Origin of the sequence: Pseudodesulfovibrio sp. lm2024 (assembly GCF_051175575.1) — a bacterium.
GTDB classification, from domain to species: domain Bacteria; phylum Desulfobacterota; class Desulfovibrionia; order Desulfovibrionales; family Desulfovibrionaceae; genus Pseudodesulfovibrio; species Pseudodesulfovibrio caledoniensis.
On sequence record NZ_CP195092.1, the window covers coordinates 1 to 56194 of the forward strand.

The window sequence follows — 56194 nt, forward strand, 5'->3', positions numbered from 1 at the left end:
ATCGTGAAAGAATCACTTCGGCAACATCTCCTCCAGACCTGCACGGACGAGGAACTCAAGCGCTGGTTCGACCCGCTTTCCTTCGATTACTCCGAGGAAAACAAACGGCTGACCGTTGGTTTTCCCCATGCGTTTTTCGCCCGGTGGTTCGAGTCCGACATCCAGGACAAGTTCGAAGCGCAGTTGAACATGTTCCTGGGCAACGGGTACGTGGTCAGCTACAAGGACAGCGACGCACCCGAGCGGCTGCGCGGCGTCCAGGTGGCCGACGTGGTCAAACGCATCGACTTTCCCTTTGGCCAGGAATTCACCTTCGACACTTTCCTGATCAACAAGAAGAACTACTTTCCCATCGCCTCGGCCAAGGAAGTGGCCAAGCAGTCCGGCTCCCTGTTCAACCCGTTCATCATCTGCGGGCCGGGCGGCTCGGGCAAGACCCACCTGCTCAAGTCCGTGGCCAACGAAATCGCCAAGAAGCACGACTACTCGACCATCTTCATGGGTTCGCTCGAAGAGCTCAACTCGCTCTATTCCATCCGCTTCAAGGGCGACCCGTTCAAGGCGCGCAACCACCTGTTCGAGTACAATTTCCTGTTCATCGACGACTTCCACAAGATCAAGGAGCATCCCCATTTCCAACAGGAACTGGTCAATATTTTCAATCACTTCTACGACAACAAGAAGCAGATGGTCCTGGCCTGCCGCGAAAAGGTCACCAGCTACGACTTCCTGGACGACAACCTGCAATCCAGGCTCGGCTGGGGCCTGATCGTCACCCTCAAGGAGCCGGACCTGGAGATCCGGGTGGGCTACATCCAGCGCCAGGTGCGGGCCAAGCGTCTCTCCCTGAGCAAGGAACAGATTCTGACTTTAGCCCAGCGGTTCGCGGACTTCCGCTATCTCCAGGGCATCCTGCTCAAGCTCTTCGCCTTCAAGGAACTGGTCAAGCAGGACCTCTCCCAGAAGGATTTCGAACACATCCTGGCCAACACCGAGGAAAAGACCACCGACGACCTGACGCCCAAGAAGATCCTGAGCGTGGTGGCCGAGCACTTCAGCGTGCACGTCAAGGACCTGACCGGCACCAAACGGCACCAGCACATTGCCCACGCACGTCAGGTGGCCATGTTCCTTTGCCGCCAGATGCTGAACACTTCCTATCCGGCCCTGGGCAGGGCATTCGGCGGAAAGGACCACTCAACGGTCCTGTACTCGGTCAAAAAAATCGATCAATTACAAGAAGATGACTTCGAATTGAAACAACTGTTGAAAACCTTGAAGAATAAATGTCGCATGTCGTGATCATTTCGGAAACGGGCTGTTTGAGGCACGTTCGGTTCCAAAATCATGACAATGGGTGTGCTAAAAAAAATTAACGATTACGAGGTCTTTATTCCGAAAGGAACAAAGGAACCGAGGTAATAAATCTCAATCAAGGAGATCTTTTTTATGTTTCTGAAAGTGAACCGAGATGAAATCATCGAAGGACTCCAGAAGTCGGCGAATATCATCCCGGCCAAAACCGGCGCCGCCTTTCTGCGGACCATCTGGCTCCAGTGCGAGAACGGGAACCTGAACATCATGAGCACGGACTCCAATCTGGAGTTCATGGGTTCCTACCCCGCGACCCTGGAGGGCGAGGGACTGGCCGGCGTGCAGGGACGCGCCTTCTACGACCTGGTCAAGCAGCTTCGCTCCGACCAGGGCGAGCTGACCATCCGCACGGACGAGTCCGACCAGAACGTGCTGGTGGAGCAGAAGGCCCGCAAGTACAAGTTCCCGGTGAACGATCCCGAGTGGTTCCAGAAGTTCTCGACCTTTCCCGAGGACAACACGGTCTACTGGTCGGGCGACTTCCTGCACGAGATCATCGACAAGATTTCGTTCTGCATTTCCGATGAGGACTCCATGGAGGCCATCGCCTGCATCTACATGGTCCCCCGCGAAAAGGACGGCAACAAGACCGTCGAGGTCTGCGGCCTGAACGGCCACCAGTTCGCCATGCTCAACTTCGTCAACGACGACATCTATTCCATGCTCCCGGAAGAGGGCGTGCTCATCCAGAAGAAGTATCTGACCGAGTTGAAGAAGTGGCTGACCGCCGACGAGATCGAACTGGCCATCTCCAACAAGCGGCTGTTCTTCCGCACCGGCGACAAGCGCGAGACCTTCACCCTGCCGCTGTCCTATTATCAGTACCCCAACTACAACAACTTCCTGGCCAGGCTGGGCGACGATAACGTCTCCACCCTGGAGGTCAACCGGCTGGATCTGGTGGACGCCCTGTCCCGCGTGGCCCTGTTCAACACCGACTCCAACCGCTGCGCCTACTTCTCGTTCGCCGACAACGAGGTCACGGTGTCGGCCCAGGGCCAGGAGACCGGCACGGCGCGAGAATCCATTGACGCCGCCTTTACCGGCGACATGGCCCGCATCGCGTTCCCCACCCGGAACCTGATCGAGATACTCAACCACTTCGCCTCTCCCACCGTAAAGTTCACCCTGACCGGCACCGAGGCCCCATGCGGCCTGACCGGTTCCGACGACAAGGATTACAACGTGATCGTCATGCCCATGATGATCCAGGAAGAGACCTACTATACCGAGGAAAACGCATAAATGAGCGAGAAACAGTACAACGCCGAGTCAATTACCGTACTTGAGGGACTCGAGGCCGTTCGCAAACGCCCGGCCATGTACATCGGGTCCACGGACATCCGGGGCCTGCACCACCTGGTCTACGAAGTCATCGACAACTCGATCGACGAGGCCATGGCCGGCTATTGCGACAAGATCAAGGTCACCCTGCACATGGACAACTCCTGCACGGTCACCGACAACGGCCGCGGCATCCCGGTGGACATCCACCCCAAGGAAAAGGTCCCGGCGGTCCAGCTGGCCATGACCACGCTGCACGCGGGCGGCAAGTTCGACAACGACTCCTACAAGGTCTCGGGCGGCCTGCACGGCGTGGGCGTGTCCTGCGTCAACGCCCTGTCCGAGTTCATGGAGACCACGGTCCGACGCGACGGCAAGACCTATCGAATGAAGTTCGAGCGCGGCCACGTGACCCACGAGCTGGAGGAGATCGGCCCGTCCGATTCCACCGGCACCACCCAGCGGTTCCGGCCCGACGAGGAGATTTTCGAGGTCAACCAGTTCGAATACGACGTCCTGCGCAAGCGGTTCCGCGAACTGGCCTACCTCAATTCCGGCCTGGAGATCGAGTTCAAGGACGAGCGCAGCGACAGCTCCGAGTCCTTCAAGTTCGACGGCGGCATCCGCCAGTACGTCAAGGACATCAACTCCAATCTGAACACCATCGGCGAGATCGTCTACGGCGAGGGCGAGTCCGAGAACATGATCGTGGAGTTCGCCCTGCAGTACACCTCGAGCTACAAGGAAAACACCTACACCTTCGCCAACAACATCCGGACCATCGAGGGCGGCACGCACCTGGCCGGATACAAGACCGCCCTGACCCGGGCGATCAACAACTACGTGCAGAACGCGGACCTGCCCAAGAAGCTCATCCAGAAGCTGACCGGCGACGACGTCCGCGAAGGGCTGACCTCGGTCATCTCGGTCAAGCTGCCCGACCCGCAGTTCGAAGGCCAGACCAAGACCAAGCTCGGCAACTCCGAGGCGGCCGGCCTGGTGGCGGGTGTGATCTACGAGAAGCTGAACACCTTCTTCGAGGAGAATCCCAAGGAAGCGCGGTTCATTATCGAGAAGGTGGTCGACGCGGCCCGGGCGCGCGAGGCGGCCCGCAAGGCCCGCGACCTGGTCCGGCGCAAGGGCGCGTTGTCCGACAACGCACTGCCCGGCAAGCTGGCCGACTGCCAGTCCAAGAACCCCGCGGATTCCGAAATCTTCATTGTCGAGGGCGACTCGGCAGGCGGTTCGGCCAAGCAGGGCCGCGATCCCAAGATCCAGGCCATCCTGCCCCTGCGCGGCAAGATCCTGAACGTGGAGAAGACGCGGCTGGACAAGATGCTCGGCAACAAGGAAATCCGGGCCATGATCACCGCCTTCGGCATCGGCATCGGCCACGAGGAAGAGGAAAAGGATTACGACAAGCTGCGTTACCACAAGGTCGTGATCATGACCGACGCCGACGTGGACGGCTCGCACATCCGCACGCTGCTGCTGACCTTCTTCTTCAGGCAGTACGAGGAGCTGATCAACCGGGGCCACGTGTATATCGCCCAGCCGCCGCTCTACCGGGCCAGCAAGGGCAAGTTCGAGCGGTTCATCAAGGACGACGTGGAACTGGACAACTTCCTGCTGGAGCGCATCGGCGGCGACCTCAAGGTCAAGACCGAGGCCGGGACCGTGCTGGAAGGGCCCAAGCTCATGGATATCATGGACAAGATCCGCTTCTTGCGTACCCGGTTCCACGAGGCCGAGACCGTGGGCATCGACGCGATTCTGTACCGCAAGCTCATGGACTTCCCGGAACGCATCTCGTTCACCTATTTCGAGGAGCACGATCCCGAGCAGTTCAAGAAGGACTTCGAGACCAACGGCTACCGGGTGGATATCGAGACCGAGCACGACCAGGAGATGGAAAAGGACCGCACGTATCTCATCTTCGAGAACGAGAACGGGCACCGTACCCGCCTGGCCATGGAGTTCTTCTACTCCAAGCTCTACAAGACGGCCTTCAAGACCTATGGAGAGCTCAAGGAGGCCTGCGGCGGGTTCGAGTTCGCCCTGGACCTGAAAGAGGGCGAGGTGCCCGTTTCCGGCTTCTTCAGCCTGTATGACGCGGTCATCGAGGAAGCCCATCGCGGCTGGCAGATCCAGCGCTACAAGGGTCTGGGCGAAATGAACCCGGAACAGCTCTGGGAAACGACCATGAACCCGGAAAACCGGACCATGCTCCGGGTGACCATCGAGGACGCGGCCGCGGCCAACGACATCTTCGTGGACCTCATGGGCGACAACGTGGAGCCGCGCCGGGAATTCATCGAAAAGAACGCCCTGGCCGTCCAGGAACTGGACATCTAGCCCTGGCCTATCCCGGAACTGGCGGAAACCGAAAGGATTTCAGTTAAATGGAACCAACGCCCCCGTCCAGGCGATATGTCATGGCGGGCGGCGGGACAACAAAGTTTAGGAGATATCCGCAACACCCGAACAGGGCTTGCGGAAAGCCGGAACCGTCCCCCGGAGCGGGGACCCGGCATCCTAGGAGGCAAGTAAGGAATGAGTGATACCATCACCATCGAGAGCGAACTCAAGAAAAGCTACCTTGAGTACTCCCTGTCCGTCATCATCGGACGCGCCATCCCGGACGTGCGCGACGGGCTCAAACCCGTCCACCGGCGTATCCTGTACGCCATGCACGACCTGGGCAACTACCACAACCGGGCCTACAAGAAGTCCGCGCGCGTGGTCGGTGACGTCATCGGTAAATACCACCCGCACGGCGATTCCGCGGTCTACGACGCCTTGGTGCGCATGGCCCAGGACTTCTCCATGCGCGACATGTTGGTGGACGGGCAGGGCAACTTCGGTTCCATCGACGGCGACTCCGCGGCCGCCATGCGTTACACCGAAGTGCGCATGGCCAAGCTCTGTTCGGAGTTCCTCGGGGACATCGAGAAGCAGACCGTCGACTTCACGCCCAACTATGACAACACCCTGCAGGAACCGTCCGTCCTGCCCACCAAGGTGCCCAACCTGCTGCTCAACGGCACCACGGGTATTGCGGTCGGCATGGCCACGAACATCCCGCCCCACAACCTGGGCGAGCTGATCGACGGCTCCATCCACCTGCTGGACACCCCGGACTGCACCATCGAGTCGTTGATGCAGTACATCAAGGGCCCGGACTTCCCCACCGGCGGTATGGTCTTCGGCGGCCAGGGGCTGGTCGACGCCTACACCACCGGCCGGGGTTCCATCAAGATCCGCGGCGTGGTCGAGGTGGAGGAGGCCAGAAAGGGCCACAAGGAAGCGATCATCATCAGGGAGATTCCCTACGCCCTGAACAAGTCCTCCCTGGTGGAGAAGATCGCGGCCCTGGTCCACGAGAAGAAGATCGACGGCGTGGCCGACCTGCGCGACGAGTCCGACCGCAAGGGTATCCGCATCGTGCTCGACCTGAAGCGCGGGGCCATCGCGGACATCATCATCAACTCGCTGTACAAGTTCACTCCGCTGGAATCGAGCTTCGGCATCAACATGATGGCCGTGGTCGGCAAGCGGCCCATGCTCCTGAACCTCAAGGAGGTCCTGAAGTACTTCCTGGACCACCGGCGCGAGGTCATCATCCGCCGGACCAAGTTCGATCTCGACAAGTGCGAAAAGCGCGTCCACATCTTGGAAGGGTTGCGCATAGCGCTCGACAACATCGACGAAGTGGTCAAGCTCATCCGCGCGTCCAAGACCCCGGACGAGGCCCGCGAAGGGTTGATGTCCCGCTTCAGTCTGTCCGAGATTCAGGCCAAGGCCATCCTGGACATGCGCTTGCAGAAGCTGACCGGCCTGGAGCACGACAAGCTCCTGGAAGAGCTGGCCGAGCTGATGAAGAAGATCGAATACTTCAAGTCCATCCTGTCCAACGACGAGGTCCTCAAGGGCGTCATCCGCGAGGAGCTCAAAGAGATCAAGGAGAACTACGCCACCCCGCGCAAGTCCGAACTGCTCAAGGCGGACCTGGACTCCATCGACATCGAGGACCTCATCCCGGACGAGGAGACGGTCATCACCCTGAGCCAGCGCGGCTACATCAAGCGCACCCCGCTGTCCAACTACACCGCCCAGAAACGAGGCGGCAAGGGCATCGCGGGCGTGCAGACCGGTGACGGCGACTTCATCCACACCTTCATGCTGACCACCAACCATCAGCATCTGGTGCTGTTCACCAACTTCGGCAAGATGTTCAAGATCAAGGTCCATCAGGTGCCGGAGGGATCGCGCTACGCCAAGGGCGGGCACGTCAACAACCTGCTGCCCCTGGACAAGGACGAATACATCGCCACCTGCCTGTCCCTGCGCGAGTTCGCGGACGACAAGTTCTTCCTGTTCGTCACCCGCAAGGGCATGATCAAGCGCTCGTCCATCGGGCTGTACGGCAACTGCCGGACCACCGGCATTCGCGCCGTGAACCTGCGCGATCACGACGAGCTCATGACCGTGCGCGAGATCGAGCCGGACGTGGATTGCATCCTGGCCAGCCGTGACGGTTCGGCCATCCGCTTCAACATCAACGACGCCAGGCCCATGGGCCGCGCCACGGCGGGCGTCAAGGGCATGGCGCTGCGGCCCAACGACGAGGTCGTGGCCTGCGTGGTCACCGGCGACGCGGAGCGCGACCAGCTGCTGACCGTCAGCGAAGGCGGCTTCGGCAAGCGCACGAGCATCGAGCAGTACCGGGTCCAGACCCGGGGCGGCAAGGGCATCCTGAACATGCGCCTGACCAACAAGACCGGCAAGGTCATCGGCGCGCGCATGGTCAACGAGTCCGACGACGTGATCCTGCTGACCTCCCAGAACAAGGTCATCCGCATGTCCGTGTCCGAGGTCAGCCAGACCCGCGGCCGGGCCACCCAGGGCGTGCGCCTGGTGCGCATGGACGACGACAACAAGGTGGTCGGCTTCGATCTGGTCATGGACGATGACGACGAACTGAGCGAGGTCCGGTCATAAGGGCCATGCGACGCATACTCGTACTGATACTACTGGCCGCGACGGTGTTTGCCGTCGCGGCCTGCTCTTCACCCTCCACGCCTGGCCAGGAGGATATCGAGCGGGCGCGCGATTCCTATTCCAAGGGGTTCTACCTCGAGGCGGAAAAGGACTATGAGCGCTACCTGCAGGTGGAGCCCCAGGGTGAATTCCGCAAGGAGGCCTGGGACCGTCTGGCCGAGATCGCGGTGTCCATCAAGGGCGACTACGACCGGGCCGTGGTCCTGCTCGAGGCCATGTACCTGGAGCTGGGCGAAGATCCGGACACGGCCTGGAAGATCATGTTCCAGCTGGGCGAGGTCTATTCCGAGCTGGGCAACGCGCCCAAGGCCATCGAGGCCTTCGAGAAGTGCCTGGACCAGGCCATGGGCAACCCGGAGCACACCTACAAGACCCAGCTGCGCATGGCCCGGCTGTACCGCTCCATGGGCAGCTACGACCTGGTGGCCGCCACCCTGGAGAACTGCGCGGACTCGGCGGCCGACGACGAGGCCAAGGCCAAGTGCCTGTACGAGCTGGCCCAGAGCTATACCTTCATCTCCAGCTGGTCCCAGGCGGAAAAGGCCCTGGACACACTGCTCGCTCTCAAGGACATCTCGGACGAGACCCGGTCCCTGGCCGTCTTCCTGGAGGCGGACATCGCCGAGAACGACCGGGATTATGCCAAGGCCAAGGAGTTGCTCGAATCCATCCTGCACACCTACCCGAACCCCAAGGTGGTGGAGACCCGGCTGGCCAACCTGCCCGAGGTGGTGCCCGAGCCGCTGCCACTGGTGCCGCCCAAGCAGTAGGCCGGTTCGCCGGGGCCGGAAATATGGTGTATTCCCATGACGGCGTCCCGATGCAAACCGGAGAGTGACCCGTGAAGATCGCCCTGTGCACCCCGTTCAAGCCGCTCGACCACGCGTCGGTCTCCGGCGATGTGACCATCGCCCGCGACCTGCGCGACGCGCTCGCGGACCTGGACAACGAGGTGATCCCGGTGCCGTATTTTCCGGCCAGGGAGATATGGAAGCACCCGGCCCGTTGGTCCGGCGCGTGCCGGGCCGTGGGGAGTATGGTCGAGGCCGCGCGTGGCTGCGACGTCTGGCTGACCTACGGGACCTACTACAAGGCCCCGGACGTGTTCGGCCCGGCCTGCGCGGCCCGGCTGAACATTCCCTACGCCATCTTCCAGGCCAGCTACGCGGTCAACCGGGGCAGGAAATTCGCCACCTGGCCGGGCTACCGCCTCAACCGGCGGGCCATGCTCCGGGCGGGCCACATCTTCTGCAACCGGCTCAACGACCTGCGCGGCTGCGCCAGGCTGGGACTGCCCCCGGACCGTTACTCCCATGTCCCTCCAGGACTGCCTCAGGGGCTGCTCACGCGCGACGGGGCGTCCGGGGCGACCCTGCGCCGGGAATGGGGTGCAAGGAACGCCAGAGTGGTCCTCACGGCCGCCATGATGCGCGCCGGGGTCAAGGCCGAAGGGTTGCGCTGGGTCTTCCGCGCCTGCGCCGCGCTGGTGGAGCAGGGCGGGGACGTTTTCCTGGCCGTGGCCGGGGACGGCCCGCGCCGGGCCGAGTTGGAGCCCGAGGCCCGCAACCTGCTCGGCGACCGGGTGCGCTTCGTCGGCCTGGTGGAGCGGGAGAAGCTGGGCGGATTTTTCGCGGCGGGCGACCTGTTCGCCTTTCCGGGGCTTGCGGAGAGCGTGGGCATGGTCTACCTGGAGGCCCAGCGATGCGGCCTGCCCGTGGTGGCCACCAACGACGAGGGCGCGCCCCAGGTGGTGGCCCACAACCGCACCGGGATCATCACCAGGGCGACCCTGGAGGATTTCACCCGGGGCGTGGACGAACTGGTCCGCGACCCCGAACGGTGCCGGGCCCTGGCGGCCAACGCGCCGGGATACGTTGCTAGAGAACACGACGCCGCGCGCAACTACGGCCATGTGGTCGAGGTGCTGCGCGAACTGGCCGAAGCGAGGGCCTGATATGACGACATTTTTCTGCATGCGCCACGGGTTGACCGAATGGAACCGCGAGTGCCGCATCCAGGGCAACAGCGACATCGAACTGTGCGACGAGGGCCGCGACATGGCCCGCAAGTGGGGTGAGTCCCTGGCCGGGGAGGGATTCGACTGCATCCTGACCAGCACGCTCTCCCGCGCGAAGGAGACGGGCGCCCTGGTCAACGAGGTCCTGGGGCTGCCCATGTACGAGGACGAGCGCCTCGGCGAGCAGGACTGGGGCAAGTGGACCGGCCTGACCAAGACCGACCTCAAGGGAATGCGCAAGGAAGTGGGCAGGCAGGAGTACAAGGGATTCGGCTTCCGGCCCGAGGGCGGGGAGAGCCGCGACGAGGTGCTCTTCCGGGCCTGCGACGCGCTCATCGACTTCGCCGCCGAACATCCTGGCCAGTCCGTGCTGGTGGTCACCCACAACGGGGTGCTGCGCTGCCTGGCCCACGCCCTGTCCGGGTCCGAGTTCATGCCCGGCGATCCCGTGGAATATCTTCCCTACCGGCTGCACCGCATCGAATGCATTGAAAACGAACTCGCTCTGGGCGAGCTGAACATGGAGTTGTAATGCGCATCGTCTTCTACTGCCAGCACGTGCTCGGCGTGGGCCACATGTTCCGGTCCCTGGAAATCGTCAAGGCCCTCAAGGACCACGAGGTCATCCTGGTCACCGGCGGGGCCCACGTGGATTTCGATCCGCCCGCCAACATGACCCGCATCCAGCTGCCCGGCCTGATGATGGACGCCAAGTTCACCCGTTTCATCCCCCTGGAGGAGGGGGCCGAGGTGGACGACGTCCTGGTCCGCCGGTTGCGCCGGTTCAAGGAGATCATGGCCGAATACCGGCCCGACATCTTCATGGTCGAGCTCTTCCCCTTCGGTCGCAAGAAGTTCCGCTTCGAACTCCTGCCCATCCTCAAGAAGGTCCGCAAGGGCGAGTACGGCAAGTGCAAGTCCGTCTGCTCCGTGCGCGACATCCTGGTGGAGAAAAAGGACATGCAGCGCCAGGTGGAGCGCGTGCACGGCTACCTCAACCCCAATTTCGACCACGTTCTGGTCCACTCGGACCCCAACTTGGTGCGGTTGGACGAGACCTTCCCCGGCGTGGAGGGCATCGTGCCCGAGGTCCACTACACCGGCTACGTGGCCCGCAAGCCCGATCCGGCAGAGACCGAACGACTGGCCGCCGAGGTTGAGCTCGGCGACACGCCGCTGGTGGTCGTGTCCGTGGGCGGCGGCCACATCGGCCGCGACCTGCTGCGCGGGGTCCTGGCCGCCTCGCCCATCCTCAACGAGACCCACCCGCACCGGCTGGCCGTGTTCACCGGCCCCTACGCCGAAGAGGACGAATTCCGGCATCTTCAGGCCATTGCCGAAGCCCACCCGCACATCACCCTGAAACGGTTCACCAAGCGGTTCCTGGCCTACCTGGACCTGGCCCGCCTGTCCGTGTCGCTCGGCGGCTACAACACGACCATGAACCTGTTGGCCACCAACACCTTCGGGCTCATGTACCCGTTCCTTCAGAACCGCGAGCAGAACATGCGCGCCCGGCGCATCGAGGAAAAGGGCGGGCTCAAGGTCATCACCCAGGACGACCTCGGCCCGGAACGACTGGTCCCGCTCATGCGCGAAGGGCTGGAACGCCGTGCCGAGCCGCTGCACCTCAACCTGGACGGCGGCCCCAACTCGGCCCGCATCCTCGAGGAAATCCACGCGGCCATGTAGCCCCCGCGAAGCCGCCGGGCCCGGTCCACTTTTTCGTCGCCACAAAGCGCACGGCGGAGTATACTGCCGCTAAGCAAAGGAGACGACATGCTGCTCAAGGACAAAAAGGCCCTTATCTTCGGCGTGGTCAACGACCGTTCCATCGCCTACGGCATCGCTCGGCAATTCAAGGAGCACGGGGCCCGGCTGGCCTTCAGCTATGCCGCCGATCCCATCGAACGCCGCCTGGCCCCCATCTGCGAGGACCTGGGCGGCGAGTTCATGTACAAATGCGACGTCACGTCCGACGACGAGATAGCCGCCGGCACCGATCTCGTGCGCGAAAAATGGGGCGACGTGGACATCCTCGTGCATTCCATCGCCTACGCCAACCGCGAGGACCTCCAGGGCCGTTTCATCGACACCAGCCGCGAGGGCTACAAGGTGGCCCTGGACGTCTCCTCCTTCTCCCTGGTCGCCCTGTGCCGCGCCTTCGAGCCGCTGCTCAAACCGGGCTCGTCCGTGCTGACCATGAGCTACTACGGCGCGGGCAAGGTGGTGGCCAACTACAACGCCATGGGCGTGGCCAAGGCCGCGCTCGAGGCCTGCGTGCGCTATCTCGCCGTGGATCTGGGCGAAAACGGCGTGCGCATCAACGCCATCTCCGCCGGGCCTGTCAAGACCATGGCCGCCTCCGGCATCACCGGGTTTAAATCCATCCTCGGCCGCATCGAGGAAAAAGCCCCCCTGCACCGGAACATCACTATCGACGACGTGGGCAAATGCGCCCTCTACCTCGCCTCGGACCTGTCCACCGGCACCACCGGCGACGTTATCTTCGTGGACTCCGGCTATAACATCATGGGCGTGTAGGGCTGCCTCCGGCGGGCCCTCGCCGGGCGGGCGGAAAGGCATGCCTCCGGCGGCTTAAGAACCTTTTGGGAAAAGGTTCTTAGGGTCTGTCGACATTCGACTGCGACCGTGCTACAACATTTTTCATGAAAGTAGCAGCGCAGAAACGTCATGCTTTACGCGATGATCAGTGGGACAAGATCAAGGATTCTCTTCCAGGAAAGAAGAGCGATAGTGGCAGAACCGCTCAAGATAACAGGCTGTTCGTTGATGCGGTTTTATGGATAGGGAAAACCGGTGCCCCTTGGCGAGACCTTCCGGCTTCCTACGGAAAATGGTCTTCCGTGCACAAAAGGTTCATCCGGTGGTCAAAGAAAGGCATTTGGCAAATGGTGTTCAACACCCTCGCAGTTGATGCCGACACAGAGTGGCTCATGATCGACAGCTCTATCGTCCGAGCCCACCAACATTCGGCGGGCGGAAAGGGGGCACCTCTGCCAGCAGATCGGGAGGTCTAGCGGTGGGTTCTCCAGCAAGGTTCATGCTAGCACAGACTCTCTCGGCTGTCCAACCAAATTCATTCTAACACCAGGTAATATTTCAGATTGTACACAAGCCATACCGTTGCTTTCCGGGCAAATTGCGGACTATGTTCTTGCTGACAAAGGATACGATTCCCAGCAGATTGTAGACACCATTTTAGCGATGCCAGCCCAGCCCGTAATCCCTTCACGATCTCTTAGAAAAGAACCTCGCGACTACGATCGCCATCTGTATAAACAGCGCAGCATGGTTGAATGTATGTTTGCGAAATTAAAACAATTTAGACGAATAGCAACGAGATACGACAAGCTCGCCTCTACCTACATGTCATTCTTACATGTTGCAGCGATTTGGATTTGGTTGAAATGAATGTCGACAGACCCTAAGAATCTCCCAAACTTTTTGTGTTGCCTTCGGCGAAGGTTGGGCGCGGAGCTGGGTCTTGTTTCGCGAGGTTTGGGTACTGATGAAAAGGAGGGCGTTTTATCACGTTATCACCATCCGCGTAGCGGCACCAAAAAGTTTAGGAAGGGAGAGGGGATGGGGGGCCGGGGGAAGGGGAGGCCGGAAGCCAGAAGCCGGACGCCAAAAATAACTCAGGCCGGGCAGCGAGTTTCCGTGGCTTGCTGCCCGGCCTGAGCCGGAGAGGGACCTTTGAGAGGTCTGGATGAAGCGGGCCCGACCCGGTCGGGTCCGCGAAAATTGGCGGTTAGACGAGCTGGCTGATGCCTATGCTGAGGACCATGGACACACCGGTCCAGAGCAGGAGCTTGACAAGGCCGAGCGGGCCGTTGGCGGCGCGGCACAGTTCGTTGCTCCACGGCTCGCCCGTGGAGTCCTCGGGCTGGAACAGGTAAACAAGCGCGTTCATGTTGGACTTCTTCATTTTCCCGACCTCCTTGAATAATCCGTTCAACGGGAACCAACCTCAGCCTCCTCGTATGCGCTTATGGGCAATGCGGTCCAATAACGATGCGTGACGGGAGGCATAACGATTTCTTATGGCAGCGGGTCAGAAGGGATGGCCCGGGAGCAGGCCGAAAAGCGCGGCAGCAAAGGCCCGGAACAAGGTTTTGCCGCCCCGCAGGGGGGTGGAGACGGGCTGGCGGCAGGCGTCGGGGGAACTGTCCTCGGGCAGGAAAAATAACGCCAGTCCAGGATACAGTCCATGAGAGCGCCTCCTTTTTTGTGGTTATGAGGAGTATTTTTGCCTGAAAAGGAGGGGTGCGGTCCAATTGCAAAGCCCGACACGGGACATAAGGAATTGCGATTGCTCCTTTAGTCCGGTGCGGGTATGAATGGTCCATGGAACTCTATCAGTTGAGAACGTTCGTGGCCGTGGCCGAAGAGGGCAGCATCACCGGTGCGGGCAAGCGCATCCACGCGACCCAGCCCGCTGTCAGCGCGCACATCAAGGCGCTGGAGGACGAACTGGGGGTCCGGTTGTTCGACCGGGTGCCGCGGGGTGTGGAGCTGACCCAGGCCGGGGCCGAGCTGGTGCAGGACGCCATCGAGGTGCTGGCCGCGGCCCAGACGCTGCTGGCGCGGGCCGTGACGCTGGGCGGCGAAGTGGCGGGCCAGGTCGCGCTGGGGCTGTGCACGGACCCCGCTTTCCTCAAGGCGACCAGCCTGATCGACCTGATGAGCGAGCGGTTCCCCAAGCTCAACCTCAAGCTGATCCAGTCGCCGTCCGGGGTGATTCTGAGCGAGATCCGGGCGCGCAACCTGGACGCGGGCTTTGTTTTCGCGGGTAACCCGTATCAGGATCTGGAGACCATCAAGCTGGCCGAGCCGGAGTATTCCATCATGGGCGCGGCGAGCATTCGCGATGAGCTGGCTCAAGCCGGTGCCGAAGCGCTGTCGGCCTTCACCTGGGTCATGCCCGCCAGCCACAGTCCGTTCCGCGAGTTGCAGCTGGATATCTTCAACAAGTTCGGGATCGTTCCGGCCCGGACCATCGGCGCGGACTCCGAAGAGGTCATCCGGGCCCTGGTGGTGGAGGGCAAGGCGCTGGCCCTGGTCCGCGAGGACGAGGTGGCGGCCATGATCGACAGCGGTCAGGCGGCCGAGTGCGCCCTGGTGGGGCGGTATCCGGTGGAAGTGAATTTCGTGTACCGCAAGGGCGCGGACGAGTTGCCGTCCCTGGCCGCGATCATCGAACTGGTGCGGCGCACCTGGGAGGGGTGATGGAACTCTATCAGCTGAGAACCTTTGTGGCCGTGGCCGAAGAGGGCAACCTGACCAAGGCGGCCGAGCGCATCTTCGCCAGCCAGCCGGCGGTCAGCGGGCACATCAAAGCGCTGGAGGAGGAGCTGGGGCTGCCGTTGTTCGTGCGCACTCCGCGCGGCATGCGCTTGACCGAGGTGGGCAAGGGGTTGAAGCTCAAGGCGGATTCCGTGCTCCTGGCCGCCGAGGACATGGCCAACCTGGCCGCCGGGTACCGCGAGGAGCTGACCGGCTCCCTGACCATCGCCCTGAACACGGACACCAGTTTCCTGCGCGTGGCCGAGTTGTCCGCGGCCATGGCCGACGCCCATCCCAAGCTGCGCCTCAAGTTCCTGCAGGGCAGCTCCGGGACGATCCTCAAGGATGTGCGCGACCGGCGCATCGATGCGGGCTTTTCCTTTTTCGACAACCGCTATGCCGAGGTCGCCCACATCCACCTGAAGGAGATTCCGGTACGCGTGGTGGCTCCGGCCGCCTGGTCGGCCCGTGTGCAGGGGTTGCCCCTGGACGGCCTGGCGGCCCTGCCCTGGGTGCGGCCGGACGGGGATTGCCCGTTCATGCGGGTCCTGGACGGGGTGTTCGAGGGGTCGGGCATCAGCATCACCGACTACATCGAGGCGGATTCCGAGGACGTCATCCGCGAGCTGGTGGCCGCCGGAAAGGGCGTGTCCCTGCTCAAGCAGAGCGATGCGGACGCCATGGTCCGTGAGGGCGCGGCCGTGATCTGCGAGACCGGGCCCATGCTCTCCCTGAACATCAGTTTCGCGTACCCCAAGAGCCGGGAGAACGACCCGATCATCCGGGCCCTGACCGACGTGGTCCGGGGACTGTGGCCCGAGGCCGCCTGCTGATCCCTATTCCACTTCCCAGCACCGTTTGACGTGTTCGATGACCGCGCGCATGACCGGGTCTTCGTCGTGCCGCCTGAGATAGACGAAGTTGGCCTGGATGGACAGTTCGTCGAAGGACAGGGAGTGTACTGGCTGGCCGATGCGGTTGGCCGCCAGGACCTCGTTTCTGCGCAGGAACGAAATGCCTTTGCCCGCGGCCACAAGCACGCGGATGACCTCGTCGCCGTCCACTTCCAGCTGGTTCGAGGGCTTGATCCCGTGGGACTTGAAGAACGGCTCGATGAGCTGCTGTAGCGGGTTGTCCGAGGGGTCCATAATCCATGGCAGGTCGGACAGGCCCGCCAACCCCTGGTCCATGCGGTCCTTCCAGATATCCGGTACGGCCACGTAGAAACGGGTATCTTCCAAGTGGATGGCATTGATCTCCGGGAACCTCGGCTCGCCGAAGATGAACCCGCAGTCGAGCAGGCCGTCGCGGATGGCCCCCTGCACCGAGGTGGAGGCACTCTGCTGGATCTGCAGGATGATCTTGGGGTGGGCTTCGCCCAGCGAGGTCAACAGCGGCACGATGCGCAGGTATTCGGCGTCCGTGTTCAGGCCGAGCGACAGATCGCCCACCAGCTCGTCACCCATGCTCCTGGCCTCCAGCCGCAGTTCGCGGGCCGCCTTGAGCACGTTCTCGGCCCGGTGCTTGAGCCGCTCCCCGGCCTCGGTCAAGCGCATGCCCTTGGGCGTGCGGATGAACAGCTTGGTCTCCAGTTCCTCCTCCAGCGCCTTGATGTGCGCGCTGACCGAGGGCTGGCTGGTGTGCAGCCGCACCGAGGCGCGGGTCAGATGGCCTTCCTCGGCCACCACCACGAACGTCTTGAGTTGGTACAGTTCCATGCCTGATCAGCCTCCATGATGTCCCTCATAGTCATATCCGATTGAGATTGAAAATAACATCAGAAAATCCGAACAAGTGCATCAAACAAAACAATTGGATTGATTTCGACAAGATCCGTAGATGTGCAGATATGGAAAACCGCCCGGATGGTGGCGCCAAACAAGGAGCAAGAATATGAGCATGGACAACGATACCCGACTGGCCATGATGCATATGCGCAACGAGGCGCACCGCACCGGCAACGACCGTCCCCGCCGCAACAACAGCCGCCATATGCGCCGAGCCGCTTCGGCCGTGGCCTCCTTCACCCTACTGTTGTTCACCAGGGGTTTTTAGCAAATTACAGGGAGCTCCGCGCTCCCCGCGTACAATGCGGGTTGGAGGCGCTCTTGTCCGGAGGATTCTCATCCTTTCCTCCCCGGACAAGAGCACCTCTTTTTTTGTGCTCTCACAGGTTTTGGGGCGGGTGGGCTCCGGGTTGGTGTTTTGTGGCAAATTGTGTAGTTTCCCGATAGTTGTCCATAAACGGCAAGGAGCTATGCGAGATGGAACGTGAGGAGCTGCGGGAAGAGATCATCAGGACGTCCAGGGGCCGTAAGGGCGTGTGCGACATGATTCCGGAAGGTGCCTCGCGCATCCTGGAGGTCGGCTGCGGCCGGGGCGGCATTCTGCTCCGGTTGCAGCGGGACAAGGGGTGCACCGAACTGTACGGCGTGGACATGGACGCCGAGGCCGCGAGACGGCTTGACCAGTTCATTGACCGGATGGAGCTTCGGGACATCGAGCGCGACGAGATTTTCTCCCCGGAATACAAAGGCTTTTTTAAGTACATCATTCTGCACGACGTGGTCGAGCACCTCTACGACCCGTGGCTGACCATGACCCGCATCCGCGAGTTCCTGGCCGATGACGGACTGCTCATCGTGGCCACTCCCAATCTGCACTACTGGGTGCTGCAACACGAGATCCTGTCCGGCCGATTTCCCTACGGACCGGGCCTGTGGCACACCGGCCACCTGCGTTGGTACACCCCGGTCAGCCTGCTCAACATCCTGTCCATCGGCGGGTTCGAGGTGCGCGATTACCTCCTGGAGATCACCGGAGAAGTAGATATAAAGGCCCTGCACAAGCTCAGCCGCCTCCATGAAGTCCAGTTTCCCCCGGTCGAGGTCCAGGGCAGGCACCCGGACAAGCCCGTGTTCACCGTCACCTATCCGGAGAACATCCGGCCCTATTACGCCGCCTTTTTCGGTCACAAGCTGATCGCGGTCTGCGGCAAGGGTCATCTCTTCTGGGACCCCAAACCCGCTACGTACAACTGCCCCATGGTCGAACAACTGACCAAGGCGGTGCAGAACCCCTACGACGTCTTCAATCCCCCGCCCATGCGCCCCATCCAGCCCGGAGTGTTTCCTTCGTAAGGGGCGGCGGCTTCCGATAGCGGGCCGTCTGCACATTTTTCGCGGCCCCCCACTCGAAAGCCTTTTGGGTGTGCGGCGAGAGGCGCTGTCGGGTGCTGCGCACCCGATTCGCTCCAGTTGGGGAGATGGACCTGTGACTTGTTTTGAGTTGCGGGTCTTTTTTATGCGCTCTGTCCCGCGAAGCGTCCCAAAAAGTTTAGTAAGGGAGAGGGGATGGGGGCCCGGGGGAAGGGGAAGCCCTTTTCAAAGGGTTCTCCTCTCCCCTTCCCCCGGTTCTTCATGGCCGCCTGGCGGTGGCGGCGATGTAGGCGGTGATGGCGGCGAGAATGAGGGCGCCTCCGGCGAGGGTGGCGGCCGGGGGTTGCTCTCGGAAGAGGAGGAAGACCCAGATGGGGGCGAGGACCGGGCTGATCAGGGCGTAGGTGGCCATTTCGGCGGCCGGGATGTAGCGCGAGGAGACGGCGTTGAGGACGCGGCCCGCCGGTGCGGAGAGCAGCCCCATGCAGGCCATGACCAGCCAGGTGCGGGGCGGGATGGCCGGGAGGTCGGCCAGGAAGAACATGGTCACGGCCAGGAATAGGCCGCCGAAGCCCACGACGAGCATCCGGCTCATGGCCTTGAAGTGCCGCCACATGACCCCGTTCATGGCCAGGCAGAGGACGCCCGCCAGGGCCAGGGCGTCGCCGTGCACGTTGCCCGAGCGCAGGGAGCCGGACACGACCACGGCCATGCCGCAGATCACGCCGCCGATGGCCAGCCAGAGTCGGCCCGAGGTCCGTTCCCCGAGGATGAGCCAGGCAGCGGCCGCTGTCAGTACGGGCCTGCCGCTGAGGATCATCATGGTGTTGGCCACGCTGGTGTGTTTGATGCTGAGCACGAACATGGAGGCGCTGCCCAGTATGATCAGGCCGGAGACGACCGCGGGCCAGCCGCTTTCGCGGATCGTGCCGGCCAGGCCGTGCGCGTCGGTCGCCTGGATCAGCGAGCCCATGGACAGGGCGGAGAAAAGCCCGAACAGAAACGCGGTCTCATACCCGCCCACGCCGGACAACCGGACGAAGACCGGATCGAAACTGAGCAGGATACCGCCCAGGATCGCGGCCATGGTCCCCTTGGACCGGGCCTCTTCCGGAATGAATGCCTTCAATTGCGCTATGGTCATATGGGCTCCTTTTAAAATCATACTGATGGGCATGATCTAAGAGCGTCGCCTGGCCTTGTCAAGGATATTCATACCGAGTAGTATGTTTTTAACCAAGGAGGCGGGTGATGACGAAGATGGAGGCGAAGCGGGAGCGGAATCGGTCCGAGATTTTGCGGGCCGCTCGGGAGGTTTTCCGGTCCGAAGGATACGTGGGGGCGGGCATGGACGAGATCGCGCGGCGGTCCGGGATGACCAAGCAAACGGTGTACCGGTATTTCGACTCCAAGGAGGCGCTGTTCCAGGCGTCGCTGGAGGTCCGGCGGGCGGACAGGGGGGCGGTTTTCCTGGACGCCTTGTCCATTGAGGACACGCGGGAGGCGCTGACCCGCTTTGCCGAGAGCTTTATTGAGGTGCACATGGCCGAGGAACATCTGGCGTCGGTCCGGCTGCTGTTGTCCGAGGGGCCGACCGCGCCGGAGATGACCCGGGCCTATTACGCGGTGGGCCCGAAGCGCACCGAGACCCGGCTGGCTGAATTCCTGCGGGAGCGGCTCGGCCTGGACGACCCGGAGTACGGCGTCCGGCTTTTGCTGGGCGGTCTGCTCTCCTTGCGTATGAACGTCCTGGTCGGCCTGGTTCCGCCCCCCTCGGAAGCGGATCTCGCCGCCCACGCCCGCCGCATCGTCTCGGTTTTTCTGCAAAGCAAATCGTAGTCCCCCGCCGAAGGCGGCCCCAAAAGTTTTGGAGGGTGAGAGGGGATAGGGGGGCCGGAGGCGGTCCTACTTTATGGCCACCCAGCTGGACAGGATGGAGACCAGGGTGACGGCGCCGCCGAGGGCGAGAAGCTGGCTCGGGGGCAGGAACTGGATATGGATGAGGAAGGGCGGGAAGTTCAGGGCTTCGGCGATGGCCGAGTGGGTGGCGGCCAGCAGACAGACGCCCAGGCCCGCGCCGAGGATTCCCTGGACCAGGCCGCCGATGAGCAGGGGCCAGCGGATGTAGGCCGGGCTGGCGCCCACCAGGGAGAGGATATCGACCTCGTCCATGCGCGTGAGCAGGGAAAGCTTGATGGTGTTGTGGACCACCAGGGAGACGACCAGGGCCAGGAATCCGAGGACCGGCCAGACGACCATGCGGGTCAGGGTCCGCCACCCCTGGGCCAGGTCGGCCTGGAACGGGGTGTAGTTGACCTTGTCCACGCCGGGCATGGACTTGAGCCGGGTGAGCAGGTCGGCGGCCCAGCCCTCGCCCTGGGCCTCGGGCGGCACGGCAAAGGCGGCCAGGCCGGAGTAGGGCAGGGGATTGTTGTCGGCCAGCCAGGCGAAGTCGCCGGTCTCGCCCAGCGCGGTGGCCAGCTCGGTCAGGGCGGTCTTGGGCGTGAAGGTCTGGAAGGAGTCCAGGTGATCCATGGCCCGGACGGCCTGCCAGTCCTTTTCCACCTGGGCGTCCTCGGCCCCGATCTTCCAGTATATCTGAAATTCGACCTTGCCCCGGGACTTGAGCAGTTCCAGGTTGACGTTGTGCATGCCGAGCAGGATCAGGCCGGTGAGCAGGGTGACCATGCCCACGGCGAGCAGGGTGAGCAGCTGGGCGAACGGGTGCAGGCGCAGGTCGGCCACGCCGCGCAGGGTCAGGCGGAGAAACGGTCCGATCACAGCCCCACCTCGCCGAATTCGGTCTCGTCGTCCTCGGGCGTGTCCTCTTCACCGTCGAGCTCGCCGGAGGCGTTGCCGTTTTCCACGATGCGCCCGTCCTGCAGGTGCAGGATGCGCGCGCCCGGCACGCATTCGAGGACCTCGGTGGAGTGGGTGGCCATGATGACCGAGGTGCCGTAGGTGTGGAACTGCTTGAAGATTTCCATGAGATGCAGGGTCAGGTCCACATCCAGGTTGCCGGTGGGCTCGTCGGCCAGGATGAGCTCGGGGTTGGCGACCATGGACCGGCAGATGGCCACGCGCTGCTGCTCGCCGCCGGACAGACGCTCGCACAGGGAGTAGCTCTTGGTCTCCAGGCCGAGCGCCCGGATGATCGCCCGCACGCGGCGTTCCAGGTGGGTCCGGGGCATGCCGCGCACCTCGAGCGCCATGGCCACGTTGTCGAAGACCGTGCGCTCGGGCAGGATCTTGAAGTCCTGGAAGACCACGCCGACCTTGCGGCGCAGCCTGGGGATATCGCGCTTTTTCAGATTGTTGAGCTGGAACCCGGCCACCGAGGCGCGGCCCCGGTTGACGGGCAGAGCGCCGTAGAGCAGGCGCAGGAGCGTGGTCTTGCCCGCGCCCGAGTGGCCCGTGAGAAAAAGGAACTCGCCCTTTCCCAGGGTGAAGGAGATGTCCTTGAGGGCCCAGTAGGACCCGAAGTTGTAGGACAGTCGTTCCACATTGACCATCATGACGGGTTATGTACCTGTCTCCATGCCGTTTGTACAGGACGTGAAACGAAAGGCCGCCCCGTTCCGGCGGGAACGGGGCGGCGCATGCGAATCGTGTGGGCGAAAGACTAGGCTTCGACTTTCTTGTAGGCCTTGGGAGCGGCGCCGCAGATGGGACACTTCTCGGTGGGCTCGCCGTCCATGGTGTGGCCGCACACGGAGCAGATGTAGAACTCGGCGTCGGCGAAGACGTCTTCGTCACCCTCGAGGGCGGCGGTGTACAGTTCGGCGTGGACCTTCTCGGCCTCGTTGGCGAACCCGAAATAGCGCAGGATGGCGTTCTCGCCCTCGGCCTCGGCGTCCTTCATCATGTCCGGGTACATGGACTTGAATTCGTAGGTCTCGCCCTCGATGGCGTCCTTGAGGTTCTCCTCGGTGGTGCCGATGCCCTTCATCAGGCGCAGGTGGGCGTGGGCGTGGATGGTCTCGGCGGCCGCAGCGGCGCGGAACACCTTGGCGACGCCCGGCTTGCCTTCGGCGTCGGCCTTTTCGGCGTAGGCGAGGTACTTGCGGTTGGCCTGGGACTCGCCGGCGAAAGCGGCTTTCAGATTCTCCATGGTCTTGGTCATTGGTCTTCTCCTGTATGGTGGTTTTGTCGGCTCGCGGGCCGATTGTGTGCCGTGCACAAATTAGTAATGATTCCTATTTAAAAACGCAAGCAAAAAATGAAATGAATGCAAAGGGCGGCAAAAACGGCCTGGTCCAGTGCAATATGTAATAGGCCAAAATGGGCGCCATGGCTACCCGGAAGCGCCGAGCACCAGTGGGGAGACCTTGCCGCAGGCCGCGTCGTCGGGCACAAAGGCGGTCTCGCCCACGGCCACCACCGGGCGCATGCCGATCAGAGAGTTGAGCAGGTAGGCGTGCCGGAACGAGGGCAGCTCGCTCAGGGGGATCCGCACGGGCAGGATGTCCAGGACGGTCCGGGCCAGGTCCAGGGCGATGGACGGCAACCGGTAGGGCGAGTCCACGCACACGAACTGGCCCTGTTTTTCAAAGACCAGGGCCCCGGCCGTGGATTCCAGGACGTTGTCGTCCAGGTCGGACAGGGTCGCGCCGTCGAACCCCCGGACCATTGCCCGGTGCCGGGCCAGGAAGGCGAACATCCCGTTGGTGGTCTTGTGCCCGTTCAGGGCCGAGACGTGCCGGTCCTCGCACAGGCACAGCCTGAACGCCTTGTACGGCTTGGGCTCGACCGCTTCGGCCAGGATCACGGGCGAGGCCACGCCGCCCTCCACCGGATAGACGATGTCCACCCGGGCGGGTAGGCCCTCCAGCCCGTTGCGGTTCAGGACCTGGCCCGCAACCTGGGAGAAATCCACCGTGGTGTAGGCCAGCCCGTAGGCGCGCAGCCCGTGCAGCAGCCGGTCCAGATGCCGGCCCAGATGGCACAGGTCCCGGCCGTTGTAATAGACGGTCTCGAACAGCCCCGCCCCGAACCGGAACGCGGGCCCCTCGGGGTTCAGCCGGACCCCTTCCAGGTGATAGCCGCCGTCCTTGTAATGGATCACGTTAGCCCCCGAATCATAACGGTTTCACAAGACACGAATACACACCCGCCCCGGCGAAGTCCAATGCGCCGCACCCGGCACGCCCGGTCGGGCGCGTTCCGTCCCTTTGCCAGCCGGGGGCTGTTGTTGTAGAAGGCCATAAGCGCCGTTGTCCGCCCCGGGCGATGGATCGGCGATTGACATATGATCCGTATTTCATCCAAGTGAGGAGAGTTTTCCCATGTCCAAAACGTATTGCGCTGTGCTGGTGTGTTGCATGCTTCTTCTGTCCGTGTCCACGTCCCATGCCCGCGGCTTCGACGAGATCGTGGCCAGCGGTACGCTCAAGGTGGGCACCACCGGCGACTACAAGCCCTTTTCCTTCGACAACAACGGTACCTACGAGGGCTTCGACATCGCCGTGGCCCAGAGCTTCGCCGACCGTCTCGGCCTGAAGCTCGAGTTGGTCAAGACCACCTGGAAGACCTTGATGGCCGACCTCAAGGCGGACAAGTACGACATCGGCATGAGCGGCATCACCCGGACCATCGCCCGCCAGAAGGAGGCCCGCTTCTCCCAGGGATACGTCATGTTCGGCAAGACCATCCTGGTCAACAAGGCCAATGCGGCCCGGTTCGGCTCCCTGGCCGACGTGGACAAAAAGGGCGTGAAGATCGGCGTGAACCCCGGCGGGACCAACGAGAAGTTCGTCAAGGCCAACATCAGGAACGCCGAAGTGGTCCTGTTCGAGTCCAATCTGGCCATTCCCCCGGCCGTGGCCGACGGGAAGGTGGACGTGATGATCACCGACAGCGTGGAGGCCCTGTACTACGCGGCCACCGACCCCAGGCTGGCCGCCCCGCTGGCCGAGGAACCGTTCACCCGCTCCGAGCTGGGCTACCTCATGCCCGCCTCGGCCGAGCGGCTGCAGGACACGGTCGACTTCATGATGGGCCAGATGATCCTCAAGGGCGAGATGAACGAGCTCAAGATGCAGTATCTGCACATGACCGAGTAGCCTCGGACCGGACGAATCAAAAAGGCCCCCGCTCTTGCGGGGGCCTTTGTTTTTGGGGAGCGGGGCGCGCTGCCTACGCCTTGTCCTTCACCTGGCGGAAGAATTCCTGGAGGAACTGCGGCGAGGTGGGCGAGCCGTTGATGTCGAGCTTTTCGAGCAGGACCACGAGGTTGCCGCGCGGGGTGGTGGTGGACACGAAATGCAGGGCGTGGGTGTCGCCGTCGGCCCCGGCCATGATGAAGACCCAGGCGTCGCCCTCACGGGCCCAGCGGGCGGCGATCTCGTCGGCCCCGTCGATCAGGATGGACACGAATCCGGCCAGGGGCAGCCTGCCGGGCACGCCGAGGAATTCGCCCTGGTCGTTGCGGATGACGATGGGCGTGTTCAGAAAGTCGTCCGAGGGGCGCTCCGTGGTCGGAGGCGTGTCCCGCTCCAGGGAGTAGGAGGCCACCTCGCCTTCCGGGCCGCGCACGTTGACGATCCGACGCGCCCGCACGCGCGGTTCGGGTCTGGGCTCCGGGGTAGCCTGGAATTCGGGGCGGGGCTCGGGCTTGGGTTCGGCCACGGGTTCGGGCGCGGGCCGGGCTTCCGGTTCGGTCGCGGAACCAATCTCGGCGGACGCTCCGGAGCGGTCCAGGAGCCGGGCGAACAGGGCCTTGTTTCCGGCCTCGACCTCAAGCAGCTTTTCCAGGGCGGATTCGATCTTGCGCAAGCGCTGCTCGGCCTTGGCCTGGGCCGTGGCCAGACCGGCCATGCCCTGCATCATCTGCCCGGCGGTGGTGAAGAATTTTTCGAGGTACTCCGCCGAGACCCCGGCCGACGGGCCGACGGGCTGGTCGGGCGCGGCGGCGGGCGTTGCCGAGGGCGCGCGGCGCTGCCGGGCGGACGGCTCTTCCTTGAAGTGTTCCTTTAAGACCTTGTGGGTCTCGTTCACGGACAGCCCCTTGGCGAAGCAGTCCCGGATCTTGAGGCAGACCTCGCCCGCCTCTGGCTTGAAGCGGATGGGCTTGCCCCGGGTGAGCACCGGAATGAAGCCCGGAAACTTGCGGCGGTAGCTCTTGATGGTGGTTTCGGAGACGCCGCACAAACCGGCCAAATCCTTATGTGTATAGGTATCTGCCATGATAGCTGTTCATCCTCGGGGTTTTGATGGGGGTGTTCCGGGTGGCCAGGGCGATCCGCCGGGGCCTGCTGCGGAACCGGGTGTCCCAGATGCAGGAAACCGCCCTCGGGCGCGCGTTTCGGTTCAGGGTGAGCGTGTTCGTTTTACCAAGTCTGACAACCACTTTCCGGGGCGTTGAGCCAAACGCGAGTCGGATCACCTGTCCTCCTTGTCCGATAATCGTCACCAATCGTCACCCTTGTAAAACAAGGAAAATCAAGGAACGGAACTTACCGGTCTCTTATCTAGAAAAGCTCTAGACGTCAAGAAGGGGAAGGCGATTTACAGGGCTGTCCGCCGGGTCGGGACCGTGGCGGGCGGGCTACCGGACGCCGAAGGCGATGTTGGCCACGTCGCTCTTGGGCACCTGGGTCAGGACCTGGTCGTAGCGGTCGTCCAGGACGTAGAAGGAGTAGTTGTCCGCCTTCCCGTCGCCCAGGTAGATATTGGCGTCCTCGAAGACCCACTCCTTGCCGTGCCGGCTGGTGATGGTAAAGGTATGCTGGTCCTTGAAGACGATGGACGGCCAGTTCATCAAGTCTTGGAAGCGGGTCAGGCTGACGACCGTGGAGGAACGGCCGTTGAGCTTGCCGGAGACGTAGATCCAGTAGTCGCCGCCCAGCTTCTGCAGGGCGTCGATCTTGAGGGTCGTGCCGTCCTTCAACTGCACCTGGCCCACCGGGCCGTTCGGAATCTCCTCCTGGATGGCGTGCGTTGAGGTGGGCGTCTTCGCGGCTTCGGCCTCGGCGGTGGCGGCGGCCTCGTCGGCGACGGGCTGTTGCGCGGTCTCGTCCATGGTTGAGCAGGCGGCCAGGGACGCGGCCAGCAGCAGGGCGAGGGTCAGGGCGGGCAATAGGGTGCGCATGTGTCCTCCATGGGTGTCTTTGCGGCTTGGTTCTATCAGGGAACGGGCCGGGAATCCAGGGTTGTATGCGCTCCGCGCTGGCCGGGTCCGCCGGACCAAACAAGCCGTTATAACCAATATACCCATCTGTCGTTTTGTCTCGCCTTATGGTATGCAGGGTGCCATGTTGGAGAAAAGGCATTTATGGGAACTGGGCGTCTATGCGGCGGTGCTCGTGCTGGGCACCTGGCTGCTCATTCGCCTGGACGCCTACGAGGCGTTTCACGGCTGGAGCCGGGGCCATGAGGGGTGGGAGGTGGACGAGCTTGCCCTGGTCCTGCCCGGCGTTCTGGTCTGCCTGGTGCTGTTTTCCCTTAACCGCCTCCGGGACCTGCGCGCCCGCGCCAGGCTGCTGGAGGAATCCCGCCGGGAGCTGGCCGAGGCGCACGAGAATCTGCGCACCCTGAACCTCTCCAGGGAGACCTTCCTGACCACCGCCTGCCATGAGTTGAAGAGCCCGCTCATCGGCATCGTCAACGCCTTCGAGCTGCTGCAGCTGTCCTGCGACGAGGCGGACCGGCAGGAGTTGATCGAGCTGGCCGGGCTGGCGGCTCGCAAGCTGGGGCTGCTGGTGGACAGTGTGCTCCAGTTTTCCCGCCAGGAGTCCCTGGCCCCGGCCCTGACCGTGTTTTCTCCGGCCGAGCTGCTCGCCTCGGTCCGGGACATGTCCCTGCTCCAGGCGCGCAGCCGGGGCATCACGCTGCGGACCGCGCTGGCCGAGGATGTACCGTCCTTGCTGCGCGGCAGCGAGATCGTTCTGCGCCTGGTGGCCCTGAATCTGGCGGGCAACGCCGTGCGCTACACGGATACGGGCGGGGTCGAGGTGGAGCTCGGCTTCGACGGTCCGTCAGGGGAGCTTGTTCTGGTTGTGTCGGACACGGGCAGGGGCATTCGCGCCGAGGACATCGGGACCATTTTCGAGCCGTACGTCCGCGCCCAGGGCGGCAGCGAGGGACTGGGACTCGGCCTGTCCATCGTCAAGCGTTCGGTGGAGCGCTGCGGCGGGATCATCGCCGTGGAGAGCGAAGCAGGCAAGGGTTCGCGGTTCACGGTCAGGATACCGGCCGAGGCCGCGTCCGAGGATGACCGGTCCGAGGCGTAACGCCATTTCCCGCCACGCCATTTCCCCTTCATGAAATTGCCCGGCCGATCCAATGAAGACGGCCCCTCGCGCCGGTGCGCGGGGGGCCGTTTCTTGCGGGTTGGTCAGGGCTAGTAGCGTTCCAGGCCGTCGTCCTTGTCGCCCAGCTTGAAGTGGCCGATGGCCTCGTGCAGGCTCTTGGAGCTGTCGGACAGGCTCAAGGCGGTGGCCGCCACCTCCTCGGCCGTGGAGGCGTTCTGCTGGACCACGGACTCGGAGTCCTGGATGGCCCTTGAGACCTGTTCGATGCCCTGGCTCTGCTCCCCGGCCGCGGCCGAAATCTCCTGGATCATTTCGGCCGTGCTCTTGATGTCCGGGACCATGCGCTCGAGAAGCCGCCCGGCCTCCTCGGCCACGGCCACGCTGCTCGAAGAGAGTTCGCTGATGCCCGCCGCCGCGGTGCCGCTGCGCTCGGCCAGCTTGCGCACCTCGGCCGCGACCACGGCGAACCCCTTGCCCGCCTCGCCCGCGCGGGCCGCCTCGATGGCCGCGTTGAGCGCCAGCAGGTTGGTCTGGCGGGCGATCTCCTCGATGATCCCGATCTCGTCCGCGATCTTCTTCATGGCCGCCAAGGTGCGGGCCACGGCCTGGCCGCCGGTCTCGGCGTCGCGCGAGGCCTTGGTCGCGGTGGTCTCGGTCTTGGCCGCTATGTTCGCGGTCTGCTTGATGGAGCCGGACATCTCCTCCAGGCTGGCGGCGATCTCCTCGATGCCGGCCGCCTGCCGGTTGGCCCCCTTGGACAGGTTGTCGCTGGCCATGGAGAGCTCGCTGCATCCCTCGGCCACCTCGCCGGAGATGTCCCGGATGTTGCTGATGGTGTCGGCCAGGTGGGCGTTCATGTCGCACATGCCCTCCAGGATGATGCCCATCTCGTCCGTGCGCATCTTGCAGGTCCGGCTCTCCAGGTTGCCCTGGGCGATGTCCGAGGCCAGCTCCGCACACTGCTGGATGGGCCGCTTGACCGAGTATTCCACCACCCAGAAGATGATCACGATGGGCACGATCACGACGATGAGCAGGCCGATGCCGACCATCCAGGCCACGGCGGACATCATGGCCTGCTGGCCGGAGATGTCCATGGACAGGACGATGGTCCCGATGGCCTTGCCCCGGTAGTCCTTGACCGGGAAGGCGGCCACGCCGTTGTGGCCGTTGACCTCAACCAGGGAGGACTGCATGCCCCGGGCCAGCATGGCGGGCGAGGCCAGTTCCCTGGTCGCGTCGTTCTTCTGGCCGTAGATGAGCACGTACTTGCCGTCCTTGACCGGGTTCTTGGCCGGGTCCTGGAGGCGGGTGGTCACGGGCAGCAGCCCGGCGTCCATGTAGAGCAGGGCCTTGATCGTTCCCGAGGCCTCCATGGTCTTGAGAATGTTGTCGAATCCGAGGAGGACCTCCACGGACCCGAGGTGCGCGCCGTCGGGCGCGGTCACCGGGGCCAGCCCCCGGATGGTGAAGCCGCCCCGTCCGGGCTCGATGCCCAGGACCGGCTTGTGGCTTTTGTTCACGTCGATGACCGTGTTGCGGAACCCGGACAGATCGTCCGAGATGTCCACCCACTTGCCTTTCTTCTTGGCCTGCTTCTCACGCCAGGTGCGCAGCAGGCTGCGGGCCGTGGGCAGGTGGAAATGGAGCTGGAAGTCCTTGCCCACGCTTTCCTTGTACCCCTTGAGGGTGGGCGCGAGCGAAACGCGCAGCTGCTCCCGGGCAGCCTGCAGCTCGGGGTCGGCCTCGTTGTTCATGTCGCCCTTGTTGGCCTTGCCGTAGGCCTCGACCACTTCGGGCATGCGGCTGAACAGCGCGGCCTGCTGCAGGGCGCTTTCGGATATCTTGGTGATGGACTGCTGCACGTCCTCGATCTTGCCGCGCATGATCAGGGAGACGAACGAGTCCTCCAGGTCGGTGAACTGGGATTTTAATAGAAGATACCCGCCTACGAGCATGACCAGGGCCATGCCGAGCAACGGCAGGAAGAGCTTCGATCGGATACCCATGGGGCGCTCCTTTTGTCGGTGTTGGTCGGACCATTTGTAAATGGAATACACGGAATCAGCGGGCAATTATTTTTCGATATCACCAGGGATGCCGTGCCAGGGGAAGGGCGGCCTGCCCAGAGGTGAGATCAGGAGGACGCGACCCTATTTCGCTCGGCCCGGATGTAGCCGAACAGCTTGCGGGTCATGTCGCCGTATACCCTGACCGCCTCCAGGTTGAGGGGGATGTCGATGAATTGCAGGAGGATGCGGTCCTGTCCGTCGTGGATGTGGGGCATGAGCCCGCAAAAGAAGAACCCCATGGCCTCGCACGCCCGGACCACCTGCGGTGAGGCCGGAACCCCGGCGGGCAGGAAGGCGTAGACCGCGTCCATGCGTTTGGCGCGGCAATCCCGCAGCCCGTCCGCGATCTCGCGGACCGTGTCCGCGCCGATGCTCCCGACCACGATGAAGGCCACGTTGAGCTCGTCGGGCAGGGGGAAGACGTCCACCTTCGACTCGCCCGGCTGCGGCCCGTCGTCCGGCTCGCCGAACTCGCGCGGCAGGTCCATCCAACCGTAAATGTCCCGGGCCATGGCCTTATGGCGCTCCGGCAGGTACACGACGGCCGGGGATCGGTCGAAGGGGAAGTAGTGGTTGACCACCGAACCCTTCTCCTGCCTCGATGTGGCCAGCTCCTTGACCCGCATGCCCGAGGCGGCGATGCCGAGCATGAGGCAGCACGGGCGGCAGCCCATCTCTTCCTGCAGCCCCTTTTGCGAGAAGGTGTGGGTGGTCACCGAACAGTCGAAGACGCCCCGGTCGCCCTCGGCTCGGGCCATGTCAAAGAGCAGCCTGGCCATCTTCGGGGCCAGGCCGGGCGAACGGTAGGCCGGGTTCACGAAGGCCAGGCCCAGCTCCGGCACCTTGGCCGCCGGGTCGTGGTACTTGAGTCCGGCGTGGCCGATCAGGGCTCCGCTGTCCGGATCCACGCCGATGACCGACTTGAACTCCCCGGCCCGCACTTTGTGGGTCAGGGCGTCGAGATCGTAGAGAAAGGCCTCCTGGGTGAAGCCGTAGCAGCGCCATGCCAACCGGCAGACCTCGGCCAACTCGTCCTCGCGGGCCGGCCGGACCTCGGGCTCCGGGACCGTGATCCGTTTGCCGCGTCGGGCGGGCTTGGTTTCGGCCAGCTCCGGGGGCAGGGAGCCGTAGTCGAGCTTGCGGGTCAGCCGGACCTCCTTGCCCTCGCGGCCGTGGATGAACAGCTCCACCGAATCCATGGCCCGCTGCATGAGCAGGGAGCCCAGTCCCGGCTTGTCCGCGCTGTCCGGGTCGCCGGGCGTGAACCGCTCGGCCTTGGCGTGGTCAAAGGGGATGCCCCGCTCCCGGACCGAGATGACCAGGGAGCCGTCCCGCACCGAGAATTCCAGGTGAATGCGCTCGCCGTCCGCCGAGCCGGAAAAGTGGTCCACCGCGTTGCAGAACGCCTCGTCCACGGCCAGCTTGACCCGGTAGGTCTCCTTCTCGTCCATGGACAGGACCCCGGCCACATTCCCGGCGCACTCCCGCGCCGTGCTCGCCATGCACTTGCGCACCGGCAGCGAGAGCTTGGCCAGGAAGAGTGCGGTCGTGTTCTCTGCGGTATCGGTCATCGGGTCCTCTTCTGTAATGATTCAGGAAAACGGCACCATAACGCGATGCGCGGTCCGAGTAAATCGAGGCATACCGTACAATGTGAGGCCAGTGAGGGGGCGTGCCCACGCGCGCGTTGAAGAACCGACTGCTTCACTCCCTTGGCCTCGGACGCAATCACGACCGTTGCCTTTTCCGACACTGTCCAGCCGATTACAACCGTTGCCTTGTTATTCGCTGGTGGCCAGGCGTGCCGCCAGGCCCAGGAAAACGGCTCCCAGCATGGCGTCGATATGGCGGCCCAGTTTCAGTTTTCGTCCTATCAGCGAGCCCAGCTTGCTGAATGAAAAGGAGAAACCGGTATTGATGCACAAAACGACACCGCTCAACAGGGTCCCCAGCAGGAAAATCTGGGTGGTGGCGTCGTGTTGGCTGTCGACAAACTGGGGGAGAAACATGCTGAAGAAGATCAACGCCTTGGGGTTCATGATGTTGTTGAGCAGCCCTCGGCAGACAAGCCGCCGGTTGCTCAGGGGAGCATTCGGCCGGGCTGGGGGGGCCTGCTCGTTCCTGTACCAGCCGTGAAGCAGGTTGATGCCGAGCCAGGCGAGATAGAGCGCGCCGGCCACTTTGACCAGCAGGGCCAAGGACGGCATCGCCTCCAACAATTTGCCCAGGCCGAACGCGACCAGCACGGTTTGCAGTATCCCCGCAACGAAGATCCCCACGGACAGCATGAGGCCGGATCGGAAGCCGCGAGTGGAAGAGTACGTTGAAATAAGCACAAGATCCGGGCCCGGGGAGATCGCCAGGAGCACTACGGTGACTAAAAATACCGGTAAGATAGCGGGGTCGATCATACGGCGCGGCTCCTCGGGTTTGGTTCGATCCAAAAGCCGGGGATACTAGCGGGGTGGCGAGGCGAGGTCAATCGGGGCGGCGACTTTGCCGGGCTGACGCTATAACAGCCAAAGATTACAGCAAGTAGCGAGATCAAGATGAGGGTTGCGGAGTGACCGCGCCCCCGCCGATGACGTGGCGGTCCGGTCGGGCTCATCCCTTTTCGACCCGGTTGCGCCCGTTTTCCTTGGCACGGTACAGCGCGTCGTCGGCTCTTTTTTGCAGGCTCTCGGCGGTATCGCCCTCGGCGAGCAGGGCCACGCCGATGCTGACGGTGAAGGGCGGGAGGTCGTCCTCGCCACCCTTGGCGCAACGGCTCAGTTGCAGGCGCAGCCTTTCGGCCGTCTCGTAGCCGGTTTTCTGGTCGGCAAAGGGCAGTATGGCCATGAACTCCTCGCCGCCCAGCCGTCCGAACGCGTCGGAAGAGCGCAGGGTCTGTTTGCAGGTGTCCACGCAGCGCTGCAAAACCTTGTCGCCCACGGCGTGGCCGTAGGTGTCGTTGACCTTCTTGAAGTGGTCGATGTCGATGGCGAGCAGCGACAGCGGCGTGCCGTAGCGCTGGCCCCGCTCCACCTCTTCGTCCAGCTTTTCCATGAAGAACCGCCTGTTGTGCGCACCGGTAAGGGGGTCGACCGTGGACATGATGAACAGTTCCTCTTCCCGCGATATCCTGTTGGTCACATCCCTGGCCACGCAATAGATCAGGCTGTTCTCCATGTCCGGGGAGGCCATCCAGGCGATGTGCCGGTACAGGCCGCCCCTGGTGCGCAGCCGGTTGACGAAGTCCACGACCGGTTCGCCTCTGGCCAGCCCTTCGGCGGCTTCCCGGGTCTTGGGAATGTCCTCCGTGTGGACGTATTCCGTCCAGCTCGATTGCAGCAGCTCCTCCTGGCTCCAGCCGAGGGTCTTGGTCCACGACGGATTCACTTCCCGGAAAATCCCGTCCATCCCGACGACCGACAGCATGTCCAGGGACAGGTCGAAGATGCGCTGCTTTTCCTTTTGCGCGAAATGCAGCGCGGTCATGTTCTTTGTGTGGATGGCCACATAGGCGTTTCTGCCCCGGGTGTCGGGAACAGGGTAATAGGTGATGGTCAGATAAGTCTTCCCGCCGTCCGGGTGGTCGATCCATGAAGAGCTCGCACTCGCTCCTTCGGCAAAGGCCTTGCGGATGTTGGGCAGGGTCACCGTCTCATAGAATTCCTTGCCGAACAGGTCGAGAGAGCGTTTGCCCAGCAGATCCTCCCGGTGGAGGCCCACGAAATCGAGGCTGGCGTCGTTGGCCATCAGGTATCGCCCGTCGGCGTCCACCAGGACGATCCCTTCCGGCGAGTGCAGGATGATCCGCTCATACTGCTTCAGCTCCTGGAACAGGTGCTCGCTCGCCATCCAGCTCAGCCCGAAAGCCACGGTCACCAGCAGCATGATCATGGACAGGAAGGCCAGCTTGTGGATGGTTCCGGCGGCCATGAAATCCTGCAGGGCGTGCTCGTCCAGGACCCAGAACGCCCGCATGACCATGAACGCGCCGAACAGGCCGAACCCCAGGGCGAGCACCCTCTGGGGCAACGGCGTGTTGATCGCGGCCCGTTTGAGGAGGTTCTTGCAGCTCATCACGGAGAAGGCGGACAGGGCCACGCAAACCCAGAAGACCCGTTGGGCGAAGGACGGCTGGATGTAGGAGAAATACAACAACGCAAGAATCGTGAACACGACGATCCCAACGCCGAGCCAGGTGTCGGACCGCGCGATTTTCCGGAAGCTCCGTATGCCCCAGTGCATGAGCATGAAGCCCAGTACCAGGATCGAGTTGGCGACCACGAGCGACCAGACCGGGGGTATCTGGTGGCGGAGACCTATCAACAGAAAGGCCAGGCCGACGCAGAGCATCCCGAGCCCCACCTGCCGCAGGCCGGAGAACAGGGACCGCGCCACGCTGAACGCGATCAGCCCCGCGCCGAATCCCAGCGAGAAGACCACGGTGATGATGGACAGGGTCCGTATGTCGAGTTCGATGGAGAGCATATTCTTTATCTCTTATTGTATGCTTTGCATAAACATTTTCCCCCGTCAATTATTGGTCCGGGCCGACTTGCCCTGGATTTTGAAAACGCATATTACATTCTCTACGGCGGCAGCAGAGGGGAAAACGGACACCGGCTGCGTCGATTCCGATGCGCTCCCGAGTGATGACACCCCGGGGCGCGCCGACCGCCACCAACCGTCTGAACAAGTTGCACGCATGATCGCCACCATCTCCTGCGCCGCCCTCATGGGCATCGACGCGTTCAAGGTCCAGCTCGAAGTCGACTTTTCCCGATCCGGCATGCCCGCCTTCACTATGGTCGGCCTGGCCGAGGGTGCTGTGCGCGAGTCCAAGGAGCGCGTCTTCTCAGCGCTCAAGAACTGCGGCTTCAAGGTGCCGCCCGCCCGGATCACCGTGAACCTCGCCCCGGCCGACGTGCGCAAGGAGGGCAGCGGCTACGACCTGCCGCTCGCCATCGGCATCCTCACCGCCATGGGCGTCATCGAACAGCGGGCCGTGGACGGCTGGTTCATGGCCGGGGAGCTTTCCCTGAGCGGCGACCTCAAGGCCGTGCCCGGCGTCCTGCCGCTCGCCCTGGCCGCGCGCGAACAGGGCGGGCGCGGCATCATCGTACCCGAAGCCAACGGCCGCGAAGGCGCGGTGGCCGGGGACCTCGAGGTCCTCGGGGCCGCCGATCTCGGCCAGGTGGTGCGCATGCTCCTGGGCGAGGACGCCATCGCCCCGGCCAGCGTGGACATCGACACCCTGTGGAACGAACGGACCACCCATCTCGTCGACTTCGGCGAGGTCAAGGGCCAGGAACACGCCAAGCGGGCCATCGAGATCGCCGCCGCAGGCGGCCACAATCTGCTCTTCATCGGCCCCCCGGGCTCGGGCAAGACCATGCTCGCCAAGCGCATCCCCACGGTCCTGCCGCCGCTCTCCTTTGACGAGGCCCTGGAAGTGACCAAGATATACTCCGTGGCCGGACTGCTGCCCACGGACCAGGCCCTCATGGTCACCCGGCCGTTCCGCACTCCGCACCACACCATCTCCGACGTCGGCCTGGTCGGCGGCGGCCGCTATCCCCAGCCCGGCGAGACCTCGCTCGCCCATCGCGGCGTGCTCTTTCTCGACGAGATGCCCGAGTTTAAGAAGTCCGTGCTCGAAGTCCTGCGCCAGCCGCTTGAAGACGGCGAGGTGTCCATCTCCCGCTCGCTCATGACCCTCAAATACCCGGCCGACGTCATGCTTGTGGCCGCCATGAATCCCTGCCCGTGCGGCTACCTGTCCGACGAAACCCACCCCTGCTCGTGCTCGCCGCTCGCCGTGCAGCGATATCGCGGCAAGATTTCCGGCCCGCTCCTGGACCGCATCGACCTGCACGTGGACGTCCCCGCCGTGCCCTACGAGGATCTGCGCCAGACCCGTTCCGAAGTGGACTCCGCCACCATGCGCGCCCGCATCCTCAAGGCCCGGCGCATCCAGGCCGAACGATTCGAAGGCCGACACTTCACCCTCAACGCCGAACTCGACGGCGCCGCCCTCGAGGAGTTCTGCGCCCTGGGCGAGGCCGAACACCGCTTCCTGCGCCAGGCCGTCGAAACCCTGGGCCTGTCCGCCCGCGCCTACACCCGCATCCTGCGCATCTCGCGGACCATCGCCGACCTCGCCGAGGCCGACACCATCGGCCCCGACCACCTGGCCGAAGCCATCAACTACCGCAGCATGGACCGCGAAGGCGCGAGCTAGGCATGCCTCCGGCGGCCGGGGGAAGGGGAGAGAGGGAACCCTTTGAGAAAAGGGTTCCCTCTCTCCCCTTCCCCCGGACCCCCATCCCCTCTCTCCCTCCCAAACTTTTTGTGTGCCTGCGGCAGGTGCGTGCCGTCGCGGGGATGGGTGTGTGTGGAGAGGGTGAGTGTTTTGTCTGGTGGTGTAGGCTGTGCGCGGCTGAACTCGTTTTGTCGGTCTTGCGGCGTTTTCGGACAGCGGCGTCTTTTTAACGGGCTATTTTCTTTCCCAAAAAAAACCTGCGATTTCGGGCAGAGAAAACGGCGTGCTTTTTCCGGAGAAGAAGCACGCCGTTTTTTCTGCCCGAAATCGCACACCGGCACGGCGGAAGGCATCCCGTCGCGGCCTTCCGTCGCCGCACGTCTCCGAGCGTAGCGAGGCGATGGGGGTGCAGGGGGCCTTGCTCCCTGCCGGGTCCAGGGCAGCGCCCTGGTCTCCCCGAAGGGGCCGCCGGAGGCTTCCCCCTCAACTATCAGTAAGGAGCAGCCCGCCTAACTGACGGGGTCGGACATGGCCAGGCGGATGCCGAGGCCGATGAACAGGGTGCCGGCGGCGCGTTTGGCCCAGGTGCCGAAGGAGCCGCCTTTGCCGAGGCGGGCGGAGACATGGGCGGCGGACCAGGCGTAGGCGAGGTTGACCAGGGTTCCGTTGATGGTGAAGACCACGCCGAGGAGCAGGAAGGCGAGCGGTTTGTTGGGCGAGTCGGCGGCCACGAACTGGGGCAGGAAGGCCATGAAGAACAGGGCGACCTTGGGGTTGAGGGCGTTGGTCCAAAAACCTTGGGAGTAAATTTTGCGGACATTGACGCGGAAGAACTCGTCGTTTTCGGCGTGCTGGCTGTCGCCGTTCTTGCGCCACATGGTCAGGCCGACCCAGATGAGGTAGGCCGCGCCCGCGAACTTGACCACGGTAAAGGCCATGGCCGAGGTGGCCAGGATGGCGGACAGGCCGAGCGCGGCGGCGAAGACGTGGACAAAGCAGCCGGTGCCCACGCCGAGCGCGGCCACGGAGCCGATCTTCCAGCCGTGGGACGCGCCCCGGCTGACGATGTAGAAGACGTCCTGGCCGGGCGTGATGTTCAGGAGCAGGCCGGACAGGACGAAGAGGACGAAGTCGTGGACGCCGAACATGGCTACTCTCCAGCGTATTCGGTTGCGGGCTGCGCGGGCATGGGAAAGGTCGCGTCGTAGGCCCAGTTGTAGAGATAGGTATAGACCAGGAAGAAGCCGGTATAACCGATGTCGGTGAGCAGGGCGGCCCACGGGGAGAGGTCGAGCCACCACATGATCAGGGGTACGGTCAGGACGGTGAGGTAGAACTCGAAAGTGATGGCGTGCAGGGCGCGCAGCCAGGGCGGGCGTATGTGCACCGGGCGGCCGAGCCGTTTCAGGATATGGTCGAAGGCCAGGTTGAACAGGTAGTTGCAGACCAGGGCGACGGCCGAGATGGAGAGGGACAGGGAGCCGACGCGCAGCAGGTCGCGGCCGAGTATCCAGGCCGCCAGGGGCGTGCACAGGAGAATCCCGAAGAGTTCGTAGAGCAGGCTGTGGCGGAGCCGGTCGGCATGGGAGCGCATGGCCTTGGTGCTTACACCCGCCCGGCGCGGTTGTCCACGGGGCAGGGGGCGGCGGGGGCGATTGGTCAGTAGCTGTCGAAGTCGGGGTAGGTGTGGCCCCATTTCTCGTAGATGGGCCGGAGCGCGTCCTGTTCGTGCAGGGTGCGCATGCCGTCGTCGTACATCCGGATGACCCGGTCGGAGCGCGGGGCGGAGTTGAACATGGGATGATAGGATCGGCGGCCCGCCTTGCGGATCTCGTAGGCGGAAGGGTCGAACACGGGCTCCTTGCCGATGGAGTCGGTGATGAAGGCCATGTCGTCCACATAGAAGTCCGAGCGGCCGAGCAGGACCATCTCCAGGCACTTGACCCCGGAGGACATCTCGCGGATGCGCACGGGCACCGGGAAATCCCAGTCGTGATAGAACCCCTTCTGGGCGGCGATCTCCTTGCCGCGCAAGGATTCCGTCCCCTTCCACGGGCCGATCCGGTCCTTGTTGAAGAAGACGTGGTAGTCGTTGACGTACAGAGGGTAGCGGGCCAGGCGCAGGGGCGGGTCGGCCCGGTCGTCGCAGGTCATCATGTCCGCCCAGCCCAGCCGGACCAACTCGTCGGCCCGGTCCGAGGGCACGTACTCGTGCCGCACAGATATCCCGTACAGGGCGAAGACCGCGTCCAGGATTTCGTGGTACAGCCCGGTGCCGTCCCTGTTGGTGAACGTCTCCCAGGACGGACCGGCGGACACGACCTCGGTAATCCGCTCGGCGGGTTCGACGCAGCGGGCGGGAACGGGGAGTAGCAGCACCGTAAGCAGCGCAATGAAGAGCGTTATGATCCTCACCCGCCGAAGCTGGCTTGGAACCATTCGGCCAGTCAATGATTTTCGGTGTTCCCGATATTGCCTCCAGAATTTTTTTGGGCATATGCTCATTTTTCTCCTTGACTCGGCAAAGTCTGAGCGTATCTTCATTTGTGTAACCGTTCATACGAGAGAGGGGCGATGGGAAGGCGAAAGATCAGGCGGACAGTGCAGCGGGAACCCGGGGCGACCTATTACAAGCCGCAGGGTATCCCCATGCACGAATTGCAAAACGCGACCCTGACCCTGGAGGAGCTTGAGGCGCTTCGGCTGGCCGACGCCCAGGGGCTGACCCAGGAGGAGGGCGCGCAGGCCATGGGTGTTTCCCGGGCCACGTTCGGCAGAGTGCTCGGCGCAGCCAGGCGCATCGTGGCCACGGCGCTGGCCGAGGGCCAGGCCATCCGCATCGAGGGCGGCCATTACACCTTTGCCGAGGACGCCTGGGAATGCCCCAAGTTCTCACCGGACCGAGTGTCCGAAACCATGGGAGATGACAGTATGCCCCAAATGGACGGAACCGGACCGCGCGGCGCAGGCGGCGGCGGACGGTGCATGGGCGGACGCGGCCGCGGAATGGGCCGTGGCCGAGGCATGGGCGGACAGGGACAAGGCATGGGCCAGGGGCGCGCAACAGGCGGCCAGGGCTCCGGAGCCGGACAACGTTCCGGCCAGCAACAGCAAATCAAGGATACGACAATGAGCAGAATAGCAGTGACCACCGAGGGGCCGACCCTGGACGACCGCGTCGACCCCCGTTTCGGAAGGGCGGCCGGTTTCGCCATCGTGGACCCGGAGACCATGGCCGTGGTCCAGTACGTGGACAACGGCGGTTCCCAGGCAATGGCCCAGGGGGCCGGAATCCAGGCCGCCGAGAACGTGGCCAATGCGGGGGCCTCGGTCCTGCTGACCGGCTACGTCGGGCCCAAGGCCTTTGCCGCGTTGCAGGCGGCGGGCATCAGCATCGGCCAGGACGTGGACAACCTGACCGTGCGCGAGGCCGTGGAAAAGTTCGTGGCCGGCAAGGTCGACATGGCCGACAACGCCAACGCCCCGGCCGGAGGCAACAAGTGATCTACGCCGTTGCCAGCGGCAAGGGCGGCACGGGCAAGACCACGGTGTCTTCGTCCCTGGCCGCCCTGTGGGACGGACCGGCCACTCTGGTGGACCTGGACGTGGAGGAGCCGAACCTGCACCTCTTTCTCAAGCCCGAGCTGACCGACGTGCGCAAGGCCTGGATCGAGGTCCCGGAGGCGGACGAGTCCAAGTGCACCCGCTGCCGGGCCTGCGCGGACATCTGCCAGTTCAAGGCGATTACGGTCATGGCCGACACCCTGCTCGTGTTCGCGGACATGTGCCACGGATGCGGCGGCTGCCTGGCGGTCTGCCCGGAAGGCGCGCTCTCCTCGGGCCGCCGCGAGTTGGGCGAGATTTGCCGAGGCACGGCCGGGCGGCATGAGTTCGTCATGGGCCGGTTGCGCGTGGGCGAGGCCATGAGCCCGCCGCTCATGCGCCAGGTCCGCCGCCTGTTCCCGGAGCTTGCCGAAAAGGGCGACATCCTCATCGACGCCCCTCCGGGCGTGAGCTGTCCGGCCATCGCGGCCGTGACCGACGCGGACTGCATCGTCCTGGTCACCGAGCCCACGCCCTTCGGATTCCACGACTTCAAGCTCGCCTGGGAGGCGTTCACCCCGCTGAACAAGCCCATGGGCGCGGTCATCAACCGGTCCGACCTGGGCGACACCGCCGTGCGCGACTTCTGCCGCGACAACCGCATCCCGGTCTGGGCCGAGATTCCCTATTCCAGGGAAGTGGCCGAGGCCTACTCGCGCGGCGAGGTGGTGGCCGACGCGCTCAAGGAGCTGGAAGGAACATTCACCGGACTGCGCGAACACATGCGCGCCGCCGCCGGAGGTGAGCCATGCGCGAGATAGTGGTCATCAGCGGCAAGGGCGGCGCGGGCAAGACCTCCATGGCCGGGGCGTTCGCCCACCTCGCACAAAACGCCATTCTCTGCGATCTGGACGTGGACGCCCCGGACCTCCACCTGCTCCTGGACCCTCGGGTGCGGAGCGAAGAGCCGTTTAACTCCGGTCATGAGGCGGTCATCGACCCGGCCCGCTGCGTGGGCTGCGGCCAGTGCGCCGATCTCTGCCGGTTCGACGCCATCCGCGAGGACGGCGATGCCTACCGCGTGGACTCCCTGGCCTGCGAGGGATGCAAGGTCTGCGTCACCCTGTGCCCGGAACAGGCCATCGACTTCCCGGAAAAGCACTGCGGCCAGTGGTATGTGTCCGACACCCGGTTCGGCCCCATGGTCCACGCCCAGCTCTTTCCCGGCGAGGAGAACTCCGGCCGCCTGGTCACCCTGCTCAAGCAGAAGGCTCGGGCCATGGCCGAAGAGCAGGGGCTCGACCTGGTCCTGTGCGACGGCACGCCCGGTATCGGCTGCCCGGTGATCAGCTCCATGGCCGGGACCGACCTGGCCGTGATCGTCACCGAGCCCACGCCGTCCGGCCTGCACGACCTCAAGCGCGTGGCCGAGCTGTGCGACCGGTTCCGGACCAAGGTGGCCGTGCTGGTCAACAAGTGGGACGTGAACCCGGACATGACCGGGGAGATCGAGGCGTGGAGCGTGGCCAAGGGGTACACCCTGGCCGGGCGGTTCCCCCACGACCGGGCCGTGGTCGACGCCATGCTCGAGCGCAAGGTCCTGACCGAGACGGACAACCCGGAACTCTCGGCCATACTCAACGCATCCTGGGCCGGAATCCTGGCCCTTTTGGATACATGCAACTAACCGATTCAGGAGGAGTTTTACAATGAATACACGTATTGCGATCCCGTCCGCCGCCCCCGGCGGCATGGACGCCCCCATCGACGCCCACTTCGGGCACTGCGCCATGTACACTCTGGTCGACGTCGAGGACGGGGCCGTGAAAGAGGTTTCCGTGGTCCCGAGCTGCCCGCACGTGCAGGGCGGCTGCATGGCCCCGGTCAACTATCTGGCCGACAACAAGGTCCAGGCCCTGATCTCCGGCGGCATGGGCATGCGCCCGCTCATGGGCTTCAACCAGGTCGGCATCCAGGTCTACCACGGCTCGGGCGCGCCCACCGTGAACGTGGCCGTGGAGGCGTTTCTGCGCGACTCCCTGCCGGTCTTCACCGTGGACCAGACCTGCGGCGGCGGCCACTAGCATGTCCATTGTGCTGGCAACCACCCGCCCGGAGGCGCTGACCCCCTTCACCAAGACGCTGGCCGACGAGACCGGCCAGGACGTGGCCGTGGCCCCCTCGGGGACCGTGGCCCTGGAATGGGTGGCCGCCAAAAAACCGGTCCTGGTGGTCATCGACGAGGGGCTGCCCGACCATGAGCCGCTGGACCTGGTGCGCGAGATCATGATGGTTTCGGCCATGACCCTGACCGCCGTGGTCACCTCCATGAGCGAGGATGAGTTCCACGAGGAAGCCGAGGGCTACGGCGTACTCATGCCCCTGCCCACGGCCCCCGCCGCCGAAGACGGCGTGGAGCTGGCCAAGCGGATGTCCGGCATCTGACCGGCGGATGAATGAAATGAAAAGGCCCTCCCGAAGTATTGCGGGAGGGCCTTTTGTTGTATGCGGCGACGGGAAAATCAGGTTGTGAAGGCCGCTTCGCGGCGATGGTCGGGTGATTTCGCCTCCGGCGGGCAAAGGGTGAGCCCTTTGCAATCCCATTGTCGCCTTCGGCGAGGGGTTTCTTAATAGAGATAGAACCGCCACTAACGATATCCCCCGCGAAGCGGCAATAAAAAGTTTTGGAGATTCCTAGGGTCTGTCGACATTCATTTCAACCAAATCCAAATCGCTGCAACATGTAAGAATGACATGTAGGTAGAGGCGAGCTTGTCGTATCTCGTTGCTATTCGTCTAAATTGTTTTAATTTCGCAAACATACATTCAACCATGCTGCGCTGTTTATACAGATGGCGATCGTAGTCGCGAGGTTCTTTTCTAAGAGATCGTGAAGGGATTACGGGCTGGGCTGGCATCGCTAAAATGGTGTCTACAATCTGCTGGGAATCGTATCCTTTGTCAGCAAGAACATAGTCCGCAATTTGCCCGGAAAGCAACGGTATGGCTTGTGTACAATCTGAAATATTACCTGGTGTTAGAATGAATTTGGTTGGACAGCCGAGAGAGTCTGTGCTAGCATGAACCTTGCTGGAGAACCCACCGCTAGACCTCCCGATCTGCTGGCAGAGGTGCCCCCTTTCCGCCCGCCGAATGTTGGTGGGCTCGGACGATAGAGCTGTCGATCATGAGCCACTCTGTGTCGGCATCAACTGCGAGGGTGTTGAACACCATTTGCCAAATGCCTTTCTTTGACCACCGGATGAACCTTTTGTGCACGGAAGACCATTTTCCGTAGGAAGCCGGAAGGTCTCGCCAAGGGGCACCGGTTTTCCCTATCCATAAAACCGCATCAACGAACAGCCTGTTATCTTGAGCGGTTCTGCCACTATCGCTCTTCTTTCCTGGAAGAGAATCCTTGATCTTGTCCCACTGATCATCGCGTAAAGCATGACGTTTCTGCGCTGCTACTTTCATGAAAAATGTTGTAGCACGGTCGCAGTCGAATGTCGACAGACCCTAAGAACCTTTTCCAAAGGGGCTAGACTAGAACAGGATCTGGTTTTCCGGTAATAGGTCAATTATGCCGGTAAAAAACAAGTACGCAAATCGTTCGAAAATTTCGGAAGCCAAAACCAGGGAGCTGGTCAGGCTGTTTTGCTACGACTTGGACGCAACTCAGATAAGCAAGGTGGCGAAAATAAATAGAAATACCGTCAATCGGTATATACATGCCATCAGAGTGCGAATCGCCGAGTTTTGTGAAGCGCAATCCCCCCTCACTGGGACGATCGAAGTTGATGAAAGCTTCTTTGGCCCGCGTCGGCAGAAAGGTCGTGTTGGCCGTGGAGCCTATGGGAAAACGGTCGTTTTCGGAATTTTGAAACGAAGGGGATTCGTCTACACGCAGATCGTCCCAGACTGCACCAAAGCCACCCTTCAAGGAATCATCCGAGGAAAGGTAGACCTTGAAAGTGTAATTCATTCTGATGGATTACGTTCTTATCATGGATTGGTGGACTTAGGTTATCAGAAACATTTTCGGATAGACCACGGGGAAGGCGAGTTTGCTAAAGGGACGAATCACATTAACGGTATCGAGAGCTTTTGGGGCTTCGCAAAAACAAGGCTTGTTAAGTTCTATGGCATTGCCAAAGCCACTTTCAATTTACATTTGAAGGAATGTGAGTTCCGATTCAACCACAGGAAGGACATGTACATGGTCCTCCTGAAGATACTCCGGAAGAGTCCTCTGTTCTAGTCTAGACCCTTTCCAAAAGGTTCTTAGGCCGTCGGAGACGCCTGCCCGGCGAGGGCCCGCCGGAGGCAAAGCCACCCGGCAAAATAGCGAAGCCCCGGTCTCGGGGGCAGGAGACCGGGGACTTCATTATGGAGGAGGTAAGGTAGGGTGTGACTCTTTTGGTTATCTAGGCGGGTTCGTAGTAGCACCGTTTGGGCGAAACCACGGATCCCTCTTCCTTCAGGGCCTTGATGGCCTTGGAAACTTCTTTGCTGTCCACGCCGAGCTCTTTGGCTATATCACCGGGACGCACGGGCTTGCCGGCCGCCCGCATGGCTTTAAGAACCGTATCCTTCATCGAAAAACTCCCGTTTGTTTGTGTTGGTAATAGGAATCATTCCTGACGAAAGCCCCTTTGTCAACACAAAATCCGCACAGTTGCCATCTTGGGGGTGAAACGGTAGAAATGTTGCACGGCTCCGTCCTTTGCCGGGCAGATCCGATCCCCTTGCCCAGGAGTCCTATGGCCGATCCCTCCACCATGACCCGACAGGAACTGCTCGACGAGATCGAGCGGTTGCGCGCCGAGCTTGCGCAGAGCCGCGAGCGCGCCGCCGAGCGCGTTGCCGAAGAGGGCGCCTGCGGTGCTGCCCTCGAAGTCGAAATCGAGCAGCTGCGCGAGGCCCGCGAAACCGTGGGCATGGTCAATGTCATTGTCGAGAACTCCCCGGCCGTGGTCTTCCGGCGTCTGGCCGACGACTCCCACCGGCTGGTCTACATCTCCGAAAATCTCAGCCAATGGGGCTATTCCGCCGCCGACTTCCTGGCCGGGCGCAAGGGATTCGACGACCTTCTTCACCCGGACGACCGGGAGCGGGTGGTTGAAGAGATCGTGCAGTGCCAGCTGGAGGAGGTCGAGGAGTACACCCAGGAATACCGGATCATCACGGCGGACGGCGATATCCGCTGGATCTCGGACGAGACCTCGGTGGTCACGGACGAGGCCGGGCGGCGGATCTACAACCAGGGCGTGCTGGTGGACGTGACCGCGAGCAAGCGGGTCCGCGAGGCGCTGGAGGCCAGCGAGTTCAAGTTCCGCCGGACCATCGAGGGCGCGGCCGAGGGCTATCTGCTCATGGACGGCGGCCTGGTCATCCGCGAGGTCAACGACGCCTACTGCCGCATGCTCGGCTACGAGCGCGAGGAGCTGGTCGGGCGGCGGCCCCACGACTTCGCCACCCTGGACTACCAGCGGTTTCTCGAGTCCGCCACCGAGCAGCTGCGCGGCCAGGCCGTCCGCCGTTTCGAGGGCACCATGGTCCACCGCGACGGGCACGAGGTCCCGGTGCTGGTCAGCGCCAACACCCTGCTGGACGCGGACGGCGGCTTCTTGGGCAACGTGGCCTTCGTGGCCGACCTGACCGAGCAGAAAAAGGCCCTGAACCTGGCCGCCGAGGTCCAGAAGGGACTGTTGCCGCGCAAGGCGCCGCGCATTCCCGGCCTGGACGTGGCCGGACGGTCGGTGCCCAGCGAGCTCACGGGCGGCGACTATTTCGACTATTTCGAGCCCGTGGACCCGGACCGCCCGGTCCTGTCCGTGGCCGTGGGCGACATATCGGGCCACGGCGTGGACGCGGCCCTGCTCATGACCACGGCCCGGGGCTTTTTGCGCATGCGCGCGGGCCAGCCGGGCAGCCCCGATCAGATCGTCACCGAGATGAACCGCCATCTGGCCGAGGACCTGTACGGCTCGGGCCGGTTCATGACCCTGTTCTACCTGCGTCTGGACGCGGCCGCCGCCAAGGCCGTCTGGGTCCGGGCGGGCCACGACCCGGCGCTGATCTACTGCCCGGTGCACGACAGCTTCACCGAGTTGGGGGCCGACGCCGGGCTGCCCCTCGGGGTGGAGCGCGAGCGGAGCTACCGCGAGGAGCGCGGCGACGTGCTGTCCGGCCAGATCATCGCCATCGGCACGGACGGCATCTGGGAGGCGCGCAACGCGGGCGGCGAGATGTTCGGCAAAAAGCGGTTCAAGGCAATCCTGCGCGAACGGGCCAAAGGGTCGGCCAAGGATATCGTGGACGCGGTCTTCGACGCGGTCCGGGAGCACTCGGGCGGGGCCAAGCTCGAGGACGACGTCACCCTGGTGGTCATCAAATACGGAGGCGGGCAGTGAGGCATGCGCGACTTTTTTTCCTGGCCTGCCTGATCGTGGCCTCGTCCCTTGCCCCGGCCCGCGCGGCCGAACTGTCGCGGGTCCGGCAGTCGTGGAAGGGCGACCTGCCCGAGATCCTCCGCGCCCACCGGCCCATCCGCGTGCTGGTGGTCTACAACCGGACCAATTTCTTCATGAAGGAAGGGGTCATGCGCGGGCTCGAGGCGGACATGATGAGCGCCTACGAGAAGCACCTGGCCGAGGTCCACAAGAAGGAGCTGGTCCGGCTGGTCTTCGTGCCCGTGCCGGTCAAGGAGCTGTTCCCGGCCCTGCTCGACGGGCGGGGCGACATCGCGGCCGCGGCCCTGACCGTGACCGAGGAGCGCAGCCGCCAGGCGGACTTTGCCGATCCTTACCGCACCGGGGTCACCGAAATCGTGGTCGGCGGGCCCAAGAGCCCGGCGTTGGCGTCGGCCGAGGATATGTCGGGCCGCAAGGCGTCCGTGCTGGCCGGTTCAAGCTACGCCGAGCACCTCGCCGACCTGAACGCCCGGCTCAAGAAGCAGCGGAAAAAGCCGGTGCGCATCCAGAACGCGGACCCGTACCTGGCCACCGAGGACCTGCTGGAAATGGCGGCCCGGGGCATGGTCCCTTATACCGTGGCCGACCATTTTCTGGCCGACCTGTGGCGGAAGGTCTTTCCGAAGCTCCAACTCTATCCCGACGCGGCCGTCCACGCGGACGGCAAGCTGGCCTGGGCCGTGCGCAAGGACTGCCCCGAGCTGCGCAGGAGCCTGTCCGAGTTCGCGGCCACCGTGCGCCAGGGCACCCTGCTCGGCAACATGTTCTTCAAGCGCTACTACGAGAACAACGACTTCGTCACCGACCCGACCACCCAGGTGGCGATCGGCAAGCTCCAGCCCATGGCCAGGCTCTTCCGGAAGTACGCCGAGATGTACGGCTTCGACTGGCTCAAGATCGCGGCCATGGCCTACCAGGAGTCGCGCTTCGACATGGACCGCAAGAGTTCGGCGGGCGCGGTCGGGGTCATGCAGATCAAGCCGTCCACCGCGGCCGGGCCGCAGGTGGGCATCGACGACGTCACCACCCTGGACGGGAACATCCACGCCGGGGTCAAATACCTGCGTTATCTGGTGGACAACTTTTTCTCCGACGTGGACCCCAAGGCCAGGATGAATTTCGCCCTGGCCGCCTACAACGCGGGCCCGAACCGGATCATCCAGGTGCGCAAGCGCGCGGAGGAGATGGGCCTCGATCCCACGCGCTGGTTCGGCAACTGCGAATGGGCCGCGTTCGACCTCATCGGCCGGGAGACCACGGGATACGTGTCGCACGTGCAGATGTACTACGCCGCCTACAAGGGCGCGGAAAATATCCTGCTCAAACGGCGCGAGGCCATGTGACAGGGCGCGTCTCAAGACCCGGGGCGCACCTCAAGACCCGGGGCGGCGGGGCCGTCCCGGGGATCGAAGCATTGTCCGACCGGATCAGTACCTGGGACGGGGAGCGCGCGGCTTGGCTTCGTTGACCTTCAGAGGCCGCCCGGACAGCTCGTAGCCGTCCAGGGCCTCGATGGCCGAAGCCGCGTCCGCGTCCTCCATTTCCACAAAGCCGAACCCTCTGAACCGGCCGGTCTCATGATCCTGGATGAGTTTCACGGAGGTGACGTTGCCGTATTCTCCGAACAGGTCGCGCACGTCGTTCTCGGATGCGCTGAAGGGGATGTTGCCGACGTAGATACTTTTCATGGCGATGAGGCTCCAACAAAAATGATCCTGGTAGCGGGGGAAGGATTTGAACCTCCGACCTTCGGGTTATGAGCCCGACGAGCTGCCTGACTGCTCCACCCCGCGCCATTTCCAACACCTGTTTGCGCCGTACGCCGACACCATTGAGGGCGAACACGCGGTCACAGGATTACTTAAGCCATTATAACGTGTTGTGCTTTTCGTCAACAGGGGTGGCCGATTTGTTTCGCCGCAAACGTCCCCGCGTCCGGAAACCCTTTGGGCGCACGGCCCGGCGGGCCGGGAGGCGGGGGCCGAAAACTGGCTATCGCCGGGTCGGGGAGGTTGCCTTCAGGGCGCTCGCCGATGTCGGCTGATCGCGTTCTCCGGCACAGATGTCGACTATTCTGATCGTCGGGTTGGAAAAAGCGAAGGTCTCGTATTTCGGGCTTATCTCGACATACGGGTATTGAAACAATTCCTCGTACGCCTGGTGCCTTCTGTATACCGTTTCATTCTGGTCCTTGCTCCGCAGCCCGTAGTAATACCGGTCGTACTCCATGCTGCTCGCCACAACGAGGCATATGCCATTGCCTCTTGCTTTCGCTATGTCGACATCAGCCGCGGATTCGATGAATTCCTTATCGAAGAAACGTGGCAGGCCGTAGGTTTCATAGACATAGCCTTTGCCTGTGTTGTTGATGAAGTCATTTGCCGCGAGTCTCGTGTCGTCAACGAGGTTGGCGACGATGTTCACGGTCTGGTACGCTGGAGCCAGACAGAGAGCGGACGTGGCGGCAAGCAGCAAGGCGTAGCCCAACGGTTTGCCTGCGGACGGGTATACCAGGCGATATATCCTTACGATGCCGATCCAGCCGAGTATCAGGAGCATCGGCACTATCGGGATCATGTAGCGCATGAAGTCCGGCGCAGGTTTCAGCGGGGATATTTCGTGGGCGAAGTAAAATAGGAAGATGCACAGTAAGAGTACTCTTTCCAGGAGAATTGATCGGTTCCATCTGTATATCGAGATGAAAACTCCCAAAGTGCAAAGGGCCGTCGCGGCAATCGTCATTCCAGGTATCAGGCTGCGTTCGAAATGGAACAGGAACAGATAATCAGCCGGGTGGAAGCGTATGCTATGCCCTGTTTGGATATGTTCAATTTCATGCGCCAACCCTTTGTATGCATTCGCCGTATCAATGAAAATGTTATAGTTGATAATCAAGAAGGTTAAGATCGAGATAGCCAGCGATCCGGCCAGTCGTTTCGCATACCAGTTTTTCGGGAGATTCTTGTCGACAAAAGGAACGGCCAAAAGAATGACGAGAAAAAGAGCGGATTTGTACTGCGATGAAAGCGCTATGCCGTAAAACAAGCCAAACAATGTGAGATACGTATATTTTTTCGTCTCTATTGCCTTGATCAGGAACAATACGGAAAACAACAGCGGCGCAGTGCAGTAGACATCTTCCTTAAGGTAGTGTGCATGAATCACGAGTATTGGCGAGACGGAAACGGATATACTTGCCAGCAAGGCGAATGCGGGCGGCAACAGGTTCAGCGCAAGGAAAAAGGTCGCAAGCACAATACAGGCGCCCATAAAGGCTGATACGGTCCTCCCCGCAACCGCGATTTGCTGCTCGTCGTCTATCCTCGTTATTTTTTTGATTACCTTGGACAATTTCAGCATGAACGTCGGATGCATGAAGTCCTGGGAGCCGACCCGTATGAATGTGACTTTTTTGGGCTCGTCGGAGTGAAGGTGATAGTCGAATCCGTTGTTGTACAGATTCAATGCGAAACTAAAAACAAAGAGGGATATGACAAGGAATGCGGTTGTGGATTTCTTCAAGGTCTGACGCTCGCAAGAATGGCGTGGTCGGCGTTGTTGACGCCATGGCATCGCCAGGGAGCAGGCATATGGCCAATCCCGGCGTGGGAGTCTGCGTATGAGGGCTGTGACCCCACGGAATGCGACGCCGCAATGCTCCGTATGGTCAGCCTGATACGTGCACCCGATCCAATTGTAATTGTGGCGTATCTAACACAGTAATACGTATTCGTCTATAGAGCCGCCGAGGGGACGCGGTCGCCCGCAGGCCTCCACTGAAGAAAGAGGCCATCGCGAGGAAGACGCTCACGGATGCCGGTTGAGTTGGTACGGCCGCTCGACCTGTTGCTTTATCGCAGATCGGGGCCTGGGACCCGGCTTTGCCCTGCGTCCGGAAACCCTTTGGACGCACGGCCCGGCGGGCCGGGAGGCGGGGGCCATAGTCCTTGAAAAAAGGCGTGAATTTCCTTACACCGTGTACATCCCGAAAACAGATTGGAGGGGAACTCATGAAGATACTTGTTGTCGGTTCCGGAGGCCGGGAGCACGCCCTGTGCTGGAAGCTCGCCCAGAACCCGAACGTGGAGACCATCCTGTGCGCCCCGGGCAACGGCGGCACCGCCCAGGTGGGCACGAATATACCGGTCAAGGATGACGACATCCCGGGCCTGGTCGCCCTGGCCAGGAACGAGGAAGTGGACCTGGTGGTGGCCGGACCCGAGATGCCCCTGGTGCTCGGCCTGGAAAACGCGTTGCGCCAGGAGGGCATTCCCTGCTTCGGCCCCAACGCGTTCGCCGCCAACCTCGAAGGGTCCAAGGCGTTCTCCAAGAACGTCATGGCCGAGGCGGGCGTGCCCACCGCGCCGTTCAGGGTGTTCGACGAATACGCGGACGCCGTGGCCTTCATCAAGGAGAAGGGCGCGCCCATCGTGGTTAAGGCCGACGGCCTGGCCGCGGGCAAGGGCGTGGTCGTGGCCGCCACCGAAGAGGAGGCGCTCGAGGCCGTGGAGCAGATGATGGTCAAGAAGGTCTTCGGCTCGGCCGGGGACCGCGTGGTCGTCGAGGAGACGCTCAAGGGCGAGGAGGCCTCCTTCCTGTGCTTCTGCGACGGCGTCAACTACGCCATGCTCCCGTCCAGCCAGGACCACAAGGCCGCCTTTGACGGCGACACCGGCCCCAACACCGGCGGCATGGGCGCCTATTCCCCGGCCCCGATCCTGCCCAAGGACAAATACGCCGAGACCGCCGAGCTGTGCATCAAACCGATCCTGCGCCACCTGGCCGCCAAGGGCGAGCCGTTCAAGGGCGTGCTCTACGCCGGATTGATGTACACCGAAAACGGCCCCAGCGTGCTCGAATACAACGTCCGCTTCGGTGATCCCGAATGCCAGCCCCTGCTCATGCGCCTGGAAACCGACCTGCTGGAGATCATGTTCGCCTGCATCGACGGCAAGCTCGACCAGATAGAGGTCACGTCCACCCCGCAGACCGCCTGCGGCGTGGTCATGGCCGCCAAAGGCTACCCCGGTTCCTACCCCAAGGGCATGGAGGTCACCGGCCTGGACGAGGCCGACGCCATGGAAGGGGTCAAGGTCTTCCAGGCGGGCACCCAACTCGTAGACGGCAAGATCGTCACCTCAGGCGGCCGCGTACTCTGCGTCACCGCCTTGGGCGACGACCTGGCCGAAGCCCGCAAAAAGGCTTACGAGGCCGTGGACAAAGTCCACTTCGACAACAGCTTCTACCGCCGCGACATCGCCGACAAGGGCTTGAAGCGCGCGAAATAGTTTGATGAAGATACGAGAGGGAAACTTTTGAAAAAGTTTCCCTCTCGCGCTCTCCCTTCAAAACTTTTTGGTGCTGCGCCGCCGGGAGGGGGGAGTGAAGCGGATGTCCGTCATGGCGGCGCAGGGGTGCGAGCCCCGTAATTTTTCTATTAAAAACAGACGCCTTCCGGCCATCCCCCTTCGCGAAGCGACCCAAAAAGTTTAGGAGGGAGATGGGGATGGGGGTCCGGGGGAAGGGGAAGAGGGAAGCCCTTTTCAAAGGGTTCCCTCTTCCCCTTCCCCCGGCCGCCGGAGGCGCACCCAAGGAGCGCGAAATGCCGCAGGTTGTGATTTTCATGGGGTCCATTTCGGACGAGGAGAAGATGCGTCCGTGTTCGGACCTGCTCAAGGATTTGGGCGTGGACCACGTGTTCACGGTTTCGTCGGCCCACCGCACGCCGGAGCGCACGGCGCGTCTGGTGGAGGAGTACGAGGCCGACGGTGCCCAGGTGTTCATCTGCGCGGCGGGTCTGGCCGCCCATCTGGCCGGGGCCGTGGCCGCCAAGACCATCAGGCCGGTTCTGGGCGTGCCCCTGACCGCCTCGCCGCTGGGCGGCATGGACGCGCTGCTGGCCACCCTGCAGATGCCTCCGGGCTTCCCGGTGGGCACCCTGGCGCTGGACAAGGTCGGGGCCAAGAACGCGGCCTGGCTGGCGGCGCAGATCATCGCCCTGCACGACGAGGCGGTGGCCGAAAGGATTCGGACCGCGCGCCAGGGGTTCAAGGACTCCGTGGAAAAGGCCGCGGCCAGCCTGTAGCCTCCGGCCCGTTCATGCCCCGGAAGGGGAGGGCGCGCCGAGGATCGTCCGGGTTTGCGGTACCGATCGTCCGGGTTTTGCCGGTGCGGTACGGCCCGCGCCTTGCCCGGCTTCCGGCTTTCGCGTAATCATCCGGATCAGATACCATGACGACATCCACGACACAGAGCAGCGCCGGAAGCGGGGCGCCCGAATTCCGGTCCGGCAAGGCCTCCAGGCGGTTCATCCGCAACCTGGTCTGGGTCCTGGTCATCGGCGGCCTGTTCCTGGGCGGTCAGGGTGTGCGGTATTACCTGAACTACATGCAGCTCAAGACCATCAAGGCGCAGACCGAGAAGCTGTACCATTCGGTCCTCGGGCCGGACATCGGCGGCTCGCCTTTCGGGCGGCTGCAGTTCGAGCACGGCAAGCTGATGGCGGTCAAAAGCATCGGCCTGGACCCGCTGAGCGTGCTGGCGGCCCTGAGTAAACCCGCCGGAGAGCGGGTGCGCGTGGACGGGGTCAGCCTGACCGGGACAATGGGCCGGGTGCGCGGCTATTACAGCGGCGACGAGGCCGGGTTCACGCGGTACCTGGAGAAGCTGTCCGACGACGACCGCTACCTCTTTTCGGTCTACAAGACCGATGCGTTCGGCGGGGGCGTGTCCTTCAGCCTGAACGTGGAGCCCAAGTAGCCATGGCCCGCAAGCACTGCACATATCCGTGGACCTGCTGGCCGCCCGCCTCGCAGCAGCGGCTGTTCAAGTTCATCCTGTTCGGCACGGCCGGACTGTGCTTCGCGGTCTTCGTGGGCGCGACCCTGTTCACCGGGGCGCTCGGCCAGGAGATCGCGGCCCAGAAGGAGCAGTACGGCCTGGTGGTGCCCCTGGTCCGGGAGATCACCACCCTGCGGGCCGCCCAGGGGGACCTGGTCCGGCTCACCCCGGAGGAGGCGGTCCGGCGCATCCTCGACGACCGCTCGCTGAACGACTACGCCGCCTCACTGCGCGCCACTCGCGTGGCCGAAGACCAGGAGGGCGTGGAGGTGACCCTGAACGGCCTGACCCTGATCATGCTCACGGACTTTCTGCAGGACGTGCGCGACCGGGCCAGCCTGCAGGCCCCGGAGTTCGTCCTGACCCGCAACCCCGAGGAGCCCCGCCTGGCGGACGTGCACCTCGTGCTGGCGAGGTAGGAAATGGGCGCGCACAACACCAGATTTTCCTCCCTGCCTGGCCGCATCCTGGCCCGGCTGGTGCTGATGACCCTGGGACTGGCCATCGGCGTGGTCCTGTTCACGCCGTGGGACAAGATATGGGCGTCCGCCCTGACCCGGCTGGACGAGAGCCTGCCCGGCGTGGGGCTGAGCTGGTCCGGCATCGACCGCGACGGGCCGTTCGGCTTCAGGGTGCTCGATTTTAGGATTTCCGTGGCCCAGACTCCGGGGCGGCTGCACTTCGAGCACGCCTACGTGACCATGGGCTTCTCACCCCTGGCCACGGTCCGGCTGGACACGGGCGGGTCGCAGTGCCGGTTGGAGCTGTTCCCCAACGGGGTCTTCGACTTCGAAGGCGACATGGACCTGACCTTTCTCCTCGGCAACAGCGACCTCAAGGGCGAGCTCCACGCCTCGGGCAGCCTGTTTTTGCCCGACGGGGCGCGGCTGCCCAAGAACGGCTGGGTGGACGTGCGCTCGGCCCAGCTGGTCCTGCCCGGCGACAAGGTGGTCGAGGACCTGGCCTTCACCGCCGAGATCGAGAACCGGGACATGGCCGTGCGCGACTTCTCCATGCGGTTGCCCCTGGCCTACAAGTCCACGGGCACGGCGGTCATCGACCCGGACAACTTCTTCCGTACCCGGTTCGACCTCAAGGGCGACATGACCGTGGGCCGGGACTCCTTCCCCTACGAGATGCGGGGCACCTTGGCCGACGCCATCTGGTAGGGGCCGGGCCCGCCGCAAGATTTTCTCCGGAGCGCTGACATGAAGATCGCCGTCATCCACGAAAACGCAGACGACCTGCTGGCCGGTTACGGCTCCCTGCTGTCGGCCATGGCGTCCATGGGCCACGCGGTCAACGCGCTGGCCCCGGGCAGCGGGCCGGACATCGCGGCCGGGTTCGAGGCCCTGGGCGCGGAGTACGCCATGTACCCGCTGTCCCCGCGCGGCCTGACGCCTGTGGGCGACCTGGGCACGCTGCTCCATCTGAAGCAGGTCCTGTACCGCGTCCGGCCGGATATGGTCCTGTCCATGACCGCCAAGCCGGTGGTCTACGGCTCCCTGGCCGCGCGCATGGCCTGGGTGGGCGAGGAGAAGAAGGTCTTCGCCCTGGTGGACGGACCGGGCTTCGCCTTTCAGGCGGGCGGGCTCAAGGGGCGGCTGCTCGCCCGGTTGGCCAAACCCATGTACCGGGCCGGGTTCAAGTCCTGCGACGGGATCTGCTTCCGCTCGGCCGGGACCGAGACATTTTTCCGGGAGCTCGGCGTGCTCGGGCCCGAGGCCCGGACCGGGATCGCGGACCAGGCCGACCCGGACGCTCGGGACCGGGCCGTCCTGGCCTTCTTGGGAATGATTCCGACCGATTGATTCTACAATCGGGTTGGCAGCGCCTCGCTCCATGGTGTATGCTTGGGTTGCGTTCCTGTTTTAAGGGGCGCGACCTGACCGCGAAACACAAAGGAGCGGACTCATGAACATCTCCCGAATTCTCCTCCCCGTTGACGGGTCCCGACTGTCCGACGCCGCCGCCGACATGGCCATCGACCTGGCCGGAAGCGGCGCCACCGTCATCCTGCTGACCGTGCGCCGGACCGTGCCCTCCGGATTGGGCCAGCCCAACGCCAACGAACTCCTCGAATACCTGAACAGGGGGGCCGAGGAGGTCATGACCCATTACCGGGCCAAGCTGACCAACGCCAATGTGGACTTCCTGGAGCTGGTCGTCGGCGGCGACGTGGCCGAGGTCATCAGCAACGTGGCCGACAACGAGAAGTGCGACGTCATCGTCATGGGCTCCAAGGGCAAGTCCGACCTCGAAGGGCTGTTCCTCGGCTCGGTCACCCACAAGGTCCTCCAGACCACGACCAAGCCCGTGCTGGTGGTCAAGTAGTCCCCCTCGGGGGCGCTTGCCGCGTGTCGGAACCGATGGCGACCTTGGAGACCGAGAGCGTCCCGTGTCGTCCGGCCCCTGAGCGGGCCGGGCGATCCGTCTTGCGCCTGGCCGGATGGTTGATCCTGTGCCTGCTGGCCCTGGCCGGGACGGCCATGGCCCAGGAGCGGGTGGTCGTTGTTTCGGACACCTGGATGCCCTACAGCGGCGTGCCGGGTTCCGCCCGCGAGGGGTACGCCGTGGAGATTCTGCGGGCCGTGTTCGAGTGGCGCGGGTTCGCCGTGGAGTACCGCAGGCTGCCCCGCAAGCGGGCGGTCGGCGACGTGCGCTCGGGCCGGGCCGACATCCTCATCGGCGTGACCCCGGCCGAGATGCCCGACTTCATCTTTCCCAAGACCTCCCTGGGCCGGAGCGACCTGTGTTTCTTCTCCCTGGACCCCGAGTGGCGCTTCACCGGGCGGGAGTCCCTGAACGGCGTGGTCACCGGCTATATCCAGGGGCACGATTACCCCCAGTGGTTTATGGAGGACGTGCGGCGACACCCCGAGCGGTTCCACGCCCTGCACGGCGAAGACGCCAGCGTACGTCTGCTGGCCATGCTCGCCGAGGGCCGGGTCCAGGTCATTCCGGGCAGCCGGGCCGTGATCGGCTACTATGCGCAGCAGGCGGAGTTGCAGGACAAGGTCGTCATGGCCGGGTGCAGCGGGGCGGACGCCCGCGAACTGTTCTTCGGCCTGTCCCCGGCCAACATGCCCCGGGCCCGGCTCCTGGCCGGCATCCTGGACCGGGGCGTGTACACCCTGCGCAACACCGGCCAGCTCAATCACCTGCTCATCAAGTACGGGCTCAAGGACTGGGCCAAGGCCCGCTAGGGGCTGCCCGCGCCTTTGGCCGGGTTTGACATCCCCCGGATATGGCAATACTTCCCTGAATGATTCCGGTCGGTTTTTCGGCCGCCGGAAGTGGAGCCAACCCTGTATCCCCTCGCGAGCCCGCCATGTCCGTCACGGTAATGTTCGTCGTCCTCTGCGCGGCCCTGCTGCACGCCACCTGGAACTTCTTCGTCAAGAACACTGCGGACAAGCACGCGGGCATGACCGGCGTGGTCATCGGCCACGTGCCTTTCGGCGCGGCGGCGTTGATCCTCTCTCCGCTGCCCGATCCGGCCTCCCTGCCGTACATCGTGGCCGGGGCGCTGCTCCACGTGGGCTACCAGCTCTTCCT

Annotated in this window: 55 protein-coding genes and 1 tRNA gene (1 of these 56 cut by a window edge); 35 read left to right on the plus strand and 21 right to left on the minus strand. The window is 63.4% G+C overall.

Going from position 1 to position 56194, the window contains the following annotated elements:
* From ACR42D_RS00005 to ACR42D_RS00050, 10 genes are all read left to right on the plus strand, one after another.
* Nucleotides 1-1302, plus strand: a 1302-nt coding sequence (locus ACR42D_RS00005; RefSeq protein ID WP_484564825.1) for a DnaA ATPase domain-containing protein, incomplete at its 5' end; no start/stop codon positions are given.
* A 147-nt stretch (nucleotides 1303-1449) separates the two neighbouring features.
* Nucleotides 1450-2619, plus strand: coding sequence for a DNA polymerase III subunit beta (gene dnaN, locus ACR42D_RS00010; protein ID WP_484564826.1), 1170 nt, complete (start codon nucleotides 1450-1452; stop codon nucleotides 2617-2619).
* Nucleotides 2620-5013, plus strand: a complete 2394-nt coding sequence (gene gyrB / locus ACR42D_RS00015; protein WP_484564827.1) for a DNA topoisomerase (ATP-hydrolyzing) subunit B — start codon at nucleotides 2620-2622, stop codon at nucleotides 5011-5013.
* Between the two features lie 198 nt (nucleotides 5014-5211).
* Nucleotides 5212-7659, plus strand: coding sequence for a DNA gyrase subunit A (gene gyrA / locus ACR42D_RS00020; protein WP_484564828.1), 2448 nt, complete (start codon nucleotides 5212-5214; stop codon nucleotides 7657-7659).
* A gap of 5 nt (nucleotides 7660-7664) precedes the next feature.
* A complete protein-coding gene (locus ACR42D_RS00025; protein WP_484564829.1) occupies nucleotides 7665-8489 on the plus strand; it encodes a tetratricopeptide repeat protein in 825 nt (274 codons plus the stop codon).
* A gap of 71 nt (nucleotides 8490-8560) precedes the next feature.
* Nucleotides 8561-9673 (plus strand): glycosyltransferase family 4 protein, encoded by a 1113-nt coding sequence (locus ACR42D_RS00030; protein ID WP_484564830.1) that lies wholly within the window; start codon nucleotides 8561-8563, stop codon nucleotides 9671-9673.
* A gap of 1 nt (nucleotide 9674) precedes the next feature.
* Entirely contained in the window at nucleotides 9675-10268 is a 594-nt protein-coding gene (locus ACR42D_RS00035) for a histidine phosphatase family protein (protein ID WP_484564831.1), read from the plus strand.
* Nucleotides 10268-11428 (plus strand): glycosyltransferase family protein, encoded by a 1161-nt coding sequence (locus ACR42D_RS00040; RefSeq protein WP_484564832.1) that lies wholly within the window; start codon nucleotides 10268-10270, stop codon nucleotides 11426-11428. Before ACR42D_RS00035 ends, ACR42D_RS00040 begins: the two co-directional genes overlap by 1 nt.
* An 87-nt stretch (nucleotides 11429-11515) precedes the next feature.
* Nucleotides 11516-12280, plus strand: a complete 765-nt coding sequence (locus tag ACR42D_RS00045; RefSeq protein ID WP_484564833.1) for an enoyl-ACP reductase FabI — start codon at nucleotides 11516-11518, stop codon at nucleotides 12278-12280.
* A gap of 125 nt (nucleotides 12281-12405) precedes the next feature.
* Nucleotides 12406-13171, plus strand: a protein-coding gene (locus ACR42D_RS00050; protein ID WP_484564834.1) for an IS5 family transposase whose coding sequence is annotated in 2 segments (ribosomal slippage) — nucleotides 12406-12758 and nucleotides 12757-13171 — 768 coding nt in all. Because the reading frame shifts where the segments join, the coding sequence is not laid out codon by codon here.
* Between the two features lie 340 nt (nucleotides 13172-13511).
* On the opposite strand, the gene ACR42D_RS00055 is transcribed toward ACR42D_RS00050, so the two are convergent.
* A complete protein-coding gene (locus ACR42D_RS00055; RefSeq protein WP_484564835.1) occupies nucleotides 13512-13688 on the minus strand; it encodes a hypothetical protein in 177 nt (58 codons plus the stop codon).
* A 419-nt stretch (nucleotides 13689-14107) separates the two neighbouring features.
* Here ACR42D_RS00055 and ACR42D_RS00060 point away from each other — a divergent pair, with 419 nt between their 5' ends.
* Nucleotides 14108-14989 (plus strand): LysR family transcriptional regulator, encoded by an 882-nt coding sequence (locus ACR42D_RS00060; RefSeq protein WP_484564836.1) that lies wholly within the window; start codon nucleotides 14108-14110, stop codon nucleotides 14987-14989.
* The gene (locus tag ACR42D_RS00065) at nucleotides 14989-15879 is read left to right on the plus strand and encodes a LysR family transcriptional regulator (RefSeq protein ID WP_484564837.1); all 891 of its coding nucleotides are present in this window, start codon (nucleotides 14989-14991) and stop codon (nucleotides 15877-15879) included. Before ACR42D_RS00060 ends, ACR42D_RS00065 begins: the two co-directional genes overlap by 1 nt.
* A gap of 3 nt (nucleotides 15880-15882) precedes the next feature.
* Here ACR42D_RS00065 and ACR42D_RS00070 read toward each other — a convergent pair whose 3' ends face one another.
* Nucleotides 15883-16764, minus strand: coding sequence for a LysR family transcriptional regulator (locus ACR42D_RS00070; RefSeq protein ID WP_484564838.1), 882 nt, complete (start codon nucleotides 16762-16764; stop codon nucleotides 15883-15885).
* A 175-nt stretch (nucleotides 16765-16939) separates the two neighbouring features.
* Between ACR42D_RS00070 and ACR42D_RS00075 the strand changes: the two genes are divergently transcribed.
* Both ACR42D_RS00075 and ACR42D_RS00080 read left to right on the plus strand, forming a co-directional pair.
* Entirely contained in the window at nucleotides 16940-17101 is a 162-nt protein-coding gene (locus ACR42D_RS00075) for a hypothetical protein (RefSeq protein ID WP_484564839.1), read from the plus strand.
* Between the two features lie 209 nt (nucleotides 17102-17310).
* Nucleotides 17311-18186: a class I SAM-dependent methyltransferase gene (locus ACR42D_RS00080; protein WP_484564840.1), complete on the plus strand. Its 876-nt coding sequence runs from the start codon at nucleotides 17311-17313 to the stop codon at nucleotides 18184-18186.
* 277 nt (nucleotides 18187-18463) lie between these two features.
* On the opposite strand, the gene ACR42D_RS00085 is transcribed toward ACR42D_RS00080, so the two are convergent.
* Nucleotides 18464-19348, minus strand: coding sequence for a DMT family transporter (locus ACR42D_RS00085; protein WP_484564841.1), 885 nt, complete (start codon nucleotides 19346-19348; stop codon nucleotides 18464-18466).
* Between the two features lie 107 nt (nucleotides 19349-19455).
* Here ACR42D_RS00085 and ACR42D_RS00090 point away from each other — a divergent pair, with 107 nt between their 5' ends.
* On the plus strand, nucleotides 19456-20043 hold the full coding sequence (locus ACR42D_RS00090; RefSeq protein WP_484564842.1) for a TetR/AcrR family transcriptional regulator: 588 nt from the start codon (nucleotides 19456-19458) through the stop codon (nucleotides 20041-20043).
* 66 nt (nucleotides 20044-20109) lie between these two features.
* On the opposite strand, the gene ACR42D_RS00095 is transcribed toward ACR42D_RS00090, so the two are convergent.
* The 4 genes from ACR42D_RS00095 to ACR42D_RS00110 form a co-directional block, all read right to left on the minus strand.
* Nucleotides 20110-20985: a cell division protein FtsX gene (locus ACR42D_RS00095; RefSeq protein ID WP_484564843.1), complete on the minus strand. Its 876-nt coding sequence runs from the start codon at nucleotides 20983-20985 to the stop codon at nucleotides 20110-20112.
* The gene (ftsE, locus tag ACR42D_RS00100; RefSeq protein ID WP_484568426.1) at nucleotides 20982-21716 is read right to left on the minus strand and encodes a cell division ATP-binding protein FtsE; all 735 of its coding nucleotides are present in this window, start codon (nucleotides 21714-21716) and stop codon (nucleotides 20982-20984) included. Before ftsE ends, ACR42D_RS00095 begins: the two co-directional genes overlap by 4 nt.
* 110 nt (nucleotides 21717-21826) lie before the next feature.
* Complete coding sequence (locus tag ACR42D_RS00105) at nucleotides 21827-22327, minus strand: rubrerythrin family protein (protein ID WP_484564844.1); 501 nt, start codon at nucleotides 22325-22327, stop codon at nucleotides 21827-21829.
* Nucleotides 22328-22498: 171 nt separating this feature from the next.
* Nucleotides 22499-23269, minus strand: a complete 771-nt coding sequence (locus ACR42D_RS00110; protein WP_484564845.1) for an aminotransferase class IV — start codon at nucleotides 23267-23269, stop codon at nucleotides 22499-22501.
* 220 nt (nucleotides 23270-23489) lie between these two features.
* Here ACR42D_RS00110 and ACR42D_RS00115 point away from each other — a divergent pair, with 220 nt between their 5' ends.
* Nucleotides 23490-24266 (plus strand): transporter substrate-binding domain-containing protein, encoded by a 777-nt coding sequence (locus ACR42D_RS00115; RefSeq protein WP_484564846.1) that lies wholly within the window; start codon nucleotides 23490-23492, stop codon nucleotides 24264-24266.
* Between the two features lie 73 nt (nucleotides 24267-24339).
* On the opposite strand, the gene ACR42D_RS00120 is transcribed toward ACR42D_RS00115, so the two are convergent.
* On the minus strand, nucleotides 24340-25389 hold the full coding sequence (locus tag ACR42D_RS00120) for a MerR family transcriptional regulator (protein ID WP_484564847.1): 1050 nt from the start codon (nucleotides 25387-25389) through the stop codon (nucleotides 24340-24342).
* Between the two features lie 361 nt (nucleotides 25390-25750).
* Nucleotides 25751-26293, minus strand: a complete 543-nt coding sequence (locus ACR42D_RS00125) for a hypothetical protein (RefSeq protein WP_484564848.1) — start codon at nucleotides 26291-26293, stop codon at nucleotides 25751-25753.
* Nucleotides 26294-26456: 163 nt separating this feature from the next.
* On the opposite strand from ACR42D_RS00125, the gene ACR42D_RS00130 reads away from it, so the two are divergent.
* Nucleotides 26457-27434: a sensor histidine kinase gene (locus ACR42D_RS00130; protein ID WP_484564849.1), complete on the plus strand. Its 978-nt coding sequence runs from the start codon at nucleotides 26457-26459 to the stop codon at nucleotides 27432-27434.
* A 110-nt stretch (nucleotides 27435-27544) separates the two neighbouring features.
* On the opposite strand, the gene ACR42D_RS00135 is transcribed toward ACR42D_RS00130, so the two are convergent.
* From ACR42D_RS00135 to ACR42D_RS00150, 4 genes are all read right to left on the minus strand, one after another.
* Complete coding sequence (locus ACR42D_RS00135; RefSeq protein ID WP_484564850.1) at nucleotides 27545-29464, minus strand: methyl-accepting chemotaxis protein; 1920 nt, start codon at nucleotides 29462-29464, stop codon at nucleotides 27545-27547.
* A 128-nt stretch (nucleotides 29465-29592) separates the two neighbouring features.
* On the minus strand, nucleotides 29593-31098 hold the full coding sequence (locus tag ACR42D_RS00140; RefSeq protein ID WP_484564851.1) for a GNAT family N-acetyltransferase: 1506 nt from the start codon (nucleotides 31096-31098) through the stop codon (nucleotides 29593-29595).
* A gap of 210 nt (nucleotides 31099-31308) precedes the next feature.
* On the minus strand, nucleotides 31309-31938 hold the full coding sequence (locus ACR42D_RS00145; protein ID WP_484564852.1) for a LysE family translocator: 630 nt from the start codon (nucleotides 31936-31938) through the stop codon (nucleotides 31309-31311).
* A gap of 193 nt (nucleotides 31939-32131) precedes the next feature.
* Entirely contained in the window at nucleotides 32132-34003 is a 1872-nt protein-coding gene (locus tag ACR42D_RS00150) for a diguanylate cyclase (protein ID WP_484564853.1), read from the minus strand.
* Nucleotides 34004-34220: 217 nt separating this feature from the next.
* Here ACR42D_RS00150 and ACR42D_RS00155 point away from each other — a divergent pair, with 217 nt between their 5' ends.
* Entirely contained in the window at nucleotides 34221-35756 is a 1536-nt protein-coding gene (locus ACR42D_RS00155) for a YifB family Mg chelatase-like AAA ATPase (protein WP_484564854.1), read from the plus strand.
* Between the two features lie 530 nt (nucleotides 35757-36286).
* On the opposite strand, the gene ACR42D_RS00160 is transcribed toward ACR42D_RS00155, so the two are convergent.
* From ACR42D_RS00160 to ACR42D_RS00170, 3 genes are all read right to left on the minus strand, one after another.
* On the minus strand, nucleotides 36287-36925 hold the full coding sequence (locus ACR42D_RS00160) for a LysE family translocator (protein WP_484564855.1): 639 nt from the start codon (nucleotides 36923-36925) through the stop codon (nucleotides 36287-36289).
* A 2-nt stretch (nucleotides 36926-36927) separates the two neighbouring features.
* On the minus strand, nucleotides 36928-37371 hold the full coding sequence (locus ACR42D_RS00165) for a PACE efflux transporter (protein WP_484564856.1): 444 nt from the start codon (nucleotides 37369-37371) through the stop codon (nucleotides 36928-36930).
* 65 nt (nucleotides 37372-37436) lie between these two features.
* Nucleotides 37437-38156, minus strand: coding sequence for a substrate-binding periplasmic protein (locus ACR42D_RS00170; RefSeq protein WP_484564857.1), 720 nt, complete (start codon nucleotides 38154-38156; stop codon nucleotides 37437-37439).
* 195 nt (nucleotides 38157-38351) lie between these two features.
* Here ACR42D_RS00170 and ACR42D_RS00175 point away from each other — a divergent pair, with 195 nt between their 5' ends.
* Genes ACR42D_RS00175 through ACR42D_RS00195 form a run of 5 tightly spaced genes read left to right on the plus strand, consistent with a single transcriptional unit; the run spans nucleotide 38352 to nucleotide 41765 of the window.
* The gene (locus ACR42D_RS00175) at nucleotides 38352-39281 is read left to right on the plus strand and encodes a DUF134 domain-containing protein (RefSeq protein WP_484564858.1); all 930 of its coding nucleotides are present in this window, start codon (nucleotides 38352-38354) and stop codon (nucleotides 39279-39281) included.
* Entirely contained in the window at nucleotides 39278-40141 is an 864-nt protein-coding gene (locus tag ACR42D_RS00180) for an ATP-binding protein (RefSeq protein WP_484564859.1), read from the plus strand. Before ACR42D_RS00175 ends, ACR42D_RS00180 begins: the two co-directional genes overlap by 4 nt.
* Nucleotides 40129-41007, plus strand: a complete 879-nt coding sequence (locus tag ACR42D_RS00185) for an ATP-binding protein (RefSeq protein WP_484564860.1) — start codon at nucleotides 40129-40131, stop codon at nucleotides 41005-41007. The genes ACR42D_RS00180 and ACR42D_RS00185 overlap by 13 nt, the downstream gene beginning before the upstream one ends.
* Nucleotides 41008-41029: 22 nt before the next feature.
* Complete coding sequence (locus ACR42D_RS00190) at nucleotides 41030-41404, plus strand: NifB/NifX family molybdenum-iron cluster-binding protein (RefSeq protein WP_338668857.1); 375 nt, start codon at nucleotides 41030-41032, stop codon at nucleotides 41402-41404.
* Nucleotide 41405: 1 nt separating this feature from the next.
* Complete coding sequence (locus ACR42D_RS00195; protein WP_484564861.1) at nucleotides 41406-41765, plus strand: response regulator; 360 nt, start codon at nucleotides 41406-41408, stop codon at nucleotides 41763-41765.
* A 266-nt stretch (nucleotides 41766-42031) separates the two neighbouring features.
* On the opposite strand, the gene ACR42D_RS00200 is transcribed toward ACR42D_RS00195, so the two are convergent.
* A protein-coding gene (locus ACR42D_RS00200) for an IS5 family transposase (protein WP_484564834.1) occupies nucleotides 42032-42797 on the minus strand; the annotation gives its coding sequence in 2 pieces (ribosomal slippage) (nucleotides 42032-42446 and nucleotides 42445-42797; 768 coding nt in all).
* 106 nt (nucleotides 42798-42903) lie between these two features.
* Here ACR42D_RS00200 and ACR42D_RS00205 point away from each other — a divergent pair.
* Nucleotides 42904-43581, plus strand: a complete 678-nt coding sequence (locus ACR42D_RS00205) for an IS1595 family transposase (protein WP_484564862.1) — start codon at nucleotides 42904-42906, stop codon at nucleotides 43579-43581.
* A 166-nt stretch (nucleotides 43582-43747) separates the two neighbouring features.
* On the opposite strand, the gene ACR42D_RS00210 is transcribed toward ACR42D_RS00205, so the two are convergent.
* The gene (locus ACR42D_RS00210) at nucleotides 43748-43918 is read right to left on the minus strand and encodes a transcriptional regulator (protein WP_484564863.1); all 171 of its coding nucleotides are present in this window, start codon (nucleotides 43916-43918) and stop codon (nucleotides 43748-43750) included.
* A 165-nt stretch (nucleotides 43919-44083) separates the two neighbouring features.
* Here ACR42D_RS00210 and ACR42D_RS00215 point away from each other — a divergent pair, with 165 nt between their 5' ends.
* Nucleotides 44084-45736, plus strand: a complete 1653-nt coding sequence (locus ACR42D_RS00215; RefSeq protein ID WP_484564864.1) for a PP2C family protein-serine/threonine phosphatase — start codon at nucleotides 44084-44086, stop codon at nucleotides 45734-45736.
* Nucleotides 45733-47139: an MltF family protein gene (locus ACR42D_RS00220; RefSeq protein ID WP_484564865.1), complete on the plus strand. Its 1407-nt coding sequence runs from the start codon at nucleotides 45733-45735 to the stop codon at nucleotides 47137-47139. The genes ACR42D_RS00215 and ACR42D_RS00220 overlap by 4 nt, the downstream gene beginning before the upstream one ends.
* 84 nt (nucleotides 47140-47223) lie before the next feature.
* Here the strand turns inward: ACR42D_RS00220 and ACR42D_RS00225 are convergent, their stop codons facing one another.
* From ACR42D_RS00225 to ACR42D_RS00235, 3 genes are all read right to left on the minus strand, one after another.
* A complete protein-coding gene (locus tag ACR42D_RS00225) occupies nucleotides 47224-47484 on the minus strand; it encodes an RNA recognition motif domain-containing protein (protein ID WP_484564866.1) in 261 nt (86 codons plus the stop codon).
* Nucleotides 47485-47512: 28 nt separating this feature from the next.
* Nucleotides 47513-47589: transfer RNA gene (locus ACR42D_RS00230), tRNA-Met, on the minus strand.
* 199 nt (nucleotides 47590-47788) lie between these two features.
* A complete protein-coding gene (locus ACR42D_RS00235; protein WP_484564867.1) occupies nucleotides 47789-49318 on the minus strand; it encodes an ArnT family glycosyltransferase in 1530 nt (509 codons plus the stop codon).
* Between the two features lie 488 nt (nucleotides 49319-49806).
* Here ACR42D_RS00235 and purD point away from each other — a divergent pair, with 488 nt between their 5' ends.
* The 9 genes from purD to ACR42D_RS00280 all read left to right on the plus strand — a co-directional run.
* Nucleotides 49807-51084: a phosphoribosylamine--glycine ligase gene (gene purD / locus ACR42D_RS00240; RefSeq protein WP_484564868.1), complete on the plus strand. Its 1278-nt coding sequence runs from the start codon at nucleotides 49807-49809 to the stop codon at nucleotides 51082-51084.
* Between the two features lie 314 nt (nucleotides 51085-51398).
* Nucleotides 51399-51881 (plus strand): 5-(carboxyamino)imidazole ribonucleotide mutase, encoded by a 483-nt coding sequence (gene purE / locus ACR42D_RS00245; RefSeq protein ID WP_484564869.1) that lies wholly within the window; start codon nucleotides 51399-51401, stop codon nucleotides 51879-51881.
* A 146-nt stretch (nucleotides 51882-52027) separates the two neighbouring features.
* Nucleotides 52028-52555, plus strand: a complete 528-nt coding sequence (locus ACR42D_RS00250; protein ID WP_484564870.1) for a hypothetical protein — start codon at nucleotides 52028-52030, stop codon at nucleotides 52553-52555.
* Nucleotides 52556-52557: 2 nt separating this feature from the next.
* Nucleotides 52558-53055 carry a hypothetical protein gene (locus ACR42D_RS00255; protein WP_484564871.1) on the plus strand — a complete coding sequence of 166 codons (498 nt, stop codon included), beginning with the start codon at nucleotides 52558-52560 and terminating at the stop codon, nucleotides 53053-53055.
* A 3-nt stretch (nucleotides 53056-53058) separates the two neighbouring features.
* Nucleotides 53059-53805 carry a hypothetical protein gene (locus tag ACR42D_RS00260; protein WP_484564872.1) on the plus strand — a complete coding sequence of 249 codons (747 nt, stop codon included), beginning with the start codon at nucleotides 53059-53061 and terminating at the stop codon, nucleotides 53803-53805.
* Nucleotides 53806-53844: 39 nt separating this feature from the next.
* The gene (locus tag ACR42D_RS00265; protein WP_484564873.1) at nucleotides 53845-54447 is read left to right on the plus strand and encodes a glycosyltransferase; all 603 of its coding nucleotides are present in this window, start codon (nucleotides 53845-53847) and stop codon (nucleotides 54445-54447) included.
* Between the two features lie 103 nt (nucleotides 54448-54550).
* The gene (locus ACR42D_RS00270; protein ID WP_484564874.1) at nucleotides 54551-54970 is read left to right on the plus strand and encodes a universal stress protein; all 420 of its coding nucleotides are present in this window, start codon (nucleotides 54551-54553) and stop codon (nucleotides 54968-54970) included.
* Between the two features lie 101 nt (nucleotides 54971-55071).
* Nucleotides 55072-55842: a substrate-binding periplasmic protein gene (locus ACR42D_RS00275; protein WP_484564875.1), complete on the plus strand. Its 771-nt coding sequence runs from the start codon at nucleotides 55072-55074 to the stop codon at nucleotides 55840-55842.
* A gap of 125 nt (nucleotides 55843-55967) precedes the next feature.
* Nucleotides 55968-56194 carry the start of an EamA family transporter gene (locus tag ACR42D_RS00280; protein ID WP_484564876.1) on the plus strand. It continues 619 nt past the right edge of the window, so the window shows 227 of its 846 coding nt (coding positions 1-227); the start codon lies at nucleotides 55968-55970; the stop codon falls past the right edge of the window.

Excerpts from the sequence above, each read along its gene's own strand:
- dnaN (WP_484564826.1), top strand. The coding sequence starts at position 1,450 with ATGTTTCTGAAAGTGAACCGAGATGAAATCATCGAAGGACTCCAGAAG.
- gyrB (WP_484564827.1), top strand. The coding sequence starts at position 2,620 with ATGAGCGAGAAACAGTACAACGCCGAGTCAATTACCGTACTTGAGGGA.
- gyrA (WP_484564828.1), top strand. The coding sequence starts at position 5,212 with ATGAGTGATACCATCACCATCGAGAGCGAACTCAAGAAAAGCTACCTT.
- ACR42D_RS00025 (WP_484564829.1), top strand. The coding sequence starts at position 7,665 with ATGCGACGCATACTCGTACTGATACTACTGGCCGCGACGGTGTTTGCC.
- ACR42D_RS00035 (WP_484564831.1), top strand. The coding sequence starts at position 9,675 with ATGACGACATTTTTCTGCATGCGCCACGGGTTGACCGAATGGAACCGC.
- ACR42D_RS00040 (WP_484564832.1), top strand. The coding sequence starts at position 10,268 with ATGCGCATCGTCTTCTACTGCCAGCACGTGCTCGGCGTGGGCCACATG.
- ACR42D_RS00045 (WP_484564833.1), top strand. The coding sequence starts at position 11,516 with ATGCTGCTCAAGGACAAAAAGGCCCTTATCTTCGGCGTGGTCAACGAC.
- ACR42D_RS00055 (WP_484564835.1), bottom strand. The coding sequence starts at position 13,688 with ATGAAGAAGTCCAACATGAACGCGCTTGTTTACCTGTTCCAGCCCGAG.
- ACR42D_RS00060 (WP_484564836.1), top strand. The coding sequence starts at position 14,108 with ATGGAACTCTATCAGTTGAGAACGTTCGTGGCCGTGGCCGAAGAGGGC.
- ACR42D_RS00065 (WP_484564837.1), top strand. The coding sequence starts at position 14,989 with ATGGAACTCTATCAGCTGAGAACCTTTGTGGCCGTGGCCGAAGAGGGC.
- ACR42D_RS00070 (WP_484564838.1), bottom strand. The coding sequence starts at position 16,764 with ATGGAACTGTACCAACTCAAGACGTTCGTGGTGGTGGCCGAGGAAGGC.
- ACR42D_RS00075 (WP_484564839.1), top strand. The coding sequence starts at position 16,940 with ATGAGCATGGACAACGATACCCGACTGGCCATGATGCATATGCGCAAC.
- ACR42D_RS00080 (WP_484564840.1), top strand. The coding sequence starts at position 17,311 with ATGGAACGTGAGGAGCTGCGGGAAGAGATCATCAGGACGTCCAGGGGC.
- ACR42D_RS00085 (WP_484564841.1), bottom strand. The coding sequence starts at position 19,348 with ATGACCATAGCGCAATTGAAGGCATTCATTCCGGAAGAGGCCCGGTCC.
- ACR42D_RS00090 (WP_484564842.1), top strand. The coding sequence starts at position 19,456 with ATGACGAAGATGGAGGCGAAGCGGGAGCGGAATCGGTCCGAGATTTTG.
- ftsE (WP_484568426.1), bottom strand. The coding sequence starts at position 21,716 with ATGGTCAATGTGGAACGACTGTCCTACAACTTCGGGTCCTACTGGGCC.
- ACR42D_RS00105 (WP_484564844.1), bottom strand. The coding sequence starts at position 22,327 with ATGACCAAGACCATGGAGAATCTGAAAGCCGCTTTCGCCGGCGAGTCC.
- ACR42D_RS00115 (WP_484564846.1), top strand. The coding sequence starts at position 23,490 with ATGTCCAAAACGTATTGCGCTGTGCTGGTGTGTTGCATGCTTCTTCTG.
- ACR42D_RS00120 (WP_484564847.1), bottom strand. The coding sequence starts at position 25,389 with ATGGCAGATACCTATACACATAAGGATTTGGCCGGTTTGTGCGGCGTC.
- ACR42D_RS00125 (WP_484564848.1), bottom strand. The coding sequence starts at position 26,293 with ATGCGCACCCTATTGCCCGCCCTGACCCTCGCCCTGCTGCTGGCCGCG.
- ACR42D_RS00130 (WP_484564849.1), top strand. The coding sequence starts at position 26,457 with ATGTTGGAGAAAAGGCATTTATGGGAACTGGGCGTCTATGCGGCGGTG.
- ACR42D_RS00135 (WP_484564850.1), bottom strand. The coding sequence starts at position 29,464 with ATGGGTATCCGATCGAAGCTCTTCCTGCCGTTGCTCGGCATGGCCCTG.
- ACR42D_RS00140 (WP_484564851.1), bottom strand. The coding sequence starts at position 31,098 with ATGACCGATACCGCAGAGAACACGACCGCACTCTTCCTGGCCAAGCTC.
- ACR42D_RS00145 (WP_484564852.1), bottom strand. The coding sequence starts at position 31,938 with ATGATCGACCCCGCTATCTTACCGGTATTTTTAGTCACCGTAGTGCTC.
- ACR42D_RS00150 (WP_484564853.1), bottom strand. The coding sequence starts at position 34,003 with ATGCTCTCCATCGAACTCGACATACGGACCCTGTCCATCATCACCGTG.
- ACR42D_RS00155 (WP_484564854.1), top strand. The coding sequence starts at position 34,221 with ATGATCGCCACCATCTCCTGCGCCGCCCTCATGGGCATCGACGCGTTC.
- ACR42D_RS00160 (WP_484564855.1), bottom strand. The coding sequence starts at position 36,925 with ATGTTCGGCGTCCACGACTTCGTCCTCTTCGTCCTGTCCGGCCTGCTC.
- ACR42D_RS00165 (WP_484564856.1), bottom strand. The coding sequence starts at position 37,371 with ATGCGCTCCCATGCCGACCGGCTCCGCCACAGCCTGCTCTACGAACTC.
- ACR42D_RS00175 (WP_484564858.1), top strand. The coding sequence starts at position 38,352 with ATGGGAAGGCGAAAGATCAGGCGGACAGTGCAGCGGGAACCCGGGGCG.
- ACR42D_RS00185 (WP_484564860.1), top strand. The coding sequence starts at position 40,129 with ATGCGCGAGATAGTGGTCATCAGCGGCAAGGGCGGCGCGGGCAAGACC.
- ACR42D_RS00190 (WP_338668857.1), top strand. The coding sequence starts at position 41,030 with ATGAATACACGTATTGCGATCCCGTCCGCCGCCCCCGGCGGCATGGAC.
- ACR42D_RS00195 (WP_484564861.1), top strand. The coding sequence starts at position 41,406 with ATGTCCATTGTGCTGGCAACCACCCGCCCGGAGGCGCTGACCCCCTTC.
- ACR42D_RS00205 (WP_484564862.1), top strand. The coding sequence starts at position 42,904 with ATGCCGGTAAAAAACAAGTACGCAAATCGTTCGAAAATTTCGGAAGCC.
- ACR42D_RS00210 (WP_484564863.1), bottom strand. The coding sequence starts at position 43,918 with ATGAAGGATACGGTTCTTAAAGCCATGCGGGCGGCCGGCAAGCCCGTG.
- ACR42D_RS00215 (WP_484564864.1), top strand. The coding sequence starts at position 44,084 with ATGGCCGATCCCTCCACCATGACCCGACAGGAACTGCTCGACGAGATC.
- ACR42D_RS00225 (WP_484564866.1), bottom strand. The coding sequence starts at position 47,484 with ATGAAAAGTATCTACGTCGGCAACATCCCCTTCAGCGCATCCGAGAAC.
- purD (WP_484564868.1), top strand. The coding sequence starts at position 49,807 with ATGAAGATACTTGTTGTCGGTTCCGGAGGCCGGGAGCACGCCCTGTGC.
- purE (WP_484564869.1), top strand. The coding sequence starts at position 51,399 with ATGCCGCAGGTTGTGATTTTCATGGGGTCCATTTCGGACGAGGAGAAG.
- ACR42D_RS00250 (WP_484564870.1), top strand. The coding sequence starts at position 52,028 with ATGACGACATCCACGACACAGAGCAGCGCCGGAAGCGGGGCGCCCGAA.
- ACR42D_RS00255 (WP_484564871.1), top strand. The coding sequence starts at position 52,558 with ATGGCCCGCAAGCACTGCACATATCCGTGGACCTGCTGGCCGCCCGCC.
- ACR42D_RS00260 (WP_484564872.1), top strand. The coding sequence starts at position 53,059 with ATGGGCGCGCACAACACCAGATTTTCCTCCCTGCCTGGCCGCATCCTG.
- ACR42D_RS00265 (WP_484564873.1), top strand. The coding sequence starts at position 53,845 with ATGAAGATCGCCGTCATCCACGAAAACGCAGACGACCTGCTGGCCGGT.
- ACR42D_RS00270 (WP_484564874.1), top strand. The coding sequence starts at position 54,551 with ATGAACATCTCCCGAATTCTCCTCCCCGTTGACGGGTCCCGACTGTCC.